Raw genomic sequence first — 56,961 nt, forward strand, 5'->3', positions numbered from 1 at the left:
GTTCTTCGCGCCCGCGACCGAGCGGCGGATCCGCAGCCGGGACCGGATGTACCGGCTGCTGGCCTCGCGTCTTCTCGCCGGGTTCTTCAAACGGCTGACGGAGAAGGCGGCGACGGACATCGACCTCCCGGCGTATCCCGCCTGAGGCCGCCCGCGCGGAGCGGGCGGCCGGTGGTGCCGCACCAGGGGGTGTCTGACAATTCTCGCCGGGCGCGCGACTCCCCCAGCGCGCCGGCTGGGAGGTGCCCCAGGCACGGCGGCACCTCGCCGCGTTGCCGGATCACCCGAGTACGTCCGGTACGCGGAGGATCCACCGCCTTGCGATGCTCCCCGGCTACCGCCGGGAGGTGCCCCCCTGCGCCGGACGCCGCGCGCTGATCCGGCGCGAATTGTCAGACACCCTAGGCCTCGATGTCCCCGAAGTGGTCCCAGCCGCCCTTGCTGGTCCACGGGGCTCCGTCGACCGTCACCTGGGGCAGCGCCGAGGGGTTGAGCACCTCGCCGATCACCTTCCAGCGCGCGGGCAGCTTCACGTCCGGCGGGAAGGTCGCCACGATCGCGTGGTCCTCGCCGCCCGTGAGCACCCACTGGATGGGGTCGACGCCCACGGCCTGCCCGATGTCGTTCATCTGGGAGGGGATGTCGATGGCGCCGGAACGGATGTCGATCCGCACCTTGCTGGCCTCCGCGATATGCCCGAGGTCGGCGATGAGACCGTCGCTCACGTCGCACATCGCGGTGGCGCCGAGCCCGGCGGCGGCAGGTCCCGCGTGGTACGGCGGCTCGGGGCGCCGGTGCGCCTCGACGAACGCGCGCGGCGAGCGGAAGCCGCGGGAGAGGACCGCGTGCCCGGCCGCGGACCAGCCGAGCCAGCCGGTGACGGCGACCACGTCGCCGGGCTGGGCACCGGCCCGGGTGACCGGCTCGTGGTTGCGCAGATCACCGAGCGCGGTGATCGAGATCATGATGGTGTCGCCGCGTACGACATCGCCGCCCACCACGGCCGCGCCCGCGACCTGGCACTCGTCGCGGAGCCCGTCCATCAGCTCGGTGGGCCAGGTGACGGGCAGTTCGGCGGGGACGACGAGACCGAGCAGCAGCGCGGTGGCCACGGCGCCCATCGCGGCGATGTCCGCCAGGTTCTGCGCGGCGGCCTTGCGCCCGACGTCGTACGCCGTCGACCAGTCCCGGCGGAAGTGCCGGCCCTCCAGGAGGATGTCGGTGCTCGCCACCACCCGGCGGTCGGGAGCGGCCACCACCGCGGCGTCGTCGCCGGGGCCGATCCGGACCGCCGGGGTGGTGGTGAGCCGTGCGGTGAGCTCTCTGATGAGCCCGAACTCGCCCAGCTCGCCCACGGTGCCCTTCATCGTCGTACATCCCCTTCTCACGCCTGCCGCGCCCGGTCGCGAGCCGCTATCGTCGCCGGTACGGTCGAGTCGACCGTCCACTTGTGTGCCGGGTGTTCCCCGGCACTCACGCCGCAGCCTCCGCGGGTCTCCCCGCGGCGAGCGGCGACGCGATACCGTGGCGTCCCTTCTCCCCCCATGATCCTCGTGGCCGCCCTGGAGGTGCCGTGGTACAGGCGTACATCCTGATCCAGACGGAGGTCGGCAAGGCGTCGACCGTCGCCGAGACGATCGGGCAGATCCCTGGAGTCATCCAGGCCGAGGACGTGACAGGTCCCTACGACGTCATCGTGCGCGCCCAGGCCGACACCGTCGACGAGCTGGGCCGCATGGTGGTCGCGAGGGTCCAGCAGGTGGAAGGCATCACTCGCACCCTGACCTGCCCGGTGGTGCACCTGTAGCCCCCGTCTACCCTTGGCCGGTGACGTTCTTCCGCCGCCGGCTTCTCGGACTGCCCGCTCTCGCCCTGCTGATCGCCGCGGCGGGCTGTTCCTCAGATCACGGCAGCCCCTCGGCGGCGGTTCCCAGCCCGGACGCGAAGGTCACACAGCTGTGCCGGAACCTGGACAAGGTGCTGCCGCGGAAGGTCGACGGCCTCGAACAGAACGATCCCGAGCCCCGGTCCGCACTGACGGCGGGCTGGGGAAGCCCGGCGATCATACTGCGCTGCGGTGTGGTGCGGCCCGCGGAGATGGACGACCCGGAGGCCGACGGCATGGAGGTCGACGGTGTCGGCTGGCTGCTCCAGAAGCAGAACGACGGCTCGTTCCGCTTCACCACCACGCTGCGCCGGGCGTATGTCGAGGTGAGCCTGCCCAAGGCGCACACCGGTGACGGGGTGGCACCGCTCGTCAGCCTGGCGCCCGCCGTGAAGAAGGCGATCCCCGAGGGGATCGCCGACTGAGAGACCCGGGCGGGCGCGTGCCCCGGGGCCTAGCGCAGACCGGTGGAACGGTTCAGCGCCGCCTGGATCAGGCGGTCCACCAGCTCGGGGTAGCTGATGCCGCTCGCCTGCCACATCTGCGGGTACATCGAGATCGGCGTGAAACCGGGCATGGTGTTGATCTCGTTGATCACGAACTTCCCGTTCTCGGCGAGGAAGAAGTCCGCGCGGACCAGGCCCTCGCAGGACGCGGCCTCGAACGCCTGCACGGCGAGCCGCTGGACCTCCGCGGTCTGCTCGTCGGTCAGCGGCGCGGGCACGATGCCGGGGGTCGAGTCGATGTACTTGGCGTCGAAGTCGTAGTACGCGTGCGTGTCCGGCGGCGGGATCTCGGCCGGCACCGAGGCGCGGGGGCCGTCCTCGAACTCCAGCACACCGCATTCGATCTCGCGCCCGCGGATCGCGGCCTCCACGAGGATCTTGGGGTCGTGCCGCTGGGCCTCGGTGATCGCCTCGTCCAGCCCGGCGAGGTCGTCGACCTTGGTGATGCCGATCGAGGAACCCGCGCGCGCGGGCTTCACGAAGAGCGGCCAGCCGTGCTCACCGGCGAAGTCCACGATCTTCTTGCGGGCGGCGGCCTGGTCGCGCTCCCACTCGCGCGGGCGGATCACCACATACGGGCCGACCTCCAGCCCGAACGAGGTGAACACGCGCTTCATGTACTCCTTGTCCTGGCCGACGGCGGAGGCGAGGACACCCGAGCCCACATAGGGCACGCCGGACAGTTCCAGCAGGCCCTGCAGGGTGCCGTCCTCGCCGTAGGGGCCGTGCAGCACCGGGAAGACCACGTCGACCTCGCCCAGCGCCTTGGGCACCGAACCGGGCTCGCTGTAGACGACTTCGCGGTTGGTGGGGTCGACCGGCAGGACGACACCGCCCTCGTGCGACTCGGCGAGTTCCTCGACGCTGGGCGTACGGCGGTCGGTGATCGCCATCCGCTCGGGTTCGTCGGCGGTGAGCGCCCAACGGCCGTCCCGGGTGATGCCGATCGGCAGGACGTCGTACTTGGTCCGGTCGATGGCGCGCAGCACGGCACCGGCCGTGACCACGGAGATGCCGTGTTCGGAGCTGCGCCCGCCGCAGACGACCGCGACGCGCGGCTTACGAGGGGGCTGCCCAGGGCTCTGGGGGAGGTTCTCGGTGCTCATATCGCGATGAGCGTACCCGGTGGTAGGGCCCCGACACAGCGTCCGTGGGGCTGGGTCGCTCAGCGTCGTTCGGGCTTCGCGCTGCGCGACATCAGCTCCTTGAGAGCGACGACCGGCGGCTTGCCCTCGTGGACGATGCCGACGACCGTCTCCGTGATGGGCATGTCGACGCCGTGCCTGCGGGCCAGATCCAGCACGGACTCACAGGACTTGACGCCCTCGGCGGTCTGCCGGGTGACCGCGATGGTCTCCTCCAGCGTCATGCCCTTGCCGAGGTTGGTGCCGAAGGTGTGATTGCGCGACAGCGGCGAGGAGCAGGTCGCCACCAGGTCGCCGAGACCCGCGAGCCCGGAGAAGGTCAGCGGGTCGGCGCCCATCGCGAGCCCGAGCCGGGTGGTCTCGGCGAGCCCGCGGGTGATGAGCGAGCCCTTGGCGTTGTCGCCGAGGCCCATGCCGTCCGCGATGCCGACGGCGAGGCCGATGACGTTCTTGACCGCACCGCCGAGTTCGCAGCCGACCACGTCGGTGTTGGTGTACGGCCGGAAGTACGGCGTGTGGCAGACGGCCTGGAGGCGCTGGGCGACCCTCTCGTCGGTGCAGGCGACCACGGCGGCGGCCGGCATCCGGGCGGCGATCTCCCGGGCCAGGTTGGGGCCGGTGACGACGGCGACGCGTTCCGGGGCGACCTTGGCGACGTCCTCGACGACCTCGCTCATCCGCATGGCGGAGCCGAGTTCGACGCCCTTCATCAGGGAGACGAGGATCGTGTGGGGTGCGAGCAGCGGCGTCCACTCGGCGAGGTTCCCGCGCAGGGTCTGCGAGGGGATCGCGAGTATCGTGAAGTCGGCCTCGTGCGCGGCCTCGGCCGCATCCGTGGTGGCCCGGAGGTTCTCGGGCAGTTCGACGCCCGGCAGGTAGTCCGGGTTCGTACGGGTGGAGTTGACGGCCTCGACGAGTTCGGCGCGGCGTGCCCACAGGGTGACCTCGCACCCGGCGTCGGCGAGCACCATGCCGAAGGCCGTCCCCCACGATCCCGTCCCGAACACGGCCGCCCTGACCGGCTTGCTCACTTGCCCTGCCCCTCCTTCTGGCGCGCCTTCTCCTGTGCGGCACTGCGGCGGCGCTGCTGGATGCGCACCTCACGCGGGTCGTAGCGCTTCTCGGGCGCCTTCTCGCCGCGGAGCTCCTCCAGCTGGCGGGTGATGGCCGCCATGATGACCTCCGTCGCCTCCTTCAGGAGCTCGGGGGACATCTCCTTGTCGTAGAAGCGCGTGAGGTCCACGGGCGGGCCCGCGAGCACGTGGTGGGTCTTGCGCGGGAAGAGGTTCGGCTTCTTGGCGTAGGGCGGCAGCAGCTCGTTGGCCCCCCACTGGGCGACGGGGATGACCGGGCACTTGGTCTGCAGCGCGACGCGGGCCGCACCGGTCTTGCCGGTCATCGGCCAGCCGTCCGGGTCGCGGGTGAGGGTGCCCTCCGGGTAGAAGGCGACGCACTCGCCGCGCTCCACGGCGTCGATCGCGGCCCGGAAGGCGCTGAGGGCGTCCGTGGTCTCGCGGTAGACGGGGATCTGCCCGGTGCCGCGCATCGTGGCACCGACGAATCCCTTCTTGAAAAGACCGCTCTTGGCGAGGAAACGAGGAACGCGCCCGGTGTTGTACTGGTAGTGCGCGTAGGCGAACGGGTCCACATGTGAATTGTGGTTCACCGCCGTGATAAATCCGCCTTCGGCCGGAATGTTCTCCATTCCGCGCCAGTCCCGCTTGAGCAGAGCCACCAGCGGCGGTTTGCAGAGGACCGCTGCGAAGCGGTACCAGAAGCCGATTCTGCGGCGGGGCACGCGGACACCTTCCTCTAGGGACCTCGGGACCTGGACGTCAGGCCCTGGGCTGGGGCTGTGGCTGTGGGCCGCACAAGTGTCGCCCCGGGCCGCCCGTCTGTCGAGAACACCGTACGCCCGCCGGTCTCCCGGGACGGCCCTTGCGTGGGGCTTCGCACACCTTTTCCACGCGCCGACCGCCGGGCAGGCGGTCGGTCACTCCCGGGGTCCGGGTGACAATGGACGCGCCAGGACAGGGACGGAGCGCTCGTGCAGTGGACTGTGGTCGTACCTCTGAAAGCCTTGGCGCGGGCCAAGAGCAGACTCTCGGACACCGCGGCCGACGGACTGCGTCCGGGGCTCGCCCTCGCCTTCGCGCAGGACACGGTGGCCGCGGTGCTGTCCTGCGCCGCGGTGCGTGATGTGGCGGTCGTCACGGGCGACCCGCTGGCCGCGCGGGAGCTGGCGGCCCTGGGGGCCCGGGTCGTCGGGGACGAGCCGGCGGACGGTCTGAACGCCGCGCTCGCCCATGGGGCGGCGGTCGTACGGCAGACGATGCCCGGCGCCGCCGTGGCCGCGCTGAACGCCGATCTGCCGTCACTGCGTCCGCCGGAATTGGCCCGGGTCCTGGAAGCGGCCACCGAATTCCCGCGCGCTTTTCTGCCCGACGCCGCCGGAATCGGTACGACGTTGCTGGCGGCGGGGCCCGGCCGGGAATTGCTGCCCGCTTTCGGTACGGATTCACGCGCGCGGCACCGTGCCTCGGGCGCGGTGGAAATCGCCCTCGACGAGGTCGACTCCGTACGGCAGGACGTGGACACCGGGGACGATCTGCGCGCGGCGCTGGCGCTGGGCGTGGGCCCGCGCACGGCTGCGGCGGCGGCCCGGCTGCTGATCCCGGAGCAGCCGGTGGACTGACCCGGGCCGGGCCGGGGACGGTCGGTAGGCTGCGGTCATGCAGGCGACCGCGTACACCTACGACCCCGAGACCCGCACCGGCCAGGTGCTGCTCGACGACGGCACCCCCGTCCCCTTCGACGCGCCCGCGTTCGACGCGGGCGGGCTCAGGCTGCTGCGCCCGGGACAGCGAGTGCGGATCGAGACCCAGGGTGAGGGCGAGGCCCGGCGGATCACGCTGGTGACGCTGCAGACGTTCTGAGCGCGCTCCCGGGTATCCGGCGCACCCGAACACACCGCGGGCCGGGCTCCCCCTGGGAGCCCGGCCCGGCGCGTGAGTGCCCGTGCGCCCCGTTACCTGCGGGCGGTGGTCTTCTTGGCGGTGGTCTTGCGGGCCGTCGACTTCTTGGCCGGGGCCTTCTTCGCCGGGGCCTTCTTGGCCGCCGCCTTCTTCGCGGTGGCCTTCTTGGCCGTGGTCTTCTTCGCGGCCGCCGTGGTCTTCTTGGCGGTCGTCTTCTTCGCGGCGGCCTTCTTCGCCACCGCCGTGGTCTTCTTCGCGGGGGCCGCCTTCTTGGCGGTCACCTTCTTCGCGGGGGCGGCCTTCTTCGCGGTGACCTTCTTGGCCGCGGCCTTCTTGACCGTGGCGGCGGCACCGCCGGTCAGGCTGCCCTTGGGCGCCTTCTTCACGGCGACCTCGCCTCCGCGCGGCAGCTTCTTGGTGCCGCTCACCAGGTCCTTGAAGCCCTGACCTGCGCGGAAGCGCGGCACGGAGGTCTTCTTGACCCGAACCCGCTCGCCCGTCTGGGGGTTACGGGCGTACCGGGCAGGACGCTCCACCTTCTCGAACGAACCGAAGCCGGTGACCGAGACCCGGTCGCCTCCGACGACCGCGCGGACGATGGCGTCCAGGACCGCGTCGACAGCATCGGCGGCCTGCTGGCGACCGCCCATCTTGTCGGCAATCGCTTCTACGAGCTGCGCCTTGTTCACGTCTTCCCCTTCGGAGACATCGCCAGAACGAAAGTGTTCAAGCTTTTTCGCACGTTAGGCAGATATATACCGCAAATCAAACACGAAACGGGCTAATCACCCTTGTGCCGCAACCGACTCGGCCGCCTCAGAGTTCCTCTTCGGGGATTCGCCCCTGGTCGAGGTCGGTCGTGAACCGCTTGAGACGCCTGGCGGCTTCGGCGGGATCGTGCTTGGCCGCGGCCGTAATGACCAGCAGCTTCCGGGTCAGCGCCATCCGTACGCCCTCCGGGACTTGCAGTGCGCGCACCTTGGAGTGCGCTTCCTTGAGTTGGGCCGCGACCGCCGTATAGAGCTCGAGTTGGCCGTCGTTGTCCATGCACAGATTGTGCCATCTGGGGCGAGTTGTCGCCCCCGCTGGGGGCAACTGCCGCCTCCCGGCGGCCCTCCCGGGACCGGGGCATCCGGTGCCTCCCAGCGACGGCTACCCCCGCAATGACCTTTGTAACCAGCGGTGTTGGCACCCACGAAGGCGGCGCGCCGGGGGTGTCCGGGGGCGGAAACGGCTGTACCCCCAACCGTCCACGATTGGGGGTACAGACAGGTGTTGCGGTGGCCGAAACCAGCCCTTGCGGGCGGCCCCGGGATCAGATCTGGAGCGTCCGCGGCTTGTACGCGGGGCGCTCCGCCTCGTACGCGGCGATGTCGCCCTCGTTCTGGAGGGTGATGGAGATGTCGTCCAGGCCGTTCAGCAGCCGCCAGCGGGAGTTCTCGTCCAGCTCGAAGGCCGCGGTGACGCCCTCGGCGCGCACCTCGCGGGCCTGGAGGTCGACCGTGATCTCGGCCTGCGGGTCCCGCTCCGTGAGCTCCCACAGCGCGTCCACGATCTTCTGCTCCAGCACCACCGTGAGCAGGCCGTTCTTGAGCGAGTTACCACGGAAGATATCGGCGAAGCGGGCGGAGATGACGGCCTTGAAGCCGTAGTTCTGCAGCGCCCAGACCGCGTGCTCACGGGAGGAGCCGGTGCCGAAGTCGGGGCCGGCGACCAGGACGGTCGCCCCCTGCCGCTCGGGACGGTTCAGCACGAACTCGGAGTCCTTGCGCCAGGCCTCGAACAGCCCGTCCTCGAACCCGTCGCGGGTCACCTTCTTGAGCCAGTGGGCGGGGATGATCTGGTCGGTGTCGACGTTGCTGCGGCGCAGCGGGACGGCCCGGCCGGTGTGCGTGGTGAATGCTTCCATGACTTCTCAGACTCCAGCGGGCGTACGAGTGTCGGCGTCGGACAGGTCGGCGGGGGACGCCAGGTGGCCCAGGACCGCCGTCGCGGCGGCGACCTGCGGCGAGACCAGGTGCGTACGGCCGCCCTTGCCCTGCCTGCCCTCGAAGTTGCGGTTGGAGGTGGACGCGGAGCGCTCACCCGGGGCCAGCTGGTCGGGGTTCATGCCGAGGCACATCGAACAGCCCGCGTGCCGCCATTCGGCGCCGGCCTCCTTGAAGACCACGTCCAGGCCCTCGGAGACGGCCTGCAGGCCCACGCGCGCGGAGCCCGGGACGACCAGCATCCGCACGCCGTCGGCGACTTTGCGCTCCTTGAGGATCTCGGCCGCGGCCCGCAGGTCCTCGATACGGCCGTTGGTGCAGGAACCTACGAAGACGGTGTCCACCTTGATGGAGCGCAGCGGCTGTCCGGCCGCCAATCCCATGTACTCCAGGGCCTTTTCGGCGGCGAAGCGCTCCGAGGCGTCCTCGTACGAAGCCGGGTCGGGGACGGCGGCCGAAAGCGGAGCGCCCTGGCCCGGGTTGGTGCCCCAGGTGACGAACGGCGAGAGCGCGGCGGCGTCGATGCGGACCTCGGCGTCGAATTCCGCGTCGTCGTCGGTGCGCAGGGTCTTCCAGTACTCGACCGCGGCGTCCCAGTCGGCGCCCTCGGGGGCGTGCGGGCGGCCCTCGAGGTAGGCGAAGGTGGTCTCGTCGGGGGCGATCATGCCCGCGCGGGCACCGGCCTCGATGGACATGTTGCAGATGGTCATCCGGGCCTCCATCGAGAGCTTCTCGATGGCCGAGCCGCGGTACTCCAGGATGTAGCCCTGGCCGCCGCCGGTGCCGATCCTGGCGATGATCGCCAGGATCAGGTCCTTGGCGGTGACGCCCTCGGGCAGCTCGCCGTCGACCGTGATGGCCATGGTCTTCGGGCGGGCCATCGGCAGTGTCTGGGTGGCGAGCACATGCTCGACCTGGGAGGTGCCGATGCCGAACGCCAGCGCGCCGAAGGCGCCGTGCGTGGAGGTGTGGGAGTCGCCGCAGACGACGGTCGTGCCGGGCTGGGTCAGGCCGAGCTGGGGGCCGACGACGTGCACGACACCCTGCTCGACGTCGCCCAGCGGGTGCAGCCGGACGCCGAACTCGGCGCAGTTCTTGCGCAGCGTCTCCAGCTGGGCCCGGGAGACCGGGTCCGCGATGGGCTTGTCGATGTCGAGGGTCGGGGTGTTGTGGTCCTCGGTCGCGATGGTGAGGTCGAGCCTGCGCACCTGGCGGCCGGTCTTGCGCAGCCCGTCGAAGGCCTGCGGGCTGGTCACCTCGTGCAGCAGGTGCAGATCGATGTAGAGGAGGTCGGGCTCGCCCTCGGCGCGCCGGACGACGTGGTCGTCCCAGACCTTCTCCGCGAGTGTCCTACCCATCGCTTTCCCTCCGGCCGGCAGAGAGTGCACCGACCCAACTAGAGATCTTGCGGTGGCAGCGCCCGTACCCCTGGTGACCGGGCGTGTGCCGCCGGGCCCGTTGGTACGCGGGCCGCCGTGTCTTCCAGGGTGGCGGGTTCCACGGAAAATTGAACTTGCGTTTCACAGAGTGAGACGTGAGTATCGTTGCATGGACAACAGTAGCGGCGTCGGCGTTCTGGACAAGGCGGCCCTCGTCCTGAGCGCTCTGGAGTCCGGTCCGGCCACCCTCGCGGGTCTGGTCGGCGCCACCGGACTGGCACGACCCACGGCCCACCGCCTGGCCGTGGCACTGGAACACCACCGTATGGTGGCGCGCGACATGCAGGGCCGTTTCATCCTGGGCCCCCGGCTGGCGGAGCTGGCCGCGGCGGCGGGCGAGGACCGCCTGCTGGCGACGGCGGGCCCGGTGCTGACCCACCTGCGCGACGTCACGGGCGAGAGCGCGCAGCTCTATCGCCGTCAGGGGGACATGCGCATCTGTGTCGCCGCCGCGGAACGGCTGTCCGGTCTGCGGGACACGGTGCCGGTGGGATCCACGCTCACGATGAAGGCCGGCTCCTCGGCACAGATCCTGATGGCCTGGGAGGAGCCCGAGCGGCTGCACCGCGGCCTGCAGGGCGCCCGCTTCACGGCGACGGCCCTGTCGGGTGTACGGCGCCGGGGCTGGGCCCAGTCCATCGGGGAGCGCGAGCCGGGCGTGGCGTCCGTCTCCGCGCCCGTACGCGGCCCCTCCAATCGTGTGGTGGCCGCGGTGTCCGTCTCCGGTCCCATCGAGCGTCTGACGCGCCACCCGGGCCGGATGCACGCCCAGGCGGTCATCGACGCGGCCGCCCGCCTGTCCGAGGCGCTGCGCCGCTCCGGCTGACCGTCCGGCGACCGGGCGGCAGGGAGAGGGCCGGCCTCAACGCCGCGGCAGGCCCTCTTCCGGGAGACACGGGCAGGACGCCCGGGCCCGGGCACTCGCCACACGAGAAACATCAGCCTCGGAAGCAACAGCAGCCACGACTGGGACACCGAAGTGCTGGTGCCGTACCCGGAGTTGGTCCGCCGACCCGGCCGACGACGGGCACCGCACCACCCCGGGGCCGCGCCGGGTCCGGAAACGCCGCAGGGCCTCCACCGAAGTGGAGGCCCTGCCTACCGTGTACCCCCGACCGGATTCGAACCGGCGCTACCGCCTTGAGAGGGCGGCGTGCTAGGCCGCTACACAACGGGGGCGAGGATCTTACGTTTCCGCAGATCCGAGCTGGTCTACCTGGACTCGAACCAAGACTAACTGAACCAGAATCAGTCGTGCTGCCAATTACACCATAGACCAATGTGGTTTAGACCAGACCGTACCCCCGACCGGATTCGAACCGGCGCTACCGCCTTGAGAGGGCGGCGTGCTAGGCCGCTACACAACGGGGGCCCTAGCGATCCTGCATCGAGAGCAGCGGGAGCGACCCAGCTGTCCTCGCGGGAAGGATCTGTACCCCCGACCGGATTCGAACCGGCGCTACTGCCTTGAGAGGGCAGCGTGCTAGGCCGCTACACAACGGGGGCTTGCGGATGAGATCCGCGCATGCAGATGAGCTCTGCGAGCTGGCCTACCTGGACTCGAACCAAGACTAACTGAACCAGAATCAGTCGTGCTGCCAATTACACCATAGGCCACTGGAACGCAAGCCCCTTAGGGGTTCTTGTTCTAGCTCGCGCCTCCGGTTTCCGGCCTTTCGGCCCGCTCCCCGGCGGCGCAGGAAGAACATTACCCGAAGGTGGACGGCGCTCCAAAACGGGTATCCGCGCCGAGGACCGCGGGGAGTTCGTCGAGGGAGGCGATCCGGTGCAGGCCGGCGGGCCCTTCGGGCCGCGCGGCGGGTTCCGCGTCCGTGACGACACGCACACCCGCACGGTCGATCCACACGGACAGCAGCCCGGCCTCGGCCGCGCCGCGGCCGTCGATCTCCGGGTGGTCACCGACGTAGGCGACCTGGGGCGGGGCGAGCCCGAGCGCGTCGCAGGCGGCGCGGAAGGCCCGGGCGTCCGGCTTGGAGACGCCCAGCTCAGCGGCGCACAGCACGGCCTCGAAGCGGTCGCGGACGCCCAGGGTGCGCAGCTTGTACTCCTGGATGTGCACGCTGGAGTTGGACAGCACCGCGTGCCGATGGCTGGCGGCGAGGGCGTCCAGAACTGGCAGGACGTCCGGGAAGAGCGCCCAGGCGGCCTCGTAGTGATCCCGATAGCGCCGGAACCAGGCGTCCGCCTCGTCGTCGGTCAGCGGCCGGTCGAGGAAGACCCGTACGCGGTCCCGGCGCTGCCCCTCGAAGGAGGCCTCCCCGGCCGCGTACCGGGCCCACTGCAGATCGGTGATCCGCCGCCACCGGTCGAGGGCCTGCTCCACGCTCCCGAACCCGGCGAGCAGTCCCTCCGCGGCCAGATGCCCGCGCATCCCGGCGCGGTCGGCGGTGGTGTAGTCGAAGAGGGTGTCGTCGACGTCCCAGACGACGGCCTCGATCCGCACGCGGTTCACCTCCGGCTCATGGCCCTGACCGGCCTCTGACGACGGTAGCCGGTCAGCCGGTGGCGGCGGCAGTCCCGCTCGGCTCCTCGGCCTCGGACGGGTCGGGGGCCACGAAGAAGTCGGTGACGAAGCAGGTGACCTCACCGGCCGCCGTACGGCCGATCCAGGTGGGGTAGCAGCCGTCCCCCCATCCGGAGGTGAAGGCGGCCACGGTGTGGCCGGTGTCCGGCGCGATGACGACATGGGGGCCGGGGGCCCAGTCGCTGTCCTCGAAGACGTCCCACAGCGGCCCCTCGTCGCCCTCCCCTTCGTGGAAGGTGCCCTCGGCCGCGGCGTCGTAGAAGCAGCCGGTGCCGGCGTCCACGCCGTAGCCGTAGAACTCGTCCTCGCCGAGCTCGTCGGCGTCCTGGCCCGGCAGCAGGGCGGGCTCCCACACGGCGGTGGGCTCGTCGCGAATGACCAGGCGCGCCGCGGCCACCCGCAGATGCGGCCGGTCGGACGGCGGCTCGTCCGGCTGGGTGAGCGTCGCCACGGCGGCGTCGACGCGGTAGCGGCCGGGCGCGACGGAGACGGTGAAGGGCTCCATGTCGTCCTGGCCGAGGTAGACGAACGGGTCACAGGCCACGACCCGGCCCGTGGGCAGCCACAGCTCGCCGCCGTCGGCCACGCCGATCGTGCCGATCGTTCCGGACTCGTAGCGGAACGTGCTGCCGGGGGTGAAGAGCCACGCGTAGTCACGGGCGGGCATCGGCATGAGGGCGCCTTTCCATCAGGGCTGTGCGGGAGTCGGATCCGCAGGCGGCCCGGGGGACTTCGGCCCCGCGGCGGCCGCGCGTCTGCACTGCCCGAACGGTAGTCCCCGGGACTGACACACGCGGCTCTTCGAGGAAGGCGGAGGGGCGAAGACGGGAAACGGCAGGGCGGCAGCCGTGATGGCTGCCGCCCTGTGGTCGGCGTCCGACGGTGCCGACGCCCGCTGCGTGAGCGCCTACGCCGTCAGCCTCGCCAGCGCCGCGTCGATGCGGGCGAGCGTCTTCTCCCTGCCGAGAACCTCCAGGGACTCGAACAGGGGCAGGCCGACCGTACGGCCGGTGACGGCGACACGGACCGGGGCCTGGGCCTTGCCGAGCTTGAGGCCGTGGGCCTCGCCGGCGGCCAGGACTGCCTCCTTCAGGGACTCCGGGGACGACCAGTCGGCGGCCTCGAGCTTCTCCCGCGCCGTGCGCAGCAGCTCGTCGCTGCCCTCCTTCATCGCCTTGGTCCAGGAGGCCTCGTCGAAGACCGGCTCCGGCAGGAACAGGAAGTCGACGTTCTCCGTGATCTCGGAGAGGACCTTGACCCGGGTCTGGGCGTGCGGGGCGATCGCCTGCCACTGCGCCTCGTCGAAGTCCTCCGGAGCCCAGGGCGCGAACGGGGCCTTCAGCCACGGCCGACAGCGCTCCGTGAAGTCCTTCACCTCGAGGAGACGGATGTGATCGGCGTTGATCGCCTCGGCCTTCTTCAGGTCGAAGCGGGCCGGGTTCGGATTCACCTCGGCGATGTCGAAGGCGGCGACCATCTCGTCGACCGAGAAGATGTCGCGGTCCGGCGCCAGCGACCAGCCCAGCAGGGAGAGGTAGTTGAGCAGGCCCTCCGGCAGGAAGCCGCGCTCCCGGTAGAGGTTCAGCGACGACTGCGGGTCACGCTTGGACAGCTTCTTGTTGCCCTCGCCCATGACATACGGCAGATGCCCGAAGGCGGGCACGGACTTCGCCACGCCCAGCTCGATCAGCGCCTTGTAGAGCGCGATCTGGCGGGGGGTGGAGGACAGCAGGTCCTCGCCGCGCAGGACGTGGGTGATCTCCATCAGGGCGTCGTCGACCGGGTTCACGAGCGTGTACAGGGGCGCGCCGTTGGCTCGCACGATCCCGTAGTCCGGCACGTTCTCCGGCGTGAAGGTCAGCTCCCCGCGGACCAGGTCCGTGAAGGTGATCGCCTCGTCGGGCATGCGGAAGCGGACGATGGGCGCCCGGCCCTCGGCCTCGTACGCCGCCACCTGCTCGGCGGTGAGGTCGCGGCAGTGCCCGTCGTAGCCGGACGGCTGCCCGGCGGCGCGGGCGGCGTCGCGGCGGGCGTCCAGCTCCTCCGTGGTGCAGTAGCAGTGGTAGGCGTGTCCGCCGTCCAGGAGCTTCTTGGCGACGTCCTTGTAGAGGTCCATCCGCTGGGACTGGCGGTACGGCGTGTGGGGGCCGCCCACCTCGGGGCCCTCGTCCCAGTCGAAGCCCAGCCAGCGCAGCGAGTCCAGGAGCTGGAGGTAGGACTCCTCCGAGTCCCGGGCAGCGTCCGTGTCCTCGATACGGAAGACGAACGTGCCGCCGGTGTGACGGGCGTACGCCCAGTTGAACAGGGCGGTGCGGACCAGGCCCACGTGGGGGTTGCCGGTCGGGGACGGACAGAAACGGACGCGGACGTTCGCGTTAGCCACGCTTGATCACCTTGTTGGTGAGAGTGCCGATGCCTTCGATGGTGACGGCGACCTCGTCGCCGACGTTGAGGGGGCCGACCCCAGCGGGGGTGCCCGTGAGGATCACGTCGCCGGGGAGCAGCGTCATGGCCTCGGTGATGTTGACGATCAGATCCTCGATCGAGTGGATCATCTCGCTCGTACGGCCGAGCTGGCGCTGTTCGCCGTTGACCGTGAGCTGGATGGTGAGGTCGCCCGGGTCGAGGTCGGTCTCCACCCAGGGGCCGAGGGGGCAGGCCGTGTCGAAGCCCTTGGCCCGCGCCCACTGCTTCTCGCGCCGCTGGACGTCGCGCGCCGTGACGTCGTTGGCGCAGGTGTAGCCGAGGATCACGTCCTTGACGCGTTCGCGCGGCACCTCGCGGCACATACGGCCGATCACCACGGCCAGCTCGGCCTCGTGGTGCAGTTCCTCGGAGAAGGACGGGTAGGCGATCTCGTCGCCGGGGCCGATCACGGAGGTGGACGGCTTGAAGAAGGCGAACGGGGCCTCGGGGACCTCGTTGCCGAGTTCGCGCGCGTGCTCCGCGTAGTTGCGGCCGAAGGCCACGACCTTGTTCGGGAGCACCGGCGGCAGCAGCCTGACCTTGCTCAGCGGGACCTTCGTGCCGGAGAGCTCGAATTCCGCGAACGGGATGCCCTTGATGATGTCGAGAACGAGCTCGTCCGGCTTGTCACCCTCGACCACGCCGAAGGCGACGTTCCCGTCGATGGAGAATCTGGCGATGCGCACGGGATCCTTGCGCCCCTTAACTGAGCTGGCTGGAGTCTGACGCTCCAGGCTAACGCGGCAGCAAGGGGGGACCCCGCGCATTTACCGCCGACGCCACCGCGGCCGCGCGGGGAGACGGGCTCCGGACGCCGCCCGGCTTGGGGGCCGGGGCGCGTGGGCGCTCGGCCACGGAGAGCGGCCGGCCCGGTGGGCCGCGGTGCGGCCGTCGTGGGGCATTGAGCAAGCGGCGCCCGGCGCGCGTATCAAGCGGTGGCGGAGGCCTTGATCGGCCGCTCCGCGGCCCTGGACCGGTTACTCCGCGGCGGAGGCCTGGACCGGGACCTTCATGAGGATGGTGCGCTTGGGATTGGCGGTCTGCGTGGGAAGGTCGACGGAGTGCTCCGGAGCCGCCGGGGCCTGCAGCTCCTCGGCGTCGGCGAGGTGCACCAGCGTCGTGCGCCGCGGGTTGGCTATGGTGCGGAACATCATCGTGGTCTTCACTGTTGTCGTTGACCTTGTCGTGAGGGGCGCCGGGCGGGCGGCACGGGCCGACACCGGGGCGCGAGTTGTCGGATTCGCCATCCCTGTAAAGCGTCAGGCTAAACATGCAATTCCCCACCGAAGCCGCGAAGAGGCCGTGATCGCCGTGTGAGTTTCCTCACTGGGGCACGGATAAAAGGGTCAATTCACTTCGCGTTCACGTCACGACAAAACGGACATTGCTTGATTGAACCCTGCATTCCGCTCCTGATCATGGCGACTGGGACACCTGACCCGTCTCAATAACTCGTGGGCATACGTCCGTTATGCGCGAGATCACTTTCTACGCCTGGTGACACAGCACTCACAAGGTGTCACGGAGGTCACAGCCTCGCCCGTTGGCCTTGTTGGAGATCCGGCACTGTGCTGGAATTCCACGGACCGCCGCGGGATCGCACCGGCGCGCAGGGGGCGCAACGTAGCGCCGGGCAGCGACGGGGAGGGGGAGCCAGCGCCGGTCACTCACGACCACCCGGGGGGCGTAATTCAGGACGCCCCTCAAGACGCCGACACCGTCCCGTCCGTTCACGCGGGGGGACGCCTGGTCCAGAGGTTGCGACGCTAGTGCAGGGACGTTTCAAGAGGGATGGCAGCGCTTCGGCCGAGCCGGAGCCGCATGGCGGGACCGACCGCGGTTCCTCGCCCCAGCACGCCCAGAACCCAGGACCGGCCGCGGCCGGCAGTGGTCCCGAGCGGCCCGGGCGCCCCACCACGCCCGCGGCGGGCCCCACGGCACCCACGCCGCCGGCCCCGCCGAAGACAAAGACATCACTCGACCCGGGCACGCGCCTGGCACTGCGCAACTGGCGCATCTCCACGCGCCTGGTGTCGCTGCTCGCGCTCCCCGTGGTCGCCGCCACCTCGCTCGGTGCCCTGCGCATCAGCGACAACATGGACCAGATCCAGCAGCTCGACAACATGAAGCTGCTGACGGACATGACCAAGCAGGCGACCCAGCTGGCCGCCGCGCTCCAGGAGGAGCGCGACCAGTCCGCCGGTCCGCTCGCCCACGGCGCCACGGCGTCCGACTACACGGTCAAGGGTGTCCGCGACAAGACCAACCGGGCCCGCTCCTCCTTCCTGGAGGGCACCCAGGAGATCGGCGACGCCTCCGACAGCGGCCAGCTCTCCGGTGTCCGCGACAGCGTCGTCGGCATCGCGAGCGAGCTGAACAACCTCAGCGCGATCCGGGCCACCGCCTACAAGGACCCGAAGAACTCCACGCAGACGGTCGAGGCGTACCACCGTCTGATCACGCAGCTGCTCAGCCTCTCCCAGGACATGGCGGAGGCCACCAGCAACCCGGAGATGATCCAGCGCACCCGTGCGCTGGCGGCCTTCTCCACCGCCAAGGAGTACGCCTCCATGCAGCGTGCGGTGATCGCCGCCGCCCTGCCCGCGAACATCGACACGTTCGGCAACCTCTCCGAGAACGACCGGCAGTACGCCCTGTCGGCCCTGGAGAGCCAGGACTCCGAGCTCGACAGCTTCCGCAGCATCTACGGCGACGGTGCCGAGGACCTGACGAAGCCGATCGACCAGGGCAGCCCGACGATCGAGGCCGCCGACCAGTACGCCAGCCGCGTCCTGAAGAGCACGTCCGGTATGCGCAACCAGGACAAGCGCTCGTACAAGGACTGGGTCGACGACGACTCGACCAAGCTCGACCAGATGAAGAAGATCGAGGGCACGCTGCTCGAGCAGATGGAGCAGAAGGCCCGCGAGCTGAAGAGCGCCTCCCAGAACGAGGCGATCATCTCCGGTGCGCTGGTCCTGCTCGTCCTCGGTGTCTCCCTCGTAGGCGCCTTCGTCGTGGCCCGCTCCATGATCCGCTCGCTGCGCCGTCTGCAGGAGACCGCCACCAAGGTCGCCCAGGACCGTCTGCCCGAGCTCGTCAAGCAGCTGTCCGAGTCCGACCCGCAGGACGTCGACACGTCCGTGGAGTCGGTCGGTGTGCACTCCCGGGACGAGATCGGCCAGGTGGCCGCGGCCTTCGACGACGTGCACCGCGAGGCGGTCCGCCTCGCCGCCGAGCAGGCCCTTCTCCGGGGCAACGTCAACGCGATGTTCACCAACCTCTCGCGCCGCTCCCAGGGTCTGATCCAGCGCCAGCTGTCGCTGATCTCCGAACTGGAGTCCCGCGAGGCCGACCCGGACCAGCTGTCCTCGCTGTTCAAGCTCGACCACCTCGCGACGCGTATGCGCCGTAACGGTGAGAACCTCCTCGTCCTCGCGGGTGAGGAGCCCGGCCGACGCTGGACCCGCCCGGTCCCGCTGGTCGACGTGCTCCGTGCCGCCGCGTCCGAGGTGGAGCAGTACGAGCGCATCGAGCTCGCCGCCGTGCCGACCACCGAGGTCGCCGGCCGCGTCGTCAACGACCTCGTGCACCTCCTCGCCGAGCTGCTCGAGAACGCCACCTCGTTCTCCTCGCCGCAGACCAAGGTCAAGGTCACCGGTCACGCGCTGCCCGACGGCCGCGTCCTGATCGAGATCCACGACACGGGTATCGGTCTGTCCCCCGAGGACCTCGCCCAGATCAACGAGCGCCTCGCCTCGCCGCCCACCGTGGACGTGTCGGTGTCCCGGCGCATGGGTCTGTTCGTGGTCGGTCGTCTGTCGCAGCGCCACGGCATCCGCATCCAGCTGCGGCCCTCCGACTCCGGCGGTACGACCGCGCTGGTCATGCTCCCGGTCGACGTCGCCCAGGGCGGCAAGAAGCCCGCTCCGGGCAAGCCCGGTGCGCCCTCCTCGGGCGGTCCGGCCGCCGCGCAGGCCGCCGCGGGCGCGGCGGCGGCGCGTCGCCAGGCCCAGCAGAGCGGTTCGTCCTTCGGTACCGGTTCGTCCGGCGGCTCCGCACTGGGTGCCGCCCCGCAGCGCGGGCAGGTGGGTCCCGGAGCGGGCCCGCGGGCCGCGCTCCCCGGCAACACCCCCGGCGGCCGCCCCGGCTCCCAGCAGCAGGGTCGGCCGGGCTCGGGCGCCTTCGGTCAGAACGGCTCCTTCCAGGACTCCGGCTCCCGGCAGGGCGGTTTCGGCGACGGCGCCCCGGGCGCGCGCCCGGCCGGCTTCGGCGACAGCACCCCGGCGGCCGCTCCGCAGCAGCAGCCACAGCAGCCACAGCAGCCGCAGCAGAAGCAGAAGCAGCCCAAGGAGCGCGGCGGGCGACGCCGTCCGCAGCTGCCCGGCCGCGGCGGTGCCCGTGCCGAGCTGCCCGGTGGCAACCAGCAGCAGCGCACCCCGAGCTGGAGCGACGAGAACGCGCAGCCACCGGTGCCGCGTGCCTCGCTGGACGCCCCGCGCGGCCACGAGGAGCCGGACGCCCTGACCTCGACGTCCCCCATGCCGCGGATCGACGACCGGCAGGGCCCGGGCGCGACCGCGGAGATCCCGCGTGTCGACGACCGCCAGGGACTCCCCGCCGCTCCCGAGTTCCCGCGCCCGGACGCCAACTCCGCGCAGAACGGCGGCCAGTTCGTCCGCCAGGACATCTTCGGCGGCGGGAACCCGGGCGGCGCGACGGGCCAGTTCCCGGCCCAGGGCCGTGGCCAGGGCACCGGGCAGTTCCCGATGCCGGGCCGTGGTCAGGACACCGGCCAGTACCCGGCCCAGGGCCGCGGTCAGGACACGGGCCAGTTCCCGATGCCGGGCCGTGGTCAGGACACCGGCCAGTACCCGGCCCAGGGCCGCGGTCAGGACACGGGCCAGTTCCCGGCGCCCGGACGCGCCCAGGACCCGGCCGCCACCGGCCAGTACCCGGCCCAGGGCTACGACGCCTCCGGCACCGGTCAGTTCGCCGCCCCGGGCTACGGAAACCGCCAGGACTCCGCCGGTACCGGCCAGTTCGAGCGCCCGCAGCCGGCGGGCGACGGCTACGGCACGTCCCTGCCGCCGGCCCAGCACCGTCCGCAGCAGCAGCCGCCGCGCCGCCAGGAGCCCGAGGCGCTGCCGCCGGCGCCGGGTCCCGGTGACGGGCGCACGCCGCTGTACGACACGCTGGAGACCAACTGGTTCCGCGGGCAGGGGCAGGGGCAGCAGCCGGGCAACGGCTCCGCGCCGCAGGCCCCGCAGCAACAGCCGCAGCCGTCCCCCGCGGCACCCCAGCGTCCGGCCGCCGCCGGCGCGGCCTGGCGCACCTCGCCGAACGACGACCTCGTCCGCCAGGCCGAGCGCGTGCGGCAGCCCGCCGCGGGCGGCATCACCACCTCCGGCCTACCGCGCCGGGTCCCGCGTGCGAACCTCGTACCGGGCACGGCTCAGCAGCAACAGCACCAAACCGGTCCGCAGGTCTCGCGTTCGCCTGACGACGTACGCGGCCGGCTGACCAATCTCCGACGGGGCATCGCTCAGGGTCGCCAGGCCGGTACCGGCCAGACCGGCAGCTTCCCCAGCCCCACTCACCAGCAGGAGCGTTAGTTGAGCCCGATGAGCCAGGCGGCACAGAACCTCAACTGGTTGATCACCAACTTCGTGGACAACACCCCCGGGGTGTCCCACACCGTCGTCGTGTCCGCCGACGGACTCCTTCTGGCGCTGTCGGAAGGCTTCCCGCGCGATCGCGCCGACCAGCTGGCGGCGGTCGCCTCCGGGCTCACCTCGCTGACCGCGGGCGCCTCCCGGATCTTCGAGGGCGGCGCCGTCGCACAGACGGTCGTCGAGATGGAACGCGGGTTCCTCTTCCTCATGTCCGTCTCGGACGGCTCGTCGCTCGCCGTGCTCGCCCACCCCGAGTGCGACATCGGCCTCGTCGGCTACGAGATGGCGCTCCTGGTCGACCGCGCGGGGGCGGTCCTCACGCCCGACCTGCGCGCCGAGCTCCAGGGCAGTCTGCTCCACTGATAGGTCCCGGCACCACCCACCTCACCAAATCACCGTCCGGCCGCCACAATCCCCCCACCGGCCCCGTCAGACGGCACGACTGACCGACTTGCTGTCCCGCCCGGAGGATTCATGACCCCGCCCACCGCCCATCATGATCCGTACGCCGAGCCGTACGGGGACGAGGGCGACCAGCCGCTGGTACGTCCCTACGCGATGACCGGCGGCCGGACCCGGCCGCGCTACCAGCTCGCCATCGAGGCGCTGATCAGCACGACGGCCGACCCGGCCCAGCTGATGGGACTGCTGCCGGAGCACCAGCGGATCTGCCACCTGTGCCGCGAGGTGAAGTCGGTGGCCGAGGTGTCGGCGCTGCTCGCCATGCCGCTCGGTGTGGCCCGGATCCTCGTCGCGGACCTCGCGGAAGCCGGTCTCGTCGCGATCCACCAGCCGGGTGGCGACGAGAACAACGGCGGTGCGCCGGACGTGACACTGCTCGAAAGGGTGCTCAGTGGACTTCGCAAGCTCTGACGGCGGGCGGGCGACCACCTCCGCGAAGATCGTGGTCGCGGGCGGCTTCGGCGTGGGCAAGACCACGTTCGTCGGCGCCGTCTCGGAGATCAACCCGCTGCGCACCGAGGCCGTCATGACGTCCGCTTCGGCGGGCATCGACGACCTCACCCACACCGGAGACAAGACCACCACCACGGTGGCCATGGACTTCGGTCGTATCACCCTGGACCAGGACCTGATCCTGTACCTGTTCGGCACCCCCGGCCAGGACCGCTTCTGGTTCATGTGGGACGACCTGGTACGCGGCGCCATCGGCGCCATCGTCCTGGTCGACACCCGCCGTCTGGCCGACTGCTTCCCGGCCGTGGACTACTTCGAGAACTCGGGCCTGCCCTTCGTCGTCGCCCTCAACGGCTTCGAGGGGCACCAGCCCTACAACCCCGACGAGGTCCGCGAGGCGCTGCAGATCGGACCGGACACCCCGATCATCACGACGGACGCCCGCCACCGCGCGGACGCCAAGAGTGCCCTGATCACCCTGGTCGAACATGCCCTCATGGCCCGTCTGCGGTAGATCAAGTCGTCGGCACCATACGGCAGTTGTCGTAGATATGCGGGAGCCGGCTGTGGCGTTTGACACGGTCGGCCCCGCTGTTCATAACGTTTCGACAGAGAAATCCGGTGGTATCGCCACGCGTCGCGGTCGGTCGGTGTCGCTGCGCTCACAAAAGCCCCGCCTTTTGGCGGGGCTCGCTCTTTATGACCGTTTTATCTGGCGCTTACAGCGGGCGGAACCCCCACTTCCGAGTGTTTGGAATCGCGCAGGTTGACGTGCTGGAATGCCTGAACTGCCCAGTAGTCAAGGACGTACCAGTCTCAGACAGGGCTCTGGAGACACCGCGGCACGACGTAGGTGCCGTCGCCGAGAGGTTGTTGGTCGAGTGAGGCGAAGCAAGAAAAGTCCCGAGCCGTCGGCACGGGGCAACTTCACCCCGCCGCCGCGCGGAGCGGCACCCGCACAAGTGCCCGGTCCGGAGCCGACGGCTACGCCGCCCAGTGGCAGCCGCTTCTCCCCGCGCAACTGGCGCGTGCCGACCAGGCTGAACGCGATCCTGCTCATACCCGTGCTGGTCGGCCTGGTCATGGGCGGCTTCCAGGTGAGGAGCTCGATCGACACCTGGCAGCAGGCGCGCGACGCGGAGAACACCGCCCGTCTCGTGCAGGCCTCCCTGGCCTACGCCGACCGGCTCTACGAGGAGCGCGACGGCTCCGCCCAATTCCTGCTGGACCCCAAGAGCGGCGGCCAGAAGAACCCGACCGTCGTCCAGCTCTACGCCGCCACCGACAAGGCCGCCCAGGCCTTCGACGAGGCCGCGAAGAACATGCCGCACAAGTCGGGTCTGGAGCGGCGACTGGCCATCTTCCGCCAGGCCGAGACCAAGCTGCCGACGCTGCGGAAGCAGGCGTACACCCCCGAGGTCAAGGGCGTGGGGACCGAGGAGGGCTACGTCGGGGTCGCGCACCCCCTGATGGAGTTCGCCAACGAACTCGGTCTCGGCACCGGCAACATCACCAGCTACGGCCGTACCGTCTACGCCATCTCGCTCACCAAGGCCGCGCTGTCCCTGGAGCGCTCGATCGGCATGCACATGCTCATCGAGCAGAACGTCAAGCCCACCGACCTCGGCGCGCAGCGCGTCGCCCTGTCGTCGTACGCCTACCTCGAGGGCATCGCCGTCGAGGAGTACATCGGTGGCGGTACCGCGGCGGACGCCAGGAAGCTGGACGAGGCCACGCAGCAGGTGCAGGCGGAGGGCAAGACCCAGGCCGAGCAGGCCGCCGCCGACGCGAAGTCCAAGGGCCAGGCCTATGTGCCGCCGCCGTCCGACAAGACCATGGTCGCGGCCCTCGCCACGGCGCCGTCCGCCAGCGAGACGGCCCGCGCCGGGCTGGCCCAGGAGGGCGTCACCGCCCCGAACTGGTGGGCGGTCAACACCCTCAAGTACAACGCCTACCGCCAGCTCGAGTTCAACCTGGCCGACAAGGCCGTGTCGGACGCCTCGACCATCGCCGACAACGCCCAGCAGTCCGCGTTCATCACCGGTGCCATCGTCGTCGTCGCCCTGCTCGCCGCGTTCATCATCGCCGGCCTCATGGCTCGCCAGATGAGCCGCTCGATGCGCCAGCTGCGCAACGCCGCCTTCGGTGTCGCCGAGCAGCGCCTGCCGATGCTGGTCGACCAGCTCTCGCGGACCGACCCGGGCCGTGTCGACACCCGTGTCGCGCCCATCCCGATCGCCACCACGGACGAGATCGGCGAGGTCGCCCGCGCCTTCGACCAGGTCCACCGCGAGGCCGTCCGGCTCGCCGCCGAGCAGGCCCTGCTGCGGGGCAACATCAACGCGATCTTCACCAACCTCTCGCGCCGCAACCAGTCGCTGATCGAGGGCCAGCTGACCCTGATCACCGACCTGGAGAACAACGAGGCCGACCCGGACCAGCTGGAGAACCTCTTCCGCCTGGACCACCTGGCCACCCGCATGCGCCGCAACGGCGAGAACCTCCTCGTCCTCGCGGGCGAGGAGCCGGGCCGCCGCTGGGACCAGCCGGTCCCGCTGGTCGACGTGCTGCGCGCCGCCTCCTCCGAGGTGGAGCAGTACGAGCGCATCGAGCTGTCGGGCGTCCCGGAGGCCGAGATCCACGGCCGCGCCGTGACCGACCTCGTGCACCTGCTCGCCGAGCTGCTGGAGAACGCCACCACGTTCTCCTCGCCGCAGACCAAGGTCCGTGTGACCGCGACCCGTCTCCCCGACGGCCGCGTCATGGTCGAGATCCACGACAAGGGCATCGGCCTGACCGCCGAGGACTTCGCGGACATCAACCACAAGCTGGCCAACCCGCCGACCGTGGACGCCGCGATCTCGCAGCGCATGGGTCTGTTCGTGGTCGGCCGGCTGTCCGACCGGCACGGCATCCGTGTCCAGCTGCGCCCCTCCGGCGAGCAGGCCGGCACCACCTCGCTGGTCATGCTCCCGGACGCCATCACCCACGGTGGTGGTGGCGAACAGCCGCTGGAGCGCGACGAGTTCACCGTCTCGCAGATCATCCCGGAGCAGCAGTTCCAGGGTGAGAGCTTCGGGTCGGCGCAGCCGCTGCGCACGGCCGCAGAGCTGGGCTTCGACGACAGCCGCTACTCCGAGGTCCCGGACGACGTCCGCGGGCTGGACCCCGTCGGCCGCTCGCTGATGCGTGAGGGGCGCCGTGCGGCCCTGGAGGCCCAGGCACACGGCCACGACAGGCCGCAGGAGCAGCAGGAGCCCGCGCCGGGCTACCAGGAGAACTTCGAGGCTCCCCGGCCCGCGTTCGACAACGCGCAGCAGACGTACGACAACGGCCGGCAGGCGTACGACACCGGGCAGCACGCCTACGGCGACCAGCAGGCCGCGTACGACCAGCAGACGGCGTACGAGGAGCCCCAGCAGCCGGCGTACGAGGACCAGTACTTCTCGCAGAACGGCGCCCTGCCGCAGAATGACGGCTTCCCGTCCGCCGGCGGCTACCCGGAGCCCGGCTATACGGAGCCGCTCCAGCAGAACCGCTCCGCGGGCCAGGCCACCGCGTCGGATACGTTCACGGCCTTCGACGAGTCGCCCTACCAGGACGACTGGTCGAAGCGGGACGGCTTCCAGAACGGTTACCGGGCCGATTACGCTCCGGAAACGGAATCCACGCAGGCCGCTGACGCAAGTGAGCAGGACCGCGTAGGCTTCGACCGTCCGGGACCGACCCCCTCCGCCGGTCACACGATGACCGACGCCGGACTGCCCCGCCGCGGCTCCACCGCGAACGGCACGGCCGGCCGGTCGCAGCCGGTGACGCAGGATCCGCCGGCGGCCACGGGGACGGGCGACGACTGGCGCTCCGCCAACGATCAGCGGTGGCAGCAGGCGTCGCAGCTCCGGAAGCCCAAGGCGGGCGGGGTCACCTCCTCCGGTCTGCCGCGGCGCGTGCCCAAGGCGAACCTGATGGAGGGCGCCGCGGAAGCGACCCCACAGGGAGGCCCACAGGTCTCCCGTGCCCCGGAGGATGTCCGGGGCAGGCTGAGCAACCTGCGTCGAGGTGTCCAACGCGGACGCAGCGCAGGCAGTGAAACGAACGGCCAGGGCTTCGGTCCTGACAGCACCTACGACCAGGAGCGTTAGTGTGAGCCCGATGAGCCAGGCGGCACAGAACCTGAACTGGTTGATCACCAACTTCGTGGACAACACCCCCGGTGTGTCCCACACTGTGGTGGTCTCCGCCGACGGACTCCTTCTGGCGATGTCCGAAGGCTTCCCGCGCGATCGCGCCGACCAGCTGGCGGCCGTCGCGTCCGGACTGACCTCGCTGACCGCGGGTGCCTCCCGCATCTTCGAGGGCGGCAGTGTGAACCAGACGGTTGTGGAGATGGAGCGAGGATTCCTCTTCATCATGTCCATCTCCGACGGTTCGTCGCTCGCGGTCCTCGCACACCCCGAGGCGGACATCGGCCTCATCGGGTACGAAATGGCCCTCCTGGTGGATCGTGCGGGTACGGTCCTTACTCCGGACCTTCGTGCGGAGCTTCAGGGAAGCCTTCTCAACTAACAGACGAACGGTGTGTATTGGCGTCCCGGCACCGTAAGGTTTCGGGACGCGGCTTCCACAGGGATGGGTGCTCAGCGCAGTCGGAGGAGGAGAGAACGTGGCAACACCCCCAGGCGGTTCGCCCGCGGGTAATTGGTCCTATGGCCCCGGCCAGGGCCAGGGTGATCAGAACCGGTACAACTTCCCCTCCACGCCGAGCCAGCGGCGTCAGCCGTACGCGCCTCAGGGCCCCGGCCCGTCGCCGTACGACCAGCCGCCGGCACCGCGCATCCAGCCCGTGCAGCCGCAGCGCCGGTCCCCCGAGCCGGCGCCCGCTGGGTCGTCGAACAACCCTCTGGTGCGTCCGTACGCCATGACGGGCGGCCGTACCAGGCCGCGCTACCAGCTCGCCATCGAGGCACTGGTGCACACCACCGCGCAGCCGCACCAGATGCAGGGCCAGCTGCCCGAGCATCAGCGGATCTGCAACCTCTGCCGGGATATCAAGTCGGTGGCCGAGATCTCGGCGCTGCTCACGATTCCTCTCGGCGTGGCCAGAATCCTCGTCGCCGACTTGGCGGAGGCGGGTCTGGTCGCCATCCATCAGCCCGGCGGCGACGAGAACGCCGGCGGCCAGCCAGACGTGACACTGCTCGAAAGGGTGCTCAGTGGACTTCGCAAGCTCTAGCGGCGGTCCTTCCCGCTCCACCACCTCCGCGAAGATCGTGGTGGCGGGCGGCTTCGGCGTGGGCAAGACCACGTTCGTCGGCGCCGTCTCGGAGATCAACCCGCTGCGCACCGAGGCCGTCATGACGTCCGCTTCGGCGGGCATCGACGACCTCACCCACACCGGAGACAAGACCACCACCACGGTGGCCATGGACTTCGGTCGTATCACCCTGGACCAGGACCTGATCCTGTACCTGTTCGGCACCCCCGGCCAGGACCGCTTCTGGTTCATGTGGGACGACCTGGTACGCGGCGCCATCGGCGCCATCGTCCTGGTCGACACCCGCCGTCTGGCCGACTGCTTCCCGGCGGTCGACTACTTCGAGAACTCGGGCCTGCCCTTCGTCATCGCCCTCAACGGCTTCGACGGCAACCAGCCGTACAACCCCGACGAGGTCCGCGAGGCGCTGCAGATCGGACCGGACACCCCGATCATCACGACGGACGCCCGCCACCGCGCGGACGCCAAGAGTGCCCTGATCACCCTGGTCGAGCACGCGCTGATGGCCCGCCTGCGGTAGGCGGACACCAGTCCTCGGGGAGATCCCCGCGCCCCCCGGGGGCGCGGGGATTTTCGTTGCGTGCGCCCGGACGTCCGGGTCCGACGGCGTCCGGACGTCTGCGTGCGTCCGGACACCGAAAAGGGCCCCTCCGCGATGGAGGGGCCCTTCTCGATGCGCTGAAGCGGCGTGAGCCTAGCTGTGCCAGCTGTGGGGCGCCCGGAAGCCGGGCTCGCGGTCCAGGCGGCGCCAGCCGGCCTTGGCCCGGCGGCGGTGGACCGGGGAGACGGCGGGCTGGGCGGCCGCACGGGCCAGGAGGACGGCCGTGATGGCGGCGACCTCCTCGGGCTCGGCGTGGCCCTTCTCGACGCGGATGTCGGGAGCGTTCATGGGTGTCAGTCTCCGTAAGAGAGGGGTCCGCGGGATTACCGCGATGGATCCGCTCGGTTACTGCGGGGGGTTGCCGTGCTTACGGGCGGGCAGGTCCGCGTGCTTCGCCTGCAGCATCGCCAGGGACTTGATCAGCACCTCGCGCGTCTGGGCCGGGTCGATGACGTCGTCCACCAGGCCCCGCTCCGCCGCGTAGTACGGATGCATCAGCTCGGACTTGTACTCCTTGACCATCCGGGCCCGCATGACGTCCGGGTCCTCCGCGCCCGCGATCTGACGGCGGAAGATGACGTTGGCGGCACCCTCCGCGCCCATCACGGCGATCTCGTTGGTCGGCCAGGCGTAGGTGAGGTCCGCGCCGATGGACTGGCTGTCCATGACGATGTACGCACCTCCGTACGCCTTGCGCAGGATCAGCGAGATCCGCGGCACGGTCGCGTTGCAGTAGGCGTACAGCAGCTTCGCGCCGTGACGGATGATTCCGCCGTGCTCCTGGTCGACACCGGGCAGGAACCCGGGGACGTCCAGGAGCGTCACCAGCGGAATATTAAAAGCGTCACACATCTGGACAAAGCGCGCAGCTTTTTCCGAGGCCTCGATGTCGAGGACACCGGCGAGGGTCTGCGGCTGGTTGGCGATGATGCCCACCACCTGGCCGTCCAGCCGGGCCATCGCACAGATGATGTTGCGCGCCCAGCGCTCGTGGACCTCCAGGTACTCGCCGTCGTCGACGATCTCCTCGATGACCTTGGCCATGTCGTACGGGCGGTTGCCGTCGGCCGGGACCAGGTCCAGCAGGACGTCGCTGCGGCGGTCCACGGAGTCCGTGGGCTCGACCCGCGGCGGGTTCTCGCGGTTGTTCTGCGGGAGCAACGACAGCAGGTAGCGCACCTCGGCGATGCACGTCTCCTCGTCGTCGTACGCGAAGTGGCAGACGCCGGAGGTCTCGGCGTGCACATCGGCGCCGCCCAGTCCGTTCTGGGTGATCTCCTCGCCGGTGACGGCCTTGACCACGTCCGGGCCCGTGATGAACATCTGGGACGTCTCACGGACCATGAACACGAAATCCGTGAGGGCGGGGCTGTAGGCCGCGCCGCCCGCGCACGGGCCGAGCATCACGCTGATCTGCGGGATGACGCCGGAGGCCTTGGTGTTGCGCTGGAAGATGCCGCCGTAGCCGGCGAGCGCGCTGACGCCCTCCTGGATACGGGCACCGGCGCCGTCGTTCAGGGAGACCAGCGGCGCGCCGGCCGCGATGGCCATGTCCATGATCTTGTGGATCTTGGTGGCGTGGGCCTCACCGAGGGCGCCGCCGAAGATCCGGAAGTCATGGGCGTAGACGAAGACCGTCCGGCCCTCCACCGTGCCCCATCCGGTGATCACACCGTCGGTGTACGGCTTCTTGGCCTCCAGGCCGAACCCGGTCGCCCGGTGCCGGCGCAGCTGCTCGACCTCCTGGAAGGACCCCGGGTCCAGGAGCAGCTCGATGCGCTCCCGGGCGGTGAGCTTGCCCTTGGCATGCTGCGCCTCGGTCGCCTTCTCGCTGGGACCGGCGAGGGCCCGCGCACGAATCTCGTGCAGTTCGGCGACGCGCCCGCGCGCGTCGGTGGGCTCGCTCCCGGAATCTACAGCCTCGTCCAAAACGGTCATGTAGCGACCTTACGAAGTCCACCAAGCAAAGCGGCCCGTTGACTCCGTACAGTCTCCGGCCCGTTTTCCTGGTACCCCTGAACAGAACCATGCCCCGATGCAGCCGATCCGACTGCTCCAGGGGGCCGAGCGTTGTAGGGCCCGCACAAAGCGGTCACCCGGATGACACGGCGCATTCGGCGCCGCACATGCCCTCCCCGGAGTGACAGTGAACCTCGAACGGCGGCGCCCCACCGTACCCGCTCCCACAAGGTTGAAAGTTGAACGGAATCGCGTTACGGTCATCCACACCGCTACTCATTGAAGATTCAATAGCTTCTGAGCCCCCGCCTTCCCGCCCGGAAGCCGGGAACCGTCCCCCAAAGGAGCAAGATCATGGGCATCTTCGGCCGCAAGAACACCACCGCCACCGCCGACGCCACGGTGAACCCCGACCTCGCCGCGCTGACCGGTGACTACGTCGTGGACCCCGCCCACTCCACGATCGGTTTCGTGGCCCGCCACGCCATGGTGACGAACGTCAAGGGCGGCTTCCAGGACTTCGAGGGCACCCTGCACCTCGACGGCTCGGACCCCACCAGGTCCCGCGCCACGATCGACGTGAAGATGGACAGCATCGACACGGGTTCGGCCGACCGCGACGGCCACCTCAAGAGCGCCGACTTCTTCAAGACCGACGAGCATCCGATGATGACGTTCCGCTCCACCGCGGCGCAGGCGCTGGGCGGCGACGACTACCGGATCACCGGCGACCTCACGATCCTCGGCACCACCAGGCCGATCACCATCGACCTGGAGTTCAACGGCGCGGCCAAGGACCCGTTCGGCAACGAGCGCGTGGGTTTCGAGGGCAAGACGGAGCTCCTGCGCTCGGACTGGGGCCTGACCTGGAACGCGGCCCTGGAGACGGGCGGTGTGCTGGTCTCGGACAAGATCAAGCTGGTCTTCGACATCTCGGCGATCAAGCAGGCCTGACCCTTCCCGCCGTGAACACCGCGTGGACACCGCGCCGCGCGGCCCGTCCGAGAGAGCCCGTCCTCCGATCCCCTACGGAGAGCGGGCTCTCGGCATCGGTGGCCGGTGTCCCCGATGGCGGCCGCCGGAAGGCCCGCCGCGTTGCCGGAGCGGCTCGCGAACCGGCACGCCCCACGAGGACGTCCGGCGCAAAGGACGACAGCCGGGTCGGCCGACGTCAGAAACCTCCGCCGAAGTCCCCTCCGCCGCCCCCGCCGCCCCCGCCGAAGTCCCCTCCCCCGCCGTCGCCGAAGCCGCCGCCGAAGTCCCCGGGGTCGAAGTCCGCGCCGGACATGTCCCCGCCGTCGTAGCCGCCGAAGTCGCCGTAGCCCGCGCCGTAGTCCGCCGCGTACGAGGGGGTGGACATCATGCTGCCGAGCAGGGTGCCGACCAGCAGGCCGGGCAGGATGCCACCGCCGAAGTAGCCGCCCGCCCAGGGGCCGTAGGCCGGGCCCGCGTCCCAATAGGGGCGGCGGCCGTGGTCCGTGTCGACCTCGCGGACCGCGGGGTCGAGGCCGTCGGCCAGCCGGGCCCGGTCCGCCGCGCAGACGGGCACCTCGCGCGGGGCGCCGCCGGCGGGCGTCCAGACCGCGTCGGCGACGGACGGACCGTGGCGCGGGTCGAAGAAGCACGGCGGCCGGCGCTCGGGCAGGGGGCGGCCCTCCCGGCGGGCGGCGAGCACCGCCAGCGAGAAGCGCCCGTCCTCCAGGGCCTGGGTGACGGCCTTCACGTCCTCCGGGCGCTGCGCCGCGGCCATGGCCGACTTCGCCTGGTCGTAGGCGTTCAGGGCCCGTTCGTAGTCCGTGCGCATCGCGTCGTCCGCGCCCGCCTCCCCGGGGTGGAAGTCGAGACGGTCCAGCTCCTCGCCGAAGGCGGTGATGTCCTCGTCGACCACGACCCGCAGCTTCTGCAGCGCGGCCTGCTGCTCCTCCTCCCTCCGGCGCCGCCCGCGCCGGACGAGCGCGTAGGCGCCCGCGCCGCCGGCCACCAGCACGGCGGCGACCGCGATCAGCGCGGTGGAGGAGACCCCGCCGTTGCCGCCCGAGCCGCCCCAGGTCGACGGGGCGTGGCCCCGGACGCTGACGAGCGCACGGTCGGTGAAGTCGTTGAGCTGGGTCTTGGCGGACTCGCCCTGCACGCTGGTGACCAGGTTCCGCACGGCGGTACGGGGCAGCGCCGAGGAGTCGGCCCGGGCGTCGAAGCGGTCGCCGAGGCGGATCGCGTACACACCGGTGATGCCGGTGGCCGTGCGGAGGTCGGAGAACAGGTTCTGGGTGGGGTAGCCGGCGGGCAGCACGGCCACGAAGACCGGTTTGCCGGCGTCCTCGATCTTCTTCGCGAGGGCGTTCGCGTCCGGGGCGGACAGCTGCCCGGAGGCCGCCGGATCGACGTAGACGGGGTTCTTGCGCAGCGCCGCGGCGACGGCCGAGACGTCCGTCGCGGCCTGGGCACGCGGAGCGCCCGCGTACAACACCGTCAGGGCCGCCATGAGCAGCGCGACCAGCGGTACGGCGAATCCTTTGACCAGCATGGCCTTCATACCTCGACGCTACCCGAAGGCGATCGGAACGGGGCGGCCTGAAGGGGGTGCGGAAGGGGGCGGTGCCCGGTGGGCGCCGCCCCCTGTCCCGCAGATGTCAGGCCACCGCCCGGTAGGCCTCCGTCAGCTTGGCCACCGCCGCCGCGTACTTCCCCGTCAGCAGCAGATGGTCCGCGTCCGCGAACGGTCCCGCGACCGCCGCCGTGAGCGCGGAGCCCGCCTTCTGCTGGACGAGCAGCCGGGCCTTGGTGACGATCTCACGGCCCGCGCTCGCGGAGCCCGACCGCTCGGCCGCCGCGGCCGCGAGCGACAGCGCCTTCAGGGTCGCCGCGCCTCCTGCCGGGGCCCTGGTGAGCGTGGTCAGTCCCCAGCCGTACGGGAACTGCGGGTCGTACGACGCGTCACCGACGTTGATCGGCAGTTGGGCCTCCGACCTCGGCCAGGTCACCGGGAGCTGTCCGGTGAACGGGCGCCTGCCGTAGAGCACGTCCGCCACGCCGTCGCCCTCGGTGCCAGGCAGCCAGGACGCCACCAGGGCGTCGATCTTGCCGAGCCGGTCGCCGATCAGCTGCGGACGTCCGGAGACGATCAGCACCGCGCACTTCATGGCGCCGCACACCTTGTCCACGGCGGCCTGGTCGGCGGCGGACAGCTGAAGGCTGTGGCCGTTGCCGACATCGCCGACGCCCTCGGCGTACGGGGTCTCGCCGACGACGACCACCCCGACGTCGTAGCCGCTCAGCGGTGCCGAGGCGTCCTTGGAGTAGGTGACGTCTCCCCCGGCCTTGCGCATCGCCTGCAGGATGGTCGTGCCCTGGGTGTGGGTGCCGGAGGCGCCCTGCCAGGTGAGGGTCCAGCCGCCGGTCTGGTTGCCGAGGTCGTCGGCGTCGGATCCGGCGACGTAGACCTTCTGGCTCTTCTTCAGCGGCAGCACGCCGCCCGCGTTCTTCAGCAGCACCTGGGACTCGGCGGCCGCCTGCCGGGCCACGGCCCGGTGCGCGGCGGAGCCGATGTCGGCGGCACCGCTCGTGTCGGCGTACGGGTGCTCGAAGAGCCCCAGCCGGAACTTCTGCGTGAGGATGCGCGAGACGGCGTCGTCGATCCGCTTCTCGGTGACGCGGCCCGCCTTCACCTCGTCGATCAGCGTCGTGCGGAAGTCCTTGTACGTGTACGGCACCATCATCATGTCGACGCCGGCGTTGACCGACGTGCGGACGTGAGACGCGTAGTCGCCCGGGAGCTGGTCGATGGCGTTCCAGTCGCTGATGACGAACCCGTCGAAGCCCATCCGGCCCTTCAGCACGCCGTTGATCATGTCGGCGCGGGCGTGCATCTTCACCGGGCCCTGGCCGTCGCCGATGATGTCGAGCGAGGAGTACGACGGCATGACCGAGCCGATGCCGCGGTCGACGGCCGTCTGGAACGGGGCCAGGTGGACGGCCTCCAGCTCCTGCCGGGTGACCTTGGTGACGCCCTGGTCGATCTTGTACGAGCCCGTGGTCGACGAGCCGTACTCGGTGCCGCCGTCGCCGACGAAGTGCTTGGCGGTGGCGAGGACCTTGTCGTCCCGGCTCAGGTCCCGGCCGTCCGCGCGTCCCTGGAGACCCTGGATGATCGTCTCCATGGACTTCACCAGCGCCGGGTCCTCACCGAAGGACTCGTAGGAGCGGCCCCAGCGCTCGTCGCGCGAGACGCACAGACAGGGCGCGAAGTCCCAGGGGATGCCGGTGGCCCGCACCTCACTGGCCGTCACCGCCCCGGTCTTCTCGGCGAGTCGGGGATCGCGGGTGGCCCCGATGCCGATGTTGTGCGGCATCACCGTGGCACCGGCGAGGTTGTTGTGGCCGTGGACGGCGTCGACTCCGTAGATCAGAGGGATCTGGAACCGGGTCGCCTGCGCCCGCAGCTGGAAGGAGTCGATCATCTGCGCCCACGCCTCGGGGGTGTTGGGCGTCGGGGTCGAGCCACCGCCGGACAGCAGCGAACCCAGGTCGTAGGACGCGATGTCGCCCTGGGAGGTGAGGCCGGCGCGCTCGGCCTGGGTCATCTGGCCGGCCTTCTCCTCCAGGGACATCCGGGAGAGCAGGTCCGCGACCCGCTTGCGCACCGGCAGCCTGCTGTCCAGGTACGGCAGTCCATGGGCGTCGATGACCACCTGCGGGATCTCGGCGGGGGCCTTGGCGCCGGTGACGGCCAGCTTGACCGGGATCGTCTCGGCGGGCTCGGCGGACCTGTCCTTGAGGGTGCGCACCTCGATGGTCCGCGTGCTGCCGGAGGCGGTCCCGGCCGGGAAGGTGAGGGTGCCGCTGACCGGGGTGTAGTCGGTGCCGGAGCCGGCGGTGCCGCCTGCCGTGTCGTAGGCGACGGTGACGGGCTCGTCCAGGGGTGCGGAGCCGGTGGTGGCGACGGTGACCTGCACCCGCGCCGTGCCGCCCTCCCTGACCGGGTAGACGGCGGAGTCCGTGGTGACGGAGGCCCGGCGGGACTGGTCGGCCTTGCCGTACAGCTCGACGTCGTCCATGGCGAAGCGGCCCTTGACGCCGGGCGGGAGCGTGACCGCGTACCCCCACATCCCGGTGAGGCCGAGGACGTGGTCGATACCGCCGACGGGCTGGTAGTCCGTGCGATAAGTGAAGTCGTCGAACGGGATCTGGATCTGTTTCCAGCCGGTGAAGTCATCGGTGAACGAGGTCGTCCACAGCTCGGAGGCCTCGCCGTTCGCGCCGCCGTCCTTGATCTCGAAGGCGATCTTCTTGCCGTTGTCCTGGCCGTCCCACCAGAAGCGGATGCCCTGGTGGGCGGACCAGTCGTGGGCAGGCCGGCCTGCGGCGAAGTCATGGGTGAAGCCGCCGTAGCCGCTGATGTCGTAAGTGCCGCTGAGGACCTTGGCGCCCTCGGGGGCGTCCGTGCGGTCGGTGAGCTGCAGCGTGGGCGGGTCGTCGGCGTCGCCGCCCCAGGTGAAGATGCCCTCGGCGGGCTGGCTCGCGAAGGGCACCTCGCCCTCGAAGCGGTCCACCGGGACGGGGGCGGGGTCGTCGGCGCCGGACGCGGTGCCGACGGCGGTGAGCGGGATCAGGCCGGTGAGCAGGGCGGCGGAGGCGATCAGGGCGGTTCTTCGCATGGACCTTCCCTTGGGCTCTCGTAGTCCCCATAGTGGGCTTACGACTTAGATCACGCCGTGAGTTAACTGGCGCACCGCGCCACCGTCAAGACTTCACGTCAGAACAGGTACGGAGCCAAGTCCCTGCGGAGGAAGGTGCGTTGTTCCTTCGGAAACTGAACACGCACCCCCTTGACGCGGCCCCGGCGTCGTCATTTACTCACGCCTCGCACGCCTCCCATCCCCCACCCCAGAAGGGCGGCGCTCCATGACAAGACCTCTGCGCGCGGCGCGCGTGCTCCTCGCCGGGCTGCTGACCTGTGCCGGACTGACCGCGGCGGGCACCCTGCCCGCGCACGCGGCCGGCGAGCAGGTCACGGCCTGGCTGACCACGACCGACGACAGCGGCGGACGGCATGTGGTCCGCGGACTCCAGGCACAGACGCCGTTCGCGTTCGAGTCGGGCACCGGCGGCGCCGGCGAGAACATCACCGTCGACGAGAACACCCGCTATCAGACCTTCACCGGCGGCGGCGCCTCGTTCACGGACACCGCGGCCTGGCTGATGAACAGCAGCGGGGCGCTGTCGCAGGCGACACGGGACGCGACCATGCGGAAGCTGTTCTCGCCGACCGACGGGATCGGGCTCTCGTTCCTGCGCAACCCGATGGGCGCGTCGGATCTGGCCCGCTACGGCTACACCTACGACGATGTGCCGGCCGGGCAGACGGACCCGAGTCTGACGAAATTCTCGATCGCGCACGACCTGGCCGACGTGGTGCCGCTGACCCGGCAGGCGCTCCAGCTCAACCCGTCGCTGACCGTGATGGCCACCCCGTGGACGGCGCCCGCCTGGATGAAGGACAGCGGGCAGCTCAACGGCGGCTGGCTGAAGTCGGAGGACTACGGGGCCTACGCGTCGTACTTCGTGAAGTACCTCCAGGCCTACAAGGACCAGGGCGTCCCCGTCTCCTACGTCACCGCCCAGAACGAGCCGACGTGCTGTTCCGGCTATCCGTCGATGAGCTGGAACGCCTCCGGGCTCGCGTACTTCACCAAGTCCGAGCTGCTGCCGAAGCTCCAGGCGGCGGGCCTTGCGACCAAGGTGCTGGCGCACGACTGGAACTGGGACACCTACGACAACTACGCCGCCCAGACGGTGGACGACGCGGCGGTCCGTGCACACCCCAACTTCGGCGGGATCGCCTGGCACGGGTACGGCGGCGACGTGACCAAGCAGACCAGCATCCACAACCAGTATCCGCAGCTGGACGCGTTCGGCACGGAGCACTCGGGCGGCACCTGGATCGCGAACCAGCAGCGCGAGGACATGCTCAACATCGTCGACTACACCCGGAACTGGGCGAAGTCGGTGACGAAGTGGTCGCTCGCGGTCGACCAGAACATGGGCCCGCACAACGGCGGCTGCGGCACCTGCACCGGCCTGATCACGGTCCACAACGGGGACGGGGCGAGCGGGACGGTCGACTACACGATCGAGTACTACACGATGGGCCATCTGACGAAGTTCGTGCGGCCGGGCGCACAGCGCATCGCGTCGACGGCGGGCTCGGCGGTGCCGAACGTGGCCTGGCGGAACCCGGACGGCTCCAAGGCCCTGATCGCGTACAACGACGCGTCGTCGGCGAAGACCGTGACCATCGACTGGGGCGGTCAGCACGCCACCTACTCACTGCCCGGCAAGACGTCGGCGACGTTCACCTGGTCCGGGACGCAGTCGGGCGGCGGGGACCGGTCGGGGGCGTTCGTGGGTCTCGCGGGCAAGTGCCTGGACGTGGCGGGGGCGTCGAACGCCAACGGCACCGCGGTGCAGCTCTACGACTGCAACGGCTCGACCGCCCAGCAGTGGACGGTGAAGGGCGACGGTTCCGTTCAGGCGCTCGGCAAGTGCCTGGATGTGGCGGGTGGTTCGACCGCGGACGGGGCCAAGGTCCAGTTGTACGACTGCAACGGGACCGGTGCCCAACAGTGGTCGTACAACTCTTCGACAGGTGATGTGGTCAACCTTGCGGCGAACAAGTGCCTCGACGTGACGGACAACTCGTCGGCGAACGGGGCACGGGCGCAGATCTGGTCGTGCACCGGCGCGGCGAACCAGAAGTGGCGACTTCAGTAGCGCAAGAGGTGACGGCAGGCGCCGCCCCCTCCCGTCGAGGGGGCGGCGCCCATGCGTCGGACGGTGCGGGCGGCGGCAGGCGCGATCGGGGCGACCGCTCTGCCGAGCGGCTGCGCGGCGGTCGATCTGCCGTCGGCGGCCGTGGGGCCGGGCGCGGACGGCGCGCCGAACGCCGTGCCCTGAGCCGCGGCGAGTTCGAGAAGCTCGCCGCGGACTCCTGCTGAGGCCCGCTGCCGGCCCCGGGGCACTACTCCGCGGGCTCCACGCCGGCCCGCAGCAGGCCGTAGGTGTACGCGTCCTCCAGCGCCTGCCAGGACGCCGCGATCACGTTCTCCGCCACACCGACCGTGGACCACTCGCCCCGGCCGTCGGAGGTGGAGATGAGCACACGGGTCGTGGACTGTGTGCCGTGCTTGCCCTCCAGGATGCGGACCTTGTAGTCGACCAGGTCGAGGGCGGCCAGCTCGGGGTAGATCTTCTCCAGCGCGACCCGCAGCGCCCGGTCCAGGGCGTTGACCGGGCCGTTGCCCTCCGCCGTCGCGACGATGCGTTCGCTCTTCGCCCAGAGCTTCACCGTCGCCTCGTTGGCGTGGGTGCCGTCGGGGCGGTCCTCGACGATGGCCCGCCAGGACTCGGTGCGGAAGTAGCGCAGCGGCTTGCCCGCCACCTCCTCGCGCAGCAGGAGTTCGAAGCTCGCGTCCGCGGCCTCGTAGGTGTAGCCCTTGAGCTCGCGCTCCTTGACCCGGTCCACGACCCGGCCGATCAGCTCCCGGTCGCCGCCCAGGTCGACGCCCAGCTCCTTGCCCTTGAGCTCCACCGAGGCCCGGCCCGCCATGTCGGAGACCAGCATCCGCATGGTGTTGCCCACCAGCTCGGGGTCGATGTGCTGGTACAGGTCCGGGTCCACCTTGATCGCGGACGCGTGCAGGCCCGCCTTGTGCGCGAAGGCCGAGACACCCACGTACGGCTGATGGGTGGAGGGCGTCAGATTGACGACCTCGGCGATCGCGTGCGAGATGCGGGTCGTCTCGCGGAGCCTGCCGTCGGGCAGCACCTTCTTGCCGTACTTCAGTTCCAGGGCCGCCACGACCGGGAAGAGGTTGGCGTTGCCCACCCGCTCGCCGTAGCCGTTCGCCGTGCACTGCACATGCGTGGCGCCCGCGTCCACCGCCGCGAGGGTGTTCGCGACGGCGCACCCCGTGTCGTCCTGCGCATGGATGCCGAGCCGGGCGCCCGTGTCCGCGAGGACCGTGGAGACCACCGCGTTGACCTGCGCGGGCAGCATGCCGCCGTTGGTGTCGCAGAGGATGACGACGTCCGCCCCCGCCTCCCACGCCGCGCTGACCACCGCCTTGGCGTACTGCGGGTTCGCCCGGTAGCCGTCGAAGAAGTGCTCGCAGTCGACGAAGACCCGGCGGCCCTCGGCCCGAAGATGCGAGACGGTGTCGCGGATCATCTCCAGGTTCTCGTCGAGCGTGGTGCGCAGGGCCAGCTCGACATGGCGGTCATGGGACTTCGCGACCAGGGTGATCACCGGCGCGCCCGACTCCAGCAGCGCCCTGACCTGCGGGTCCTCGGCCGCCTTGCCGCCCGCCCGGCGGGTGGCGCCGAACGCGACGAGCTGGGCGTGCCGGAAGTCGATCTCCTGTTGGGCGCGGGCGAAGAACTCGGTGTCCCGCGGGTTCGCGCCGGGCCAGCCGCCCTCGATGAAGCCCACGCCGAAGTCGTCCAGGTGCCGTGCGATGGCCAGCTTGTCCGCGACGGTGAGGTTGATGCCCTCGCGCTGCGCGCCGTCGCGCAGCGTGGTGTCGAAGACGTGGAACGAATCGTCGAGTTCGCTGGTTGCCGTCATGGTCTCAAGGCTCCTGTATGGGATCTCGGTCTACCGGAATGACCGGCTCCACCGTCCTTCCATGGTCCCTCGCGCCTTCGCTCCCGGCTGATGGTGGGCCAGGAAAACGAAAAACCTCTCGCGGGTGCGAGAGGTCTGCGCGCGGGTCGAGGACGACGATGGCCGCCCGTACGGGGTCGTACGAGGCGGTCACTGCGGACCGGCGCGCCTGCTGCCAATAATCATGGCGAACGTAAGCACGGGGGCAGTCTGGCACATTCCGCCCCCGCACTCACCGCCGTCTCAGGATGCGGTCGTCAGCGTGGACGGTGCGGTGGCGTCCATCCGGGCCAGATCCAGATCCCTGGTCTCCCGCATGGTGAGGTACACCACCAGCGACACGGCCGCGCAGCCCGCCACGTACCAGAAGAAACCGGACTCGATGCCCGCGTTCTTGAACCACAGGGCGACGTATTCCGCCGTGCCCCCGAACAGCGCGTTGGCCAGGGCGTATGGGAGGGCGACGCCGAGGGCGCGGACCCCCGTCGGGAACAGCTCCGCCTTCACACACGCGTTGATCGACGTGTATCCGGTGACCACGATCAGAGCCAGGAGCGACAGCCCGAGGGCCGGCCAGAAGCTCCCCGCGTGCTTCAGCAGGGTCATGATCGGCACGGTCAGGAACGTGGAGCCGACCGCGAAGGTGATCAGCAGCGGACGGCGGCCGATGCGGTCGGAGAGCCGCCCGGCCGGCGGCTGGAGGCAGGCGAACACGATCAGCGCGGTGAAGGAGACGAGGGTCGCGGTCTGCTTGGACAGCCCCGCCGAGTTCGACAGGTACTTGGTCAGGTAGGTGGTGTACGTGTAGTACGCGACCGTGCCGCCCATGGTCAGGGCCATCACCAAAGACGCCTCACGCTTGTGCCGCCACAGCGCGCGCAGCGTGCCGCGCTCCTCGCCGCCGGTCTCGTCGGCCTCGTAGACCTCCGTCTCCAGCATGCTGCGCCGCAGATAGAAGATCACCGCCGCGCCGAGGGCGCCCACCACGAACGGGATGCGCCAGCCGTAGCTGTGCAGCGCCTCGTCGGACATCGTGCGCTGCAGGACGATCTGGAGACCGAGGCCCACGATCTGGCCCGCGGTCATCGACACGTACTGGAAGCTGGAGGCGAAGCCCCGCCGCTTCGGGTCGGACGCCTCGGTGAGATAGGTCGCGCTGGCCGCGTACTCGCCGCCCACCGAGAGGCCCTGCAACAGGCGGGCGACCAGCAGGACAAACGCGCCGCCGTACCCGGCGACAGCGTAGGTCGGCGCGATCGCGATGAGGATCGCGGAGGCGGACATCAGTGTGACCGTGAGGGTCAGTGCGGCCTTGCGGCCCTTGCGGTCACCGACCCGGCCGAGCAGCCAGCCGCCGACCGGTCGCATGAAGAAGCCGACCGCGAAGATGCCCGCGGTGTTCATGAGTCGGGCCGTGGGGTTCCCGTCCGGGAAGAAGGCTCCGGCGAAGTAGGTGGCGAAGCTGGCGTAGACGAACCAGTCGTACCACTCCACCATGTTGCCGGCCGAGCCGATCCAGATTCTCTTCCAGTGCTCTCGTCCCATGAGCCGTAACGTGCCGGGCGTTCGCGAGTGCGACAAGAGCGCCTCGCTTTTCGTTCATTGCGTTCATGGCCCGGGGCGGGGTCACCTCGGCCGGCGGACGGAGACGTCGGCCGCGTCGTTGGTGTCCCCCGCCACCAGGTCGGCGGCGGCCGAACCGAACACCGCCGCACGGCCGTCGGCGCTCACGGCGCCCGGTACGGCCTGCGCACCCGCCGGGCCCACGGCCGGGGAACGGCCGGTGCGCCGGTCGAGCAGCCGGAGCCCGTCCGCGCCGGAGAGCAGGAGGTGCCGGGCGTCGCGGCTAGCGGCCACGGCGGGAGTGTCCGCGGCGCGGACGAGCCGCCCGGTGCGCAGATCACGCACATAGGTGCCGCCCTGGGCGTCGAGGACGACATACCGTCCGTCGTCGTTGAGCCGGATCAGCCGGCCCTGGCCGAGACCGGCGTCGGCCTGGACCTTGCCGCCGGTGGCGCGGTCCACGACGACGTTCCCCCCGAAACCCGGCGTCTCCCGGTCCCGCGCCGAGGACTCCCAGGGATGCAAACGCATCGCCCGCCCCGGGTCAAAGCGCCCGACGACGTACAACCAGGACGGCTGCTCAGGCGTCCGCGAGCGTGAGCGACTCGTCCAGGAACTCCCGTACATGGCCGAGCACCTGCTCCCGGCCGGTGCCCCGCAGGCCGATCGCCACATGGATGGAGAAGCCGTCGAGGAGGGCGCGCAGCCGGGCGGCGAAGCGGTCCGGGTCGACCGGCCGGAACTCGCCCCGCGACACGCCCTCGGCGAGCAGCGCCACCAGGTCGCGGTGCCAGGCACCCTCGATGGCGGCCTGCCGGTCGCGGGCGTCGTCGTCGGCGTTCTGCGAGCGGTTCCAGACCTCCAGCCACAGGGTCCAGTGCGGATCGCGGTGGCCGTCGGGGACATAGAGGTCGACGTACGCGTCCAGCCGTTCCCGGGCCGGGGCCCGCCCGCTGAGCAGCCGCGCGCGCTCGGCGCCGAGCCGGCCCTCGCTCCACTCCAGGGCCTGGAGCAGCAGCTCGTCCTTGGAGCGGAAGTAGTAGAGCAGATGGCCGCTGCTCATCCCGACCTCCCGGCCGAGCGCCGCCATGGTGAGCTGCTCCAGACCGCGCTCGGCGATCATGCCCATGGCAGCGGCGAGGACGTCCTCACGCGGCGGGGCGACATTGCGTCTGCGGGTCACTCTCCGGCCTCCGCGGGTTCGGTCGGACGGTGGCCGCACACGGCGCAGAGCACTACATCCACCCGTACGTTCTACCTGACCGCCCGGGTCGCCGGGACCCTCGGCTGCTGCTGGGTGATGCAGTGGACGCCACCCCCGCCCGCGAAGATCGTCCGGGCGTCCACGAGCGTCACCGTCCGCTCCGGGAACAACCGGCGGAAGATGCCGGCGGCCGTCTCGTCGCGGGGGTCGTCGAAGGCGCACAGCACAACGCCGCCGTTGCACAGGTAGTGGTTGATGTACGAGTAGTCGGCCCAGTGGCCGTCGGTCTCCAGCACGGTCGGCGCGGGCACCTCGACGACCTCCAGCGCGCGGCCCCGGGCGTCGGTGGCGGACCTCAGGATCCCGATGACCTCCTGGGTGACCTCGTGGTCGGGGTGCGCGGGGTCCGGCTGGTGGTGGGCGACGACCACACCCGGGCCGGCGAAGGCGGCGACGATGTCGACATGGCCGAGGGTGCCGAAGCCGTGCGGGGGGTAGTCGGCGGTCAGGCCGCGCGGCAGCCAGATCGCCTTGCGGGTGCCGAGGTGGGCGTGGATCTCCGCCTCGACCTGCTCCCTCGTCCAGTGCGGGTTGCGTTCGGGGCCGAGCTGCACGGTCTCCGTGAGCAGGACGGTGCCCTCGCCGTCGACGTGGATCGCGCCGCCCTCGTTGACCAGCTTCGAGGCGTACGTCCGCGCGTCCGCGAGGTCCGCGACATGCGCGGCGATCTTCGCGTCGTGCTCCCAGCGGGCCCAGCCCTGGGCGCCCCAGCCGTTGAACGTCCAGTCCACGGCGGCCAGTTCACGCCCATCGGTGAGGAAGGTCGGGCCGATGTCGCGCATCCAGGCGTCGTCGAGATCGCGCTCGACGGTGTCGATGCCCTCGCCCAGCAGGGCGCGCGCATCGGCGGACCGGCCGGGGCCGCAGACCACGGTGACCGGTTCGAAGCGGCGGACGGCGCGGGCGACCGAGGCCCAGGCCGCACGGGCGGCGGCGAGGTCGCCGGGGTCGTCGAAGGTCGGGTTGGGGCCCGGCCAGGCCATCCAGGTGCGCTCGTGCGGGGCCCACTCGGCGGGCATGCGGAAGCCGTCGGCGGCGGGGGTGCTCATGGCGGGGGTCCTCACGGGGCTCACAGGAAGTACAGGCGGTTGAGGGACACCGAGTCGGCGGGTTCGGAGCGGACGGGCGCGCCGTCGAGGGTGACCAGGCCGGTGCGCTGGTCGACGTCGACCGCTCCCGTACGGGAGTTGAGGCGCAGATCGGCGGGGCCGATGCCGCGGGTGCCGCGGACCGCGACCCTTCTGCGCCGGGTGGGCATCCGGTCGGAGCCCAGGTCCAGGGCCGCCCGGGCGACGAAGGCGACGGAGAGGTCGGCGGCGGTCGCGCCGTGCGCGCCGAACTGCGGGCCGAGCACGAGGGGTTCGCAGGTGTCGGTGGCCGCGCCCGGGTCACCGACCACGCCGTACGCCGGGAAGCCGGACTTGAGCACGAGCTGGGGCTTGGCGCCGAAGTACTCCGGCCGCCACAGCACGATGTCGGCCAGCTTGCCGACCTCCAGGGAGCCCACCTCGTGCGCGAGTCCGTGTGCGATGGCCGGGTTGACGGTCAGCTTGGCGATGTAGCGCAGGACGCGGGCGTTGTCGTCGTCCGGGCCGTCGCCCGCCAGGGGCCCCAGCTCCGCCTTCATCTTCCCGGCCATGGCGAAGGTGCGGCGCACGGTCTCTCCCGCGCGTCCCATGCCCTGTGCGTCCGAGGAGGTGATGCCGATGGCGCCCAGATCGTGCAGCACGTCCTCGGCGCCCATGGTTCCGGCGCGGATGCGGTCGCGGGCCATGGCGGCGTCGCCGGGCAGGTCCGGCTTCAGGTCGTGGACCGAGACGATCATGCCGTAGTGCTCGGCGACGGCGTCCCGGCCGAAGGGCAGCGTCGGGTTGGTGGAGGAGCCGATCACGTTCGGCACGCCCGCCATCTTCAGGACGTTCGGCACATGCCCGCCGCCGCAGCCCTCGATGTGAAAGGCGTGGATGGTACGGCCGTCGAGGACCCGCAGGGTGTCCTCGACGGACAGGCACTCGTTCAGACCGTCGCTGTGCAGGGCGACCTGGACGTCGTGTTCCTCGGCGACGCGCAGGGCGGTGTCGAGGGCGCGGGTGTGGGCGCCCATGTCCTCGTGCACCTTGAAGCCGGAGGCACCGCCCTCGGCCAGCGCCTCGATCAGGGGGGCGGGGTCGGACGACGAACCGCGGCCCAGGAAGCCGATGTTGACGGGCCAGGCGTCGAACGCGTTGAACGCGTGCCGCAGCGCCCAGGGCGAGTTGACGCCGACGCCCCACACCGGCCCGAACTCCTGCCCGATGATCGTGGTGACACCGGAGGCCAGCGAGGCCTCCATGATGCGCGGCGACAGCAGATGGACATGGGTGTCGACGGCTCCGGCGGTGGCGATCAGGCCCTCACCGGAGACGATGGAGGTCCCCGTGCCGACCACGACGTCGACGCCGTCGAGGGTGTCGGGGTTGCCGGCGCGCCCGATCGCGCAGATCCGACCCTCGCGGATGCCGATCGACACCTTGCGGATGCCGAGGGCCGCGTCGATGACGACCACGTTGCTGATGACGACGTCACAGGTCTCACGCACGGCCGCGGCCTTGAGGTGCAGGCCGTCGCGGGCGGTCTTGCCGAAGCCGGCGAGGAACTCGTCGCCGTACTGCTGCGCGTCGGACTCGACGCGGATCACCAGACCCGAGTCGCCGAGGCGGACGCGGTCGCCCGCGCGGGGGCCGTGGGTGGCGGCGTACTCGTACGGATTCATCGTGCGTCTCCTTCGCGCCCGGCCCCCGAAGCTCCCAGATATCCGCAGGCGGCGGCCCGGCGCAGGGCCTCTTCCTTCGCCCCCGGCGCGTCCAGCGGCCCGTCGACGAGTCCCGCGAAACCGATCGCGATCCGTTCGCCGCCGATCGGTACGAGTCCGACCTCGGCGCGCTCGCCGGGCCCGAACCGCACCGACGACCCGGCGGGCACGGCGAGCCGCATGCCGTAGGACCTCTGGCGGTCGAAGTCGAGCCGGGGGTTGGCCTCGAAGAAGTGGAAGTGGGAGGTGACGGAGACGGGCACGGTCGCGGTGTTGGTGACCGCGAGCCGGACGACCGCCTCCGGCTCGGCGTGCTCCGGACCCGGCAGCAGGGCGCCCGGGGCCTTGTCGCCCAGCCCGCCGCCGATCGGGTCGGAGACCACGGCGAGGCGTGACCCGTCGTCGAAGACGGCCTCGACATGCACCTCGGTGACGACGTCCGCGACGCCCGGCAGCACGTCGTCCGGACCGAGCACGGACCGGGCCGCCTCGATGGCCTCGGCGAGCCGCCGGCCGTCGCGGGCGGCCTCGCAGACGGTGTCCGCGATCAGCGCGGTCGCCTCCGGCACGTTCAGCCTCAGTCCCCGGGCCCGGCGGGCGCGCGCCAGTTCGGCGGCCCCGAAGAGCAGCAACCGGTCGCGTTCCGTGGGGGTGAGTCTCACGAGGCGGCACCTCCTTGCATCCGAACTTTAGAACAGCACTCTAAACGTCGGATCCGAGGATGGGAACCATGCTTGGGCAGGCAACGTCATGTCACATCGAGCGTCGCTCCAACCTCTCGACGGGCATACGAAAGGGCCGCCTCGGACGCGGGGTCCGAGGCGGCCCTGATGGTGCCCGAGGCTCAGCCGAGGGGGTGCATCCAGCCGTGCGTGTCCTCGCGGGTACCGCGCTGGAGGTCCAGCAAGGCCTCACGGAGCTTGACGGTGACCTCGCCCGGCTCGCCGCCCGACTGCTTCCACTCGGCGCCCGCGCGCTTGACCGTGCCGACCGGGGTGATGACCGCCGCGGTGCCGCAGGCGAAGACCTCGGTCAAGGTGCCGTTCTCGGAATCGGCCTGCCACTCGTCGATGGAGACGCGGCGCTCCTCCGCCTCGTAGCCGAGGTCCCGGGCGACGGTCAGCAGGGAGTCACGGGTGACGCCCTCCAGGATCGAGCCGGTCAGCGTCGGGGTGACGATCTTGTTGCCGTACACGAAGTACAGGTTCATGCCGCCCAGCTCCTCGACCCACTTGTGCTCCACGGCGTCGAGGTAGCAGACCTGGTCGCAGCCCTTGGCCGCCGCCTCGGCCTGCGCGAGCAGGGAGGCCGCGTAGTTGCCGCCGGTCTTGGCGTCGCCCATGCCGCCGGGGACGGCACGGACCCGGTCCTCCGAGACCCAGATGGAGACCGGCTTGACGCCGCCCGCGAAGTAGGCGCCGGCCGGGGAGGCGATGACGAGGAACAGGTACTCGTTGGCGGGCTTGACGCCCAGACCGACCTCGGTGGCGATCATGAACGGGCGCAGATAGAGGGACTCCTCGCCGCCGTGCGCCGGGACCCACTCCTTGTCCTGCTGGACGAGCACGTCACACGCCTCGATGAAGGTCTCGACCGGCAGCTCGGGCATGGCCAGCCGCCGGGCCGAGCGCTGGAAGCGCCGGGCGTTCATCTCGGGGCGGAAGGTGGCCACCGAGCCGTCGGGCCGGCGGTACGCCTTGAGGCCCTCGAAGATCTCCTGCGCGTAGTGCAGAACGTTGGTGGCGGGGTCGAGAGAGATCGGGGCGTACGGGACGAGCTGGCCGTCGTGCCAGCCACGGCCCTCGGTCCACCGGATGGTCACCATGTGATCGGTGAAGTGGCGGCCGAACCCGGGGCTGGCCAGGATGGCCTTCCGCTCCGCGTCGGAGAGCGGGTTGGCGGAGGGCTTCAACTCGATCGTGGGCGTCGTCATGTGTGGTTGTCCTTCACCGGTTGTGTTGACGGGCCGCGCTCACGCCCGTGCCTCCAGCGGCAGGTGTGAGGACGTCCGAGCATTCCCTCATACCGCGGCTCCTCGTTCGATTATCGCAAGCGGGTGCCCGATGGGAGTCCCCCCTGCTGGAGCGAAGCTGAAGCCGCGGGTGGAACGGGGTGAATGCGGCCCCGGAAGTGGCCCGGAGTGGGTCGATGGTGACACCCGGCGACGGCATGACAAAGCCGCCGGGCGCGTCGCGACCCGGCGGCCTTTCTCAGGATGTGAGCGGCAGGCGGGTCAGCCGGCTACTCGTACGGCGAGCGCGTCGCCGATCTCGTCGGTGGTGCGGGCGGGCTTGCCCACGCGCTCGGCGAGGTCGGCGGAGACGGCGTCCTCGATACGGGCGGCCTCGGTCTCGTAGCCGAGGTGGCGCAGCAGGAGGGCGACCGACAGGACGGTGGCCGACGGGTCGGCCTTGCCCTGGCCCGCGATGTCGGGTGCCGAGCCGTGCACGGGCTCGAACATCGACGGGAACGCGCCGGACGGGTTGATGTTGCCGGAGGCGGCGACCCCGATACCGCCGGAGATGGCGGCGGCGAGGTCGGTGATGATGTCGCCGAAGAGGTTGTCGGTGACGATCACGTCGAAGCGCTCGGGCTGGGTGACCAGGTAGATCGTCGCCGCGTCGACGTGCATGTACTCGGTGGTGACCTCGGGGAACTCCTCGCCCACCTTGTCGAAGATGTCCGTCCACAGGTGACCGGCGTGCACGAGCACGTTGTTCTTGTGGACGAGGGCCAGCTTCTTGCGGGGGCGGGCCTGTGCGCGGGCGTACGCGTCGCGCACGACGCGCTCGATGCCGAACGCGGTGTTCAGGGAGACCTCGGTGGCGACCGCGTGCGGGGTGCCGGTGCGGATGGTGCCGCCGTTGCCCGTGTACGGGCCTTCGGTGCCCTCGCGGACCACGACGAAGTCGATCTCGGGCTGGCCCGCGAGCGGGGTCTCGACGCCCGGGAGCAGCTTGGAGGGCCGCAGGTTGACGTGGTGGTCGAAGGCGAAGCGGAGCTTGAGCAGGAAGCCGCGCTCCAGGACGCCGGACGGGACCGACGGGTCGCCGATCGCGCCGAGCAGAATCGCGTCGTGCCGCTTGAGCTGCTCCAGGTCGGCGTCGGTGAGGGTCTCGCCGGTGGCGTGGTAGCGCCGGGCGCCGAAGTCGTACTCCTCGGTCTCCAGCTTCACATCCTGCGGGAGGACGGCGGAGAGGATCTTCAGCCCCTGGGCCACGACCTCCTGGCCGATGCCGTCACCGGGAATCACTGCGAGATTGATGCTGCGAGACATGACGGCACCGTACTCCTTGTCCCATGGAATGACACGGGCTGTCCGCGATACGGACATGGTCGCGTCGCCGTGTCCTTCCCGGTCCACCCGTACGGCTCGTTTCGGGGTGCGGCGCGGTGCGTGCGACCGCGCCGCACCCCACGGGCGCGGCTCCCGGCTCGGAACGTGCCGCTCTACGGCGGCTCAGTGGCCCGTCGCGCCGCCGTTGTCCCGGCGGTCGAGGGCGCGCTGGAGCGCGGCGGCGGCGTTCTTGCGGTCGGACTCACTCGTACGGGAAACGTGACGGACTCGGCGGCGGGCGGTCGTCTCGGCCATGGGAAATCGACTCCTTCGGAATCCGGGAGTGCGGAAAGGGGATACGAGACGCCGGAGGGCGGGGAGCGGTGCCGCAGGGGTGACCTGCATCGGGCCCGGCTCACGACCGCCATTCGCTTGATCGAGCGAGACGTTCGGCTCCTACAAAGCTAAGCGAGGACCGGGCGTCTGTCTCCACAATTACTCGGACTTCCTACTATCTGAGACGGCGGACCGGCCCACCCGGCCATGACCTGCCCTCATGGCGCCACGAGCCGTCAGAGCACGTCACCGTCCCGCCAGTCGAAGACCAGCTTGTGCTTGGGGTTGAGCGGACCCGCGGCCGCCGGACGCACAAAGGTGCAGTCCTCCTCGTCGCGCAGCCGGACCACACCGTGGGGACCGAGGGCGCACAGCCGGCCGGACCACAGCTGCCAGCCCCGGGCGTGGTAGAGCGCGGCGCCCTGGTCGCTCGCGGAGAGCGCGCCGAAGTCGTAGGCTCCCTCGACGATCCGCTCGATCTCGGCCATGACCCGCCCGCCGAACCCCTGGCGCTTGACGTCCGGACGCACCCCCACGCCCTCCACGTACCCGACGCGCAGCCAGTGCTTGCGGTAGCGGGCGCGCCGCTGGATGACGGACCCATGGGCGGCGAGCCCCCGGTCGTCGCTCACCAGGACGTGCAGCCCGCCGAGCCCGTGCTCCCACTCCTCGTCGTCGTAGTCGCCGCCGAACGCCTCGTCCAACAGGGTGCGGGCGGCGCGGAGTTCGGCGGGGTCGAGGTCGGCGGTGTGCACGGTGCGCAGACTGATGGCCACCGGATCAGTATGACCTTCCCCGGAGTTCTCCTACGTGACCGGTCCTCACGTGTCTGACTGTTAATCCGATGTATGACGGCGTTCTGTGCCTTGCCATGCACATATAGCGAAAGCACCCTCCTCAGTCATCGGATGACTGCGCCAGGGAGAGGTTTCCTATGACCGCCCGACCGCGGCTCCGGACCATCGCCCTGACCCGCTGCTCCGCACTGCTCGCCACCACCGAGCTGCGCGGGCCCCGCATGACGACCGCCCCCCGCCCCGGGTGTCCAGGACCCGGGGCGGGGGGCGGTGTTCAGGGGGGCGTCAGCCCATGTGCGGGTAGGCGTAGTCGGTCGGAGCCACCAGCGCCTCCTTGATGGCGCGGGTCAGGGTCCAGCGCAGCAGGTTCTGCGGGGCGCCCGCCTTGTCGTTGGTGCCGGAGGAGCGGCCGCCGCCGAAGGGCTGCTGGCCGACCACGGCGCCGGTCGACTTGTCGTTGATGTAGAAGTTGCCGGCCGCGTAGCGCAGCCGCTCGGAGGTGTACGCCGCCGCGGCGCGGTCGCCCGCGATGACCGAGCCCGTGAGCGCGTAGTCGGAGACCGACTCCATCTGGGTCAGCATCTCGTCGTACTTCTCGTCTTCGTAGACGTGCACCGCGAGGATCGGGCCGAAGTACTCGGTCGTGAAGACCTCGTTCTCCGGGTCGGTGCACTCGATGACGGTCGGACGGACGAAGTAGCCGACCGAGTCGTCGTAGGAGCCGCCCGCGACGATCGTGCAGGTCGGGTCCTCCTTGGCGCGGTCGATGGCGGCCTTGTTCTTCGCGAAGGCACGCTCGTCGATCACGGCGCCGATGAAGTTCGACAGGTCGGTGACGTCACCCATGGTCAGGTGGTCGACCTCGGCCGCGAACTCCTCCTTGAAGCCGGAGTTCCAGATGGAGGCCGGGAGGTACGCGCGCGAGGTGGCCGAGCACTTCTGGCCCTGGTACTCGAAGGCACCGCGGGTGAGCGCCGTCTTGAGGACCGCGCGGTCGGCGCTCGGGTGCGCGACCACGAAGTCCTTGCCGCCGGTCTCGCCCACCAGACGCGGGTAGGAGCGGTACTTCTCGATGTTGGCGCCGACCGTCTTCCACAGGTACTGGAAGGTCTTGGTCGAACCGGTGAAGTGGATGCCCGCCAGGTCACGGTGCTCCAGCGCGACCTTGGAGACCTCGATGCCGTCACCGGTGACGAGGTTGATGACGCCCTTGGGCAGACCCGCCTCCTCCAGCAGCTGCATCAGCAGCACGGCGGCGTGCGTCTGGGTCGGCGACGGCTTCCAGACCACCACGTTGCCCATGAGGGCGGGGGCGGTGGGCAGGTTGGCCGCGATCGCCGAGAAGTTGAAGGGGGTGATCGCGTAGACGAAGCCCTCCAGCGGGCGGTGGTCGAGGCGGTTCCAGACGCCCGGGGAGTTGGCCGGGGGCTGCTCGGCCAGGATCTGGCGGGCGTAGTGGACGTTGAAGCGCCAGAAGTCGACCAGCTCGCAGGGGCTGTCGATCTCCGCCTGCTGGGCCGTCTTCGACTGACCGAGCATGGTGGAGGCCGCGATGGTCTCGCGCCAGGGGCCGGCCAGCAGCTCGGCGGCGCGCAGGATGATCGCGGCGCGGTCGTCGAAGGACAGCGCGCGCCAGGCGGGGGCGGCGGCGAGGGCCGCGTCGACCGCGTCCTGCGCGTCCTGCTGAGTGGCGTGGTGCAGGGTGCCGAGGACCGCCTGGTGGTTGTGCGGCTGCACGACCTGGAACGGCTCGCCGCCGCCCATGCGCTTCTCGCCGCCGATGGTGCACGGCAGGTCGATCGGGTTGTCGGCCAGCTCCTTGAGCTTGGCCTCCAGCCGGGCGCGCTCGGGCGAACCGGGGGCGTAGCCGTGCACCGGCTCGTTGACGGGGGTGGGGACCTGGGTCACAGCGTCCATGGGTTCCGTAACTCCTTTTGCGAGCGGGTGGTGGTCAGCTCTTGGTGAGGATCGAGCGGGCGAAGAAGCGGAGGTTCGCCGGCTTCTCGGCCAGACGGCGCATGAAGTAGCCGTACCAGTCGGTGCCGTAGGCCGTGTAGACGCGCATACGGTGGCCCTCGGCGGCCAGCCGTACGTGCTCCTCGCTGCGGATGCCGTACAGCATCTGGAACTCGTACTCGTCGAGCTTGCGCCCGGCGCGCCGGGCGATGTCCTGCGCGATGGCGATGATCCTCGGGTCGTGCGAGCCGATCATCGGGTAACCCTCGCCCTCCATGAGGGTCTTCAGGATGCGGACGTACGCCTTGTCGATCTCGTGCTTGTTCTGGTACGCGACCGACGCGGGCTCCTTGTACGCCCCCTTCACGATACGCACCCGGCTGCCGCTCGCGGCGAGCCGACGGGCGTCGGCCTCGGTGCGGAAGAGATAGGCCTGGATCACGCAGCCGGTGCCCGGGAAGTCCTTCCGCAGCTCCTCGTGGATGGCGAACATCGAGTCGAGGGTGGTGTGGTCCTCGGCGTCCAGGGTGACCGTGGTGCCGATCGCGGCGGCGGCCTCGACGACCGGGCGCACATTGGCGAGGGCCAGCTCATGGCCGCCCTCCAGCGCCTGGCCGAACATCGAGAGCTTGACGGACATCTCGGCCTTGGTACCGAGCCCCAGCTTCTCGAGGTGACCGATCAGCGCCAGATAGGCGTCCCGCGCGGCCGCGGCCTGCTCGGGGGTCGTGATGTCCTCGCCGACGACGTCCATGGTGACGTCGAGGCCCTTGGCGGCGAGGTCCTCGATGATCGGGACGATCTCGTCGACGGTCTCGCCGGGGATGAAGCGGTCGACGACCGGCTTCGTCACCGGAGCGGCCGAGATCAGCCGGCGCATCCGGTCGCTGCGCGACGCGGCGAGAATCACGGGACCCAGCACAGGGCACCTCCACAAGGGCAACAGGAGGCCGAATCCCGACCATTCGGGTACGGCACGGAGAACCACCGTGAAACCTATGGATTGCTCAGATCGTCGGCCATCGACAGCTGTCACGCATCCGTGCCCTGGATCTCAGACATCTGTATGAGCGAGATGGGAAAATGCGGGAGAATGCCCGTGTGGTGGACGTTTTCAAGCCAGGCCGGGGCGACTACCAGGAACTCGTCGACGAGATCTCGGCGCTGCTCGGCGCCCCCGCGACCCTGGAGAACCGGGACTTCGAGCTGATCGCCTTCGCCGCCTACGACAGCGGCGACGGCGAGTTCGACGAGGCGACCCTCGACCCGGTCCGCACCCGCTCCATCCTCACGCGCCGCTCCACGGCGGCGGTGCGCGCCTGGTTCGAGGGCTTCGGGATCGCCCGCGCCACCGGCCCCGTGCGCATTCCGCCGACGCCCGAGGCGGGTGTCTACACCGGACGGATCTGTCTGCCCGTACGCCATCGGGGTGTCGTCCTCGGCTATGTGTGGCTGCTCGCGGACGAGCCGGGCCCGTCCGAGGTCCAGCTGTCCGCCGCGATGCAGGTCGCCGCCCGCATCGGCGCGCTGCTCGCCGACGAGGCGCAGGCGGGCGCGGATCTGACCCGCGAGCTGCGCGCGGTGCTGACCGCCGAGCCCGGCTGGCACCAGGAGGCCGCGGTGGCCGAACTGCGGACGGCACTGGGCGCGCGCGGGGAGGGCCTGCACACGGTGGTCTGTGTCGCCCCCTGGCCCTCGGCCGATCCGGACGACGCCCCCTCGGTGCGGACGATCCCGGCCGCGACCGCGCTGTGCACGGTGCCGTGGGGCACCAGTGGCCAGAGCCTGGCCCTGCTGGTGCGGCTGCGCTCGGCGGACGTGCCGGCCCCGGCGCTCACGGCGGCCACGCGGCTGCTGCGGGAGGCGGAGGGGCCCCGGGGCGGCGGACGGACGGCGGCCGGGGTGGCCCGCGCCCGGCATGGCCTCGCCGAGCTGGGCATGGCCTGGCAGGAGGCGTCGGCGGCGGCCCGCGCGGCCCTGGCGGAGCCTCGGTTCGGCCCCGTCGCGCAGTGGTCGGCGATCGGGCCGTACCGCCTGCTGACGTCCCTTCCGCCCGAGGCGGCCCACGACCCCGCCGTGCGGGTCCTGCTCTCCCCCAGCCACCGCGAACTGGCCCGTACGGCGGAGGTGTTCCTGGACTGCGCGGGCCAGGCGGGCCGTACGGCGGCGGAGCTGGGCATCCACCGCCAGACCCTCTACTACCGCCTCTCCCGCGTCGAACAGCTCACCGGCCTGGACCTGGACGACGGCGAGGACCGGCTGCTGCTCCATATGGCGCTGAAGGGGGCGCGGCTCTAGGGCCTGTCGGCCGCTTTGAGCACGCGGCGCAGCCCCTCGGTGAGCTGGTCCGCGCCGGTCGCCGAGTCCGGGTCGAAGAGCCACTGCACCATGAGGCCGTTGAGGAGGGTCTGGTAGAAGCGGCCTTCGCTGTCGACGGTCTCCCCGTCGAGCTCGGCCTCGGGGACACCGCTGAACATGGACACGAGTCCCGACCGGCCCTCCTCCTGCGCCTCGGCCAGCAGCTTGCGCACCTCCGCGAGCCGGTCCCCCTGGAAGATCAGCTCGAAGCTCAGCAGCCAGATCGCCCGCGACCCGGGCACGGAGCGGATGATGTTCGCCCACACCTCCTGGAAGCGCTCCAGCGATCCCGGAGGCTCTGTGACCTCCCCGCCCGCTCCGGGGTCGAAGCTCGCCCCCACGCCCTCGATCAGTGAGACGTAGGCCTGCACCAGCAGCGCGTCCTTGGAGCCGTAGTGATAGCCGATCGACGCGAGGTTGGTCCCCGACTCCTTGACGATGTCGCGCGCGGTCGTGCGCAGGAAGCCCTTGTCCAGCAGACAGCGCTTCGCGCCTTCGAGCAGATCCTCACGGTGTCCCATGCGGTCCACCCTAGCGCCGATCCATACACACGTCCTAGACGAATGACTTATACAAGCGTTCTAGACAAGCGTTTAAGACGCCCGTACATTCGCTGGCATGACGAACTCGACGAGCGACACCGCGGTTTCGGTCACCCGGGCCGGCCGCCGTGAATGGACCGCCCTCGGCGTCCTGATGCTTCCGCTGCTACTGGTCTCGATGGACGTCTCGGTCCTCTACTTCGCGATCCCGGCGATCAGCGCGGACCTGGAGCCGAGCAGCACACAGCAGCTGTGGATCTTCGACATCTACGCCTTCGTCCTCGCCGGGCTGCTGATGACGATGGGCTCCCTGGGCGACCGCATCGGCCGCCGCAAACTGCTGCTGATCGGCGCCGCCGCCTTCGGGGCCGCCTCGCTGACGGCGGCCTACGCCGACAGCGCCGAGACCCTGATCGCGGCCCGCGCGGTCCTCGGCATCGGCGGCGCCACCCTCATGCCGTCCACGATGGCGCTGATCCGCACGATGTTCACCGATCCGGCCCAGCGGGCGAAGGCGATCGGGATGTGGTCCGGAGTGATGACGGCCGGCATCGCGCTCGGCTCGGTGCTGAGCGGCGTCCTCGTCCAGTACTTCTGGTGGGGCTCGGTCTTCCTGGTCAATCTGCCGGCGATGGCCCTGCTCCTGGTCCTCGGCCCCTTCCTGCTCCCGGAGTCCAAGGACCCCGCGCCCGGCCGCTTCGACCTGCTCGGCGTCCCGCTGTCGATGGCGGCGGTGCTCCCGGTGATCTACGGCCTGAAGGAGATCCCGTCCGAGGGCTGGCACGTCCGGTACGTCGTCTCGATCACCGTGGGTCTGCTCTTCGCGGCCCTCTTCGTCCAGCGCCAGCGCACGGCCGCCTCACCGATGATCTCGCCCGCCCTGTTCCACGGACGGGGCTTCGCCCCCGCCGTGGTGCTGAACCTCGTCTCCTCGTTCGCGATGATGGGCTCGGCGTTCTTCACCACGCAGTACCTCCAGTCGGTGCTCGACAAGAGCGCGATGGAGGCGGCCCTGTGGGCGCTGCTGCCCTCCGTCCCGATCGGCATGGCGGCCCCCATCGCCACCCAGCTGGTCCAGAAGGGCGTCAACCGCGCCTACGTCGTCTGCGCGGGCTTCGCGATCGCCGCGGTCGGCTGCGGCATGCTCGCCCTCGCCGGCACGGACTCGCTCTGGCTGGTTCTGGCCGCGTGCGGCGTACTCGCCTCCGGGATCGTCGTCGCCATCTCCCAGATGACGGACCTGGCACTGAGCGCGGCCCCGGTCGAACGGGCGGGCTCCGCCTCCTCCCTCCTGGAGACCGGTGCGGAGTTCGGCGGCGCCCTCGGTATGGCGGTCCTCGGCTCGATCGGCACCGCGGTCTACCGCCATGAGATCCCGTCCACGGCGCCGGCCCCGGCCCACGAGACGCTGGGCGGCGCGCTGGCCGTCGCCGGCCGGCTTCCGGGCCACGCGGGCGAGGTCCTGGCGGTGGCCGCGCGGGAGGCGTTCACCAGCGGGATGCAGGGGGCCGGGATCGCGGGGGCACTGATCCTCGCGGGGGCCTCGGTCTGCGCGGCCGTGACACTGCGCCGCATCCAGGTACGGCAGACGGAGAAGGCCTCCGCCTGAGGGCACACGCAGCGACGAGAACGCCGGACGGGCTGGTCGACCAGTCCGTCCGGCGTTCGAGGACGAGTCCGTTCAGGGCGAACGGGGGTCCGGGGGCGAAGCCCCGGGGTACGGCGGCCTCAGACCAGGTTCACCGAGCGGGCGGAGGTCGCGCCGATCTCCTCGGCCACCTCCGTCAGGACGTTCTGCGGCACCGTGTCGTCGACCGTGAGGACCGCGAGGGCCTCGCCGCCCGCGATGTCACGGGCGACCTGCATACCGGCGATGTTGATGCCGGCCTCGCCGAGGATGCGGCCCAGCGTGCCGACCACACCTGGGCGGTCGGTGTAGCGCAGCACCACCATGTGGTCCGCGAGCGCCAGGTCCACGTCGTAGTCGCCCACCGCCACGATCTTCTGATGGTGCTTCGGGCCGGCCAGCGTGCCGGACACCGACACCTCCTCGCCGCCCGCGAGCGTGCCGCGCACGGTGACCACGTTGCGGTGGTCGGTGGCCTCCGAGCTGGTGGTCAGACGTACCTCGACACCGCGCTCCTGGGCGAAGAGCGGCGCGTTGACGTACGAGACCGTCTCGGCCACGACGTCCTCGAACACGCCCTTGAGCGCAGACAGTTCGAGCACCTTCACATCGTGCTGGGTGATCTCGCCGTAGACCTCGACGTCGAGCCGCACGGCGACCTCGCCCGCGAGCGCGGTGAAGATACGGCCGAGCTTCTCGGCGAGCGGCAGACCCGGCTTGACGTCCTCGGCGATGACGCCGCCCTGCACGTTCACCGCGTCCGGGACCAGCTCGCCGGCGAGCGCCAGGCGCACCGACTTGGCGACCGCGATGCCCGCCTTCTCCTGCGCCTCGTCCGTCGAGGCGCCCAGGTGCGGGGTGCACACGACCTGGTCCAGCTCGAACAGCGGCGAGTCCGTGCACGGTTCCTTCGCGTACACGTCCAGGCCGGCGCCGGCGACTCGGCCCTCCTTGAGCGCCGAGTACAGCGCCTCCTCGTCGACGATCCCGCCGCGCGCGGCGTTGACGATACGGACGCTCGGCTTGACCTTGTGCAGCGCCTCGTCGCCGATCAGACCGAGGGTCTCGGGGGTCTTCGGCAGGTGCACGGTGATGAAGTCGGAGACCTCCAGCAGCTCGTCCAGGGACAGCACCTTGACGCCCATCTGCGCGGCCCGGGCGGGCTGGACGTAGGGGTCGTAGGCGACGACCTTCATCCCGAACGCGGACATGCGCTGCGCTACCAGCGCGCCGATCCGGCCGAGGCCGACCACACCGAGGGTCTTCTCGGCCAGCTCGACGCCCGTGTACTTGCTGCGCTTCCACTCGCCGTTCTTCAGCGCGGCGTTGGCCTGCGGGATGTTGCGGGCGGTGGAGATGATCAGACCGCAGGCCAGCTCGGCGGCGGTCACGATGTTCGAGGTGGGGGCGTTGAC

General features: G+C 70.6%; 51 protein-coding genes and 5 tRNA genes (2 of these 56 running past the window's edge). 19 read left to right on the top strand and 37 right to left on the bottom strand.

The features are described from left to right. Window positions 1-145 carry the 3' end of an FAD-dependent monooxygenase gene (locus tag ACFY2Z_RS16110; RefSeq protein WP_390744790.1) on the top strand. The gene continues 1,058 nt to the left of window position 1, outside the view, so the window shows 145 of its 1,203 coding nt (coding positions 1,059-1,203); its start codon lies beyond the left edge, outside the window; it ends in the stop codon at window positions 143-145. Window positions 146-401: 256 nt separating this feature from the next. Here the strand turns inward: ACFY2Z_RS16110 and ACFY2Z_RS16115 are convergent, their stop codons facing one another. After that, window positions 402-1,367, bottom strand: a complete 966-nt coding sequence (locus tag ACFY2Z_RS16115; RefSeq protein WP_390744791.1) for a thiamine-phosphate kinase — start codon at window positions 1,365-1,367, stop codon at window positions 402-404. 206 nt (window positions 1,368-1,573) lie between these two features. On the opposite strand from ACFY2Z_RS16115, the gene ACFY2Z_RS16120 reads away from it, so the two are divergent. Both ACFY2Z_RS16120 and ACFY2Z_RS16125 read left to right on the top strand, forming a co-directional pair. Then, window positions 1,574-1,807, top strand: coding sequence for an Lrp/AsnC ligand binding domain-containing protein (locus ACFY2Z_RS16120; RefSeq protein WP_311694987.1), 234 nt, complete (start codon window positions 1,574-1,576; stop codon window positions 1,805-1,807). Window positions 1,808-1,827: 20 nt separating this feature from the next. Beyond that, window positions 1,828-2,310 carry a DUF3515 domain-containing protein gene (locus tag ACFY2Z_RS16125; RefSeq protein ID WP_390744792.1) on the top strand — a complete coding sequence of 161 codons (483 nt, stop codon included), beginning with the start codon at window positions 1,828-1,830 and terminating at the stop codon, window positions 2,308-2,310. A 29-nt stretch (window positions 2,311-2,339) separates the two neighbouring features. Here the strand turns inward: ACFY2Z_RS16125 and ACFY2Z_RS16130 are convergent, their stop codons facing one another. The 3 genes from ACFY2Z_RS16130 to ACFY2Z_RS16140 are packed head-to-tail and all read right to left on the bottom strand — an operon-like array spanning window position 2,340 to window position 5,334. Further along, window positions 2,340-3,497, bottom strand: coding sequence for a D-alanine--D-alanine ligase family protein (locus tag ACFY2Z_RS16130; RefSeq protein ID WP_390744793.1), 1,158 nt, complete (start codon window positions 3,495-3,497; stop codon window positions 2,340-2,342). Between the two features lie 59 nt (window positions 3,498-3,556). After that, entirely contained in the window at window positions 3,557-4,567 is a 1,011-nt protein-coding gene (locus ACFY2Z_RS16135; RefSeq protein WP_390744794.1) for an NAD(P)H-dependent glycerol-3-phosphate dehydrogenase, read from the bottom strand. Continuing rightward, on the bottom strand, window positions 4,564-5,334 hold the full coding sequence (locus tag ACFY2Z_RS16140; protein ID WP_390744795.1) for a lysophospholipid acyltransferase family protein: 771 nt from the start codon (window positions 5,332-5,334) through the stop codon (window positions 4,564-4,566). Before ACFY2Z_RS16140 ends, ACFY2Z_RS16135 begins: the two co-directional genes overlap by 4 nt. Window positions 5,335-5,583: 249 nt before the next feature. Between ACFY2Z_RS16140 and cofC the strand changes: the two genes are divergently transcribed. Continuing rightward, window positions 5,584-6,231: a 2-phospho-L-lactate guanylyltransferase gene (gene cofC / locus ACFY2Z_RS16145; protein ID WP_390744796.1), complete on the top strand. Its 648-nt coding sequence runs from the start codon at window positions 5,584-5,586 to the stop codon at window positions 6,229-6,231. A gap of 37 nt (window positions 6,232-6,268) precedes the next feature. After that, the gene (locus ACFY2Z_RS16150) at window positions 6,269-6,472 is read left to right on the top strand and encodes a hypothetical protein (protein WP_390744797.1); all 204 of its coding nucleotides are present in this window, start codon (window positions 6,269-6,271) and stop codon (window positions 6,470-6,472) included. 92 nt (window positions 6,473-6,564) lie between these two features. Here ACFY2Z_RS16150 and ACFY2Z_RS16155 read toward each other — a convergent pair whose 3' ends face one another. The 4 genes from ACFY2Z_RS16155 to leuC form a co-directional block, all read right to left on the bottom strand. Then, window positions 6,565-7,200, bottom strand: a complete 636-nt coding sequence (locus ACFY2Z_RS16155; RefSeq protein WP_390744798.1) for an HU family DNA-binding protein — start codon at window positions 7,198-7,200, stop codon at window positions 6,565-6,567. Between the two features lie 127 nt (window positions 7,201-7,327). Beyond that, complete coding sequence (locus tag ACFY2Z_RS16160; RefSeq protein ID WP_311694998.1) at window positions 7,328-7,558, bottom strand: hypothetical protein; 231 nt, start codon at window positions 7,556-7,558, stop codon at window positions 7,328-7,330. 268 nt (window positions 7,559-7,826) lie between these two features. Beyond that, complete coding sequence (gene leuD / locus ACFY2Z_RS16165) at window positions 7,827-8,420, bottom strand: 3-isopropylmalate dehydratase small subunit (RefSeq protein ID WP_390744799.1); 594 nt, start codon at window positions 8,418-8,420, stop codon at window positions 7,827-7,829. Window positions 8,421-8,426: 6 nt separating this feature from the next. After that, window positions 8,427-9,857 carry a 3-isopropylmalate dehydratase large subunit gene (gene leuC / locus ACFY2Z_RS16170; protein WP_390744800.1) on the bottom strand — a complete coding sequence of 477 codons (1,431 nt, stop codon included), beginning with the start codon at window positions 9,855-9,857 and terminating at the stop codon, window positions 8,427-8,429. A gap of 190 nt (window positions 9,858-10,047) precedes the next feature. On the opposite strand from leuC, the gene ndgR reads away from it, so the two are divergent. Next, window positions 10,048-10,764, top strand: coding sequence for an IclR family transcriptional regulator NdgR (ndgR, locus tag ACFY2Z_RS16175; protein WP_009320373.1), 717 nt, complete (start codon window positions 10,048-10,050; stop codon window positions 10,762-10,764). Between the two features lie 280 nt (window positions 10,765-11,044). On the opposite strand, the gene ACFY2Z_RS16180 is transcribed toward ndgR, so the two are convergent. From ACFY2Z_RS16180 to ACFY2Z_RS16225, 10 genes are all read right to left on the bottom strand, one after another. Continuing rightward, window positions 11,045-11,117, bottom strand: a tRNA-Glu gene (locus tag ACFY2Z_RS16180). 28 nt (window positions 11,118-11,145) lie between these two features. After that, window positions 11,146-11,217, bottom strand: a tRNA-Gln gene (locus ACFY2Z_RS16185). A gap of 20 nt (window positions 11,218-11,237) precedes the next feature. Next, a tRNA-Glu gene (locus ACFY2Z_RS16190) sits at window positions 11,238-11,310 on the bottom strand. 61 nt (window positions 11,311-11,371) lie between these two features. Continuing rightward, window positions 11,372-11,444: transfer RNA gene (locus ACFY2Z_RS16195), tRNA-Glu, on the bottom strand. Between the two features lie 39 nt (window positions 11,445-11,483). Next, window positions 11,484-11,555: transfer RNA gene (locus ACFY2Z_RS16200), tRNA-Gln, on the bottom strand. Between the two features lie 91 nt (window positions 11,556-11,646). Beyond that, window positions 11,647-12,402, bottom strand: a complete 756-nt coding sequence (locus ACFY2Z_RS16205; protein ID WP_390744801.1) for an HAD family hydrolase — start codon at window positions 12,400-12,402, stop codon at window positions 11,647-11,649. 52 nt (window positions 12,403-12,454) lie between these two features. Continuing rightward, complete coding sequence (locus tag ACFY2Z_RS16210; RefSeq protein WP_390744802.1) at window positions 12,455-13,156, bottom strand: DUF4241 domain-containing protein; 702 nt, start codon at window positions 13,154-13,156, stop codon at window positions 12,455-12,457. Window positions 13,157-13,390: 234 nt separating this feature from the next. Next, a complete protein-coding gene (gene gltX, locus ACFY2Z_RS16215) occupies window positions 13,391-14,866 on the bottom strand; it encodes a glutamate--tRNA ligase (RefSeq protein WP_390744803.1) in 1,476 nt (491 codons plus the stop codon). Further along, window positions 14,859-15,635 (bottom strand): fumarylacetoacetate hydrolase family protein, encoded by a 777-nt coding sequence (locus tag ACFY2Z_RS16220; protein WP_390744804.1) that lies wholly within the window; start codon window positions 15,633-15,635, stop codon window positions 14,859-14,861. Before ACFY2Z_RS16220 ends, gltX begins: the two co-directional genes overlap by 8 nt. Before the next feature lie 291 nt (window positions 15,636-15,926). Next, window positions 15,927-16,115: a hypothetical protein gene (locus ACFY2Z_RS16225; RefSeq protein WP_390744805.1), complete on the bottom strand. Its 189-nt coding sequence runs from the start codon at window positions 16,113-16,115 to the stop codon at window positions 15,927-15,929. 603 nt (window positions 16,116-16,718) lie between these two features. Here ACFY2Z_RS16225 and ACFY2Z_RS16230 point away from each other — a divergent pair. The 8 genes from ACFY2Z_RS16230 (at window position 16,719) to ACFY2Z_RS16265 (ending at window position 27,334) form a co-directional block, all read left to right on the top strand. Beyond that, window positions 16,719-20,564, top strand: a complete 3,846-nt coding sequence (locus ACFY2Z_RS16230) for a nitrate- and nitrite sensing domain-containing protein (RefSeq protein ID WP_390744806.1) — start codon at window positions 16,719-16,721, stop codon at window positions 20,562-20,564. A gap of 9 nt (window positions 20,565-20,573) precedes the next feature. Next, the gene (locus ACFY2Z_RS16235; protein WP_390744911.1) at window positions 20,574-20,987 is read left to right on the top strand and encodes a roadblock/LC7 domain-containing protein; all 414 of its coding nucleotides are present in this window, start codon (window positions 20,574-20,576) and stop codon (window positions 20,985-20,987) included. Between the two features lie 111 nt (window positions 20,988-21,098). Then, window positions 21,099-21,497, top strand: a complete 399-nt coding sequence (locus ACFY2Z_RS16240; protein WP_055493544.1) for a DUF742 domain-containing protein — start codon at window positions 21,099-21,101, stop codon at window positions 21,495-21,497. Beyond that, window positions 21,478-22,053 carry an ATP/GTP-binding protein gene (locus tag ACFY2Z_RS16245; RefSeq protein WP_365162758.1) on the top strand — a complete coding sequence of 192 codons (576 nt, stop codon included), beginning with the start codon at window positions 21,478-21,480 and terminating at the stop codon, window positions 22,051-22,053. The genes ACFY2Z_RS16240 and ACFY2Z_RS16245 overlap by 20 nt, the downstream gene beginning before the upstream one ends. A 367-nt stretch (window positions 22,054-22,420) precedes the next feature. Beyond that, window positions 22,421-25,681, top strand: coding sequence for a nitrate- and nitrite sensing domain-containing protein (locus ACFY2Z_RS16250; RefSeq protein ID WP_390744807.1), 3,261 nt, complete (start codon window positions 22,421-22,423; stop codon window positions 25,679-25,681). A 10-nt stretch (window positions 25,682-25,691) separates the two neighbouring features. Then, complete coding sequence (locus ACFY2Z_RS16255) at window positions 25,692-26,105, top strand: roadblock/LC7 domain-containing protein (RefSeq protein WP_004983065.1); 414 nt, start codon at window positions 25,692-25,694, stop codon at window positions 26,103-26,105. 97 nt (window positions 26,106-26,202) lie between these two features. Beyond that, window positions 26,203-26,772, top strand: coding sequence for a DUF742 domain-containing protein (locus tag ACFY2Z_RS16260; protein ID WP_390744808.1), 570 nt, complete (start codon window positions 26,203-26,205; stop codon window positions 26,770-26,772). Continuing rightward, complete coding sequence (locus ACFY2Z_RS16265) at window positions 26,753-27,334, top strand: ATP/GTP-binding protein (RefSeq protein ID WP_026248371.1); 582 nt, start codon at window positions 26,753-26,755, stop codon at window positions 27,332-27,334. Before ACFY2Z_RS16260 ends, ACFY2Z_RS16265 begins: the two co-directional genes overlap by 20 nt. Window positions 27,335-27,508: 174 nt before the next feature. Here ACFY2Z_RS16265 and ACFY2Z_RS16270 read toward each other — a convergent pair whose 3' ends face one another. Together ACFY2Z_RS16270 and ACFY2Z_RS16275 are read right to left on the bottom strand one after the other, a co-directional pair. Continuing rightward, window positions 27,509-27,703, bottom strand: coding sequence for an acyl-CoA carboxylase subunit epsilon (locus ACFY2Z_RS16270; RefSeq protein ID WP_311695020.1), 195 nt, complete (start codon window positions 27,701-27,703; stop codon window positions 27,509-27,511). Between the two features lie 57 nt (window positions 27,704-27,760). After that, complete coding sequence (locus ACFY2Z_RS16275; RefSeq protein ID WP_390744809.1) at window positions 27,761-29,353, bottom strand: acyl-CoA carboxylase subunit beta; 1,593 nt, start codon at window positions 29,351-29,353, stop codon at window positions 27,761-27,763. 375 nt (window positions 29,354-29,728) lie between these two features. On the opposite strand from ACFY2Z_RS16275, the gene ACFY2Z_RS16280 reads away from it, so the two are divergent. Beyond that, a complete protein-coding gene (locus ACFY2Z_RS16280; protein WP_390744810.1) occupies window positions 29,729-30,328 on the top strand; it encodes a YceI family protein in 600 nt (199 codons plus the stop codon). 217 nt (window positions 30,329-30,545) lie between these two features. Here the strand turns inward: ACFY2Z_RS16280 and ACFY2Z_RS16285 are convergent, their stop codons facing one another. Further along, complete coding sequence (locus ACFY2Z_RS16285) at window positions 30,546-31,907, bottom strand: hypothetical protein (RefSeq protein ID WP_390744811.1); 1,362 nt, start codon at window positions 31,905-31,907, stop codon at window positions 30,546-30,548. Window positions 31,908-32,004: 97 nt separating this feature from the next. Then, window positions 32,005-35,028 (bottom strand): glycoside hydrolase family 3 N-terminal domain-containing protein, encoded by a 3,024-nt coding sequence (locus ACFY2Z_RS16290; protein WP_390744812.1) that lies wholly within the window; start codon window positions 35,026-35,028, stop codon window positions 32,005-32,007. A gap of 247 nt (window positions 35,029-35,275) precedes the next feature. On the opposite strand from ACFY2Z_RS16290, the gene ACFY2Z_RS16295 reads away from it, so the two are divergent. Together ACFY2Z_RS16295 and ACFY2Z_RS16300 are read left to right on the top strand one after the other, a co-directional pair. After that, a complete protein-coding gene (locus tag ACFY2Z_RS16295; protein ID WP_390744813.1) occupies window positions 35,276-37,144 on the top strand; it encodes a ricin-type beta-trefoil lectin domain protein in 1,869 nt (622 codons plus the stop codon). Between the two features lie 51 nt (window positions 37,145-37,195). Next, window positions 37,196-37,327: a hypothetical protein gene (locus ACFY2Z_RS16300; RefSeq protein WP_390744814.1), complete on the top strand. Its 132-nt coding sequence runs from the start codon at window positions 37,196-37,198 to the stop codon at window positions 37,325-37,327. A 64-nt stretch (window positions 37,328-37,391) separates the two neighbouring features. Here the strand turns inward: ACFY2Z_RS16300 and cimA are convergent, their stop codons facing one another. From cimA to ACFY2Z_RS16365, 13 genes are all read right to left on the bottom strand, one after another. Next, a complete protein-coding gene (gene cimA / locus ACFY2Z_RS16305; protein ID WP_390744815.1) occupies window positions 37,392-38,996 on the bottom strand; it encodes a citramalate synthase in 1,605 nt (534 codons plus the stop codon). Between the two features lie 282 nt (window positions 38,997-39,278). After that, on the bottom strand, window positions 39,279-40,580 hold the full coding sequence (locus ACFY2Z_RS16310) for an MFS transporter (protein ID WP_390744816.1): 1,302 nt from the start codon (window positions 40,578-40,580) through the stop codon (window positions 39,279-39,281). An 81-nt stretch (window positions 40,581-40,661) separates the two neighbouring features. Further along, window positions 40,662-41,129 carry a hypothetical protein gene (locus tag ACFY2Z_RS16315; protein ID WP_390744817.1) on the bottom strand — a complete coding sequence of 156 codons (468 nt, stop codon included), beginning with the start codon at window positions 41,127-41,129 and terminating at the stop codon, window positions 40,662-40,664. Window positions 41,130-41,178: 49 nt separating this feature from the next. After that, a complete protein-coding gene (locus ACFY2Z_RS16320; protein ID WP_390744912.1) occupies window positions 41,179-41,727 on the bottom strand; it encodes a TetR/AcrR family transcriptional regulator in 549 nt (182 codons plus the stop codon). A gap of 125 nt (window positions 41,728-41,852) precedes the next feature. Beyond that, window positions 41,853-42,911: an agmatine/peptidylarginine deiminase gene (locus ACFY2Z_RS16325; protein WP_390744818.1), complete on the bottom strand. Its 1,059-nt coding sequence runs from the start codon at window positions 42,909-42,911 to the stop codon at window positions 41,853-41,855. A 20-nt stretch (window positions 42,912-42,931) separates the two neighbouring features. Then, window positions 42,932-44,614, bottom strand: a complete 1,683-nt coding sequence (locus ACFY2Z_RS16330; protein ID WP_390744819.1) for an urease subunit alpha — start codon at window positions 44,612-44,614, stop codon at window positions 42,932-42,934. Beyond that, entirely contained in the window at window positions 44,611-45,315 is a 705-nt protein-coding gene (gene ureA, locus ACFY2Z_RS16335) for an urease subunit gamma (RefSeq protein ID WP_390744820.1), read from the bottom strand. Before ureA ends, ACFY2Z_RS16330 begins: the two co-directional genes overlap by 4 nt. 182 nt (window positions 45,316-45,497) lie before the next feature. Further along, on the bottom strand, window positions 45,498-46,586 hold the full coding sequence (locus ACFY2Z_RS16340) for a branched-chain amino acid aminotransferase (protein WP_390744821.1): 1,089 nt from the start codon (window positions 46,584-46,586) through the stop codon (window positions 45,498-45,500). 300 nt (window positions 46,587-46,886) lie between these two features. After that, window positions 46,887-47,930 carry a 3-isopropylmalate dehydrogenase gene (locus ACFY2Z_RS16345; RefSeq protein WP_390744822.1) on the bottom strand — a complete coding sequence of 348 codons (1,044 nt, stop codon included), beginning with the start codon at window positions 47,928-47,930 and terminating at the stop codon, window positions 46,887-46,889. Window positions 47,931-48,113: 183 nt separating this feature from the next. Next, window positions 48,114-48,245: a hypothetical protein gene (locus ACFY2Z_RS16350; protein WP_103838047.1), complete on the bottom strand. Its 132-nt coding sequence runs from the start codon at window positions 48,243-48,245 to the stop codon at window positions 48,114-48,116. A gap of 257 nt (window positions 48,246-48,502) precedes the next feature. After that, window positions 48,503-49,042 (bottom strand): GNAT family N-acetyltransferase, encoded by a 540-nt coding sequence (locus ACFY2Z_RS16355; protein ID WP_390744823.1) that lies wholly within the window; start codon window positions 49,040-49,042, stop codon window positions 48,503-48,505. A gap of 306 nt (window positions 49,043-49,348) precedes the next feature. Beyond that, the gene (gene pruA / locus ACFY2Z_RS16360) at window positions 49,349-50,980 is read right to left on the bottom strand and encodes an L-glutamate gamma-semialdehyde dehydrogenase (RefSeq protein ID WP_390744824.1); all 1,632 of its coding nucleotides are present in this window, start codon (window positions 50,978-50,980) and stop codon (window positions 49,349-49,351) included. Window positions 50,981-51,014: 34 nt separating this feature from the next. Continuing rightward, window positions 51,015-51,941 (bottom strand): proline dehydrogenase family protein, encoded by a 927-nt coding sequence (locus tag ACFY2Z_RS16365; RefSeq protein WP_390744825.1) that lies wholly within the window; start codon window positions 51,939-51,941, stop codon window positions 51,015-51,017. A gap of 161 nt (window positions 51,942-52,102) precedes the next feature. Here ACFY2Z_RS16365 and ACFY2Z_RS16370 point away from each other — a divergent pair, with 161 nt between their 5' ends. Next, window positions 52,103-53,317 (top strand): PucR family transcriptional regulator, encoded by a 1,215-nt coding sequence (locus tag ACFY2Z_RS16370; RefSeq protein ID WP_390744826.1) that lies wholly within the window; start codon window positions 52,103-52,105, stop codon window positions 53,315-53,317. Here ACFY2Z_RS16370 and ACFY2Z_RS16375 read toward each other — a convergent pair. After that, on the bottom strand, window positions 53,314-53,898 hold the full coding sequence (locus tag ACFY2Z_RS16375) for a TetR/AcrR family transcriptional regulator (RefSeq protein ID WP_390744827.1): 585 nt from the start codon (window positions 53,896-53,898) through the stop codon (window positions 53,314-53,316). The genes ACFY2Z_RS16370 and ACFY2Z_RS16375 overlap by 4 nt on opposite strands. A gap of 97 nt (window positions 53,899-53,995) precedes the next feature. Between ACFY2Z_RS16375 and ACFY2Z_RS16380 the strand changes: the two genes are divergently transcribed. After that, a complete protein-coding gene (locus ACFY2Z_RS16380; RefSeq protein ID WP_390744828.1) occupies window positions 53,996-55,528 on the top strand; it encodes an MFS transporter in 1,533 nt (510 codons plus the stop codon). Window positions 55,529-55,647: 119 nt separating this feature from the next. Here the strand turns inward: ACFY2Z_RS16380 and serA are convergent, their stop codons facing one another. Then, window positions 55,648-56,961, bottom strand: partial view of a phosphoglycerate dehydrogenase gene (gene serA / locus ACFY2Z_RS16385; protein WP_390744829.1) — the 3' portion only. 288 nt of this gene lie beyond the right edge of the window; only the last 1,314 of its 1,602 coding nucleotides appear in the window; the start codon falls outside the window, past its right edge; it ends in the stop codon at window positions 55,648-55,650.

Origin of the sequence: Streptomyces sp. NPDC001222 (assembly GCF_042896945.1) — a bacterium.
GTDB lineage: Bacteria > Actinomycetota > Actinomycetes > Streptomycetales > Streptomycetaceae > Streptomyces > Streptomyces gibsoniae.

Coding starts and splice junctions, on each gene's coding strand:
- ACFY2Z_RS16115 (WP_390744791.1), bottom strand. CDS start 1,367: ATGAAGGGCACCGTGGGCGAGCTGGGCGAGTTCGGGCTCATCAGAGAG.
- ACFY2Z_RS16130 (WP_390744793.1), bottom strand. CDS start 3,497: ATGAGCACCGAGAACCTCCCCCAGAGCCCTGGGCAGCCCCCTCGTAAG.
- ACFY2Z_RS16150 (WP_390744797.1), top strand. CDS start 6,269: ATGCAGGCGACCGCGTACACCTACGACCCCGAGACCCGCACCGGCCAG.
- ACFY2Z_RS16160 (WP_311694998.1), bottom strand. CDS start 7,558: ATGGACAACGACGGCCAACTCGAGCTCTATACGGCGGTCGCGGCCCAA.
- leuD (WP_390744799.1), bottom strand. CDS start 8,420: ATGGAAGCATTCACCACGCACACCGGCCGGGCCGTCCCGCTGCGCCGC.
- leuC (WP_390744800.1), bottom strand. CDS start 9,857: ATGGGTAGGACACTCGCGGAGAAGGTCTGGGACGACCACGTCGTCCGG.
- ndgR (WP_009320373.1), top strand. CDS start 10,048: ATGGACAACAGTAGCGGCGTCGGCGTTCTGGACAAGGCGGCCCTCGTC.
- ACFY2Z_RS16210 (WP_390744802.1), bottom strand. CDS start 13,156: ATGCCGATGCCCGCCCGTGACTACGCGTGGCTCTTCACCCCCGGCAGC.
- ACFY2Z_RS16235 (WP_390744911.1), top strand. CDS start 20,574: ATGAGCCAGGCGGCACAGAACCTCAACTGGTTGATCACCAACTTCGTG.
- ACFY2Z_RS16240 (WP_055493544.1), top strand. CDS start 21,099: ATGACCCCGCCCACCGCCCATCATGATCCGTACGCCGAGCCGTACGGG.
- ACFY2Z_RS16255 (WP_004983065.1), top strand. CDS start 25,692: ATGAGCCAGGCGGCACAGAACCTGAACTGGTTGATCACCAACTTCGTG.
- ACFY2Z_RS16270 (WP_311695020.1), bottom strand. CDS start 27,703: ATGAACGCTCCCGACATCCGCGTCGAGAAGGGCCACGCCGAGCCCGAG.
- ACFY2Z_RS16275 (WP_390744809.1), bottom strand. CDS start 29,353: ATGACCGTTTTGGACGAGGCTGTAGATTCCGGGAGCGAGCCCACCGAC.
- ACFY2Z_RS16280 (WP_390744810.1), top strand. CDS start 29,729: ATGGGCATCTTCGGCCGCAAGAACACCACCGCCACCGCCGACGCCACG.
- ACFY2Z_RS16285 (WP_390744811.1), bottom strand. CDS start 31,907: ATGAAGGCCATGCTGGTCAAAGGATTCGCCGTACCGCTGGTCGCGCTG.
- ACFY2Z_RS16290 (WP_390744812.1), bottom strand. CDS start 35,028: ATGCGAAGAACCGCCCTGATCGCCTCCGCCGCCCTGCTCACCGGCCTG.
- ACFY2Z_RS16295 (WP_390744813.1), top strand. CDS start 35,276: ATGACAAGACCTCTGCGCGCGGCGCGCGTGCTCCTCGCCGGGCTGCTG.
- ACFY2Z_RS16300 (WP_390744814.1), top strand. CDS start 37,196: ATGCGTCGGACGGTGCGGGCGGCGGCAGGCGCGATCGGGGCGACCGCT.
- cimA (WP_390744815.1), bottom strand. CDS start 38,996: ATGACGGCAACCAGCGAACTCGACGATTCGTTCCACGTCTTCGACACC.
- ACFY2Z_RS16310 (WP_390744816.1), bottom strand. CDS start 40,580: ATGGGACGAGAGCACTGGAAGAGAATCTGGATCGGCTCGGCCGGCAAC.
- ACFY2Z_RS16315 (WP_390744817.1), bottom strand. CDS start 41,129: ATGCGTTTGCATCCCTGGGAGTCCTCGGCGCGGGACCGGGAGACGCCG.
- ACFY2Z_RS16320 (WP_390744912.1), bottom strand. CDS start 41,727: ATGGGCATGATCGCCGAGCGCGGTCTGGAGCAGCTCACCATGGCGGCG.
- ACFY2Z_RS16325 (WP_390744818.1), bottom strand. CDS start 42,911: ATGAGCACCCCCGCCGCCGACGGCTTCCGCATGCCCGCCGAGTGGGCC.
- ACFY2Z_RS16330 (WP_390744819.1), bottom strand. CDS start 44,614: ATGAATCCGTACGAGTACGCCGCCACCCACGGCCCCCGCGCGGGCGAC.
- ACFY2Z_RS16340 (WP_390744821.1), bottom strand. CDS start 46,586: ATGACGACGCCCACGATCGAGTTGAAGCCCTCCGCCAACCCGCTCTCC.
- ACFY2Z_RS16345 (WP_390744822.1), bottom strand. CDS start 47,930: ATGTCTCGCAGCATCAATCTCGCAGTGATTCCCGGTGACGGCATCGGC.
- ACFY2Z_RS16350 (WP_103838047.1), bottom strand. CDS start 48,245: ATGGCCGAGACGACCGCCCGCCGCCGAGTCCGTCACGTTTCCCGTACG.
- pruA (WP_390744824.1), bottom strand. CDS start 50,980: ATGGACGCTGTGACCCAGGTCCCCACCCCCGTCAACGAGCCGGTGCAC.
- ACFY2Z_RS16370 (WP_390744826.1), top strand. CDS start 52,103: ATGCGGGAGAATGCCCGTGTGGTGGACGTTTTCAAGCCAGGCCGGGGC.
- ACFY2Z_RS16375 (WP_390744827.1), bottom strand. CDS start 53,898: ATGGGACACCGTGAGGATCTGCTCGAAGGCGCGAAGCGCTGTCTGCTG.
- ACFY2Z_RS16380 (WP_390744828.1), top strand. CDS start 53,996: ATGACGAACTCGACGAGCGACACCGCGGTTTCGGTCACCCGGGCCGGC.